50 protein-coding genes and 1 riboswitch (2 of these 51 cut by a window edge) are annotated in these 57,671 nt (G+C 34.5%); of the genes, 21 read left to right on the plus strand and 29 right to left on the minus strand.

What is annotated here, in order from left to right; translation table 11 throughout:
* The 3 genes from FGF67_RS03920 to FGF67_RS03930 all read left to right on the plus strand — a co-directional run.
* Window positions 1-438 carry the 3' end of an amidase family protein gene (locus FGF67_RS03920; RefSeq protein WP_139695162.1) on the plus strand. 963 nt of this gene lie to the left of the window's left edge, so the window shows 438 of its 1,401 coding nt (coding positions 964-1,401); its start codon lies beyond the left edge, outside the window; the stop codon is at window positions 436-438.
* Window positions 438-3,782, plus strand: a complete 3,345-nt coding sequence (gene gatB/aspS, locus FGF67_RS03925) for a bifunctional amidotransferase subunit GatB/aspartate--tRNA ligase AspS (protein ID WP_139695163.1) — start codon at window positions 438-440, stop codon at window positions 3,780-3,782. The genes FGF67_RS03920 and gatB/aspS overlap by 1 nt, the downstream gene beginning before the upstream one ends.
* Before the next feature lie 152 nt (window positions 3,783-3,934).
* Window positions 3,935-4,462, plus strand: coding sequence for a DUF2911 domain-containing protein (locus tag FGF67_RS03930; protein ID WP_139695164.1), 528 nt, complete (start codon window positions 3,935-3,937; stop codon window positions 4,460-4,462).
* Between the two features lie 51 nt (window positions 4,463-4,513).
* Here the strand turns inward: FGF67_RS03930 and FGF67_RS03935 are convergent, their stop codons facing one another.
* On the minus strand, window positions 4,514-5,143 hold the full coding sequence (locus tag FGF67_RS03935; protein ID WP_199240652.1) for a 7-carboxy-7-deazaguanine synthase QueE: 630 nt from the start codon (window positions 5,141-5,143) through the stop codon (window positions 4,514-4,516).
* Window positions 5,144-5,330: 187 nt separating this feature from the next.
* On the opposite strand from FGF67_RS03935, the gene FGF67_RS03940 reads away from it, so the two are divergent.
* From FGF67_RS03940 to FGF67_RS03965, 6 genes are read left to right on the plus strand one after another with little or no spacing between them, the layout of a single operon-like run.
* Window positions 5,331-6,872: a helicase HerA-like domain-containing protein gene (locus FGF67_RS03940; protein ID WP_139695166.1), complete on the plus strand. Its 1,542-nt coding sequence runs from the start codon at window positions 5,331-5,333 to the stop codon at window positions 6,870-6,872.
* 28 nt (window positions 6,873-6,900) lie between these two features.
* Complete coding sequence (locus tag FGF67_RS03945; RefSeq protein ID WP_139695167.1) at window positions 6,901-7,458, plus strand: hypothetical protein; 558 nt, start codon at window positions 6,901-6,903, stop codon at window positions 7,456-7,458.
* Between the two features lie 10 nt (window positions 7,459-7,468).
* Complete coding sequence (locus FGF67_RS03950; RefSeq protein ID WP_139695168.1) at window positions 7,469-8,449, plus strand: YitT family protein; 981 nt, start codon at window positions 7,469-7,471, stop codon at window positions 8,447-8,449.
* Window positions 8,450-8,477: 28 nt separating this feature from the next.
* Window positions 8,478-8,846, plus strand: coding sequence for a cupin domain-containing protein (locus FGF67_RS03955; RefSeq protein WP_139695169.1), 369 nt, complete (start codon window positions 8,478-8,480; stop codon window positions 8,844-8,846).
* Window positions 8,847-9,680, plus strand: a complete 834-nt coding sequence (locus tag FGF67_RS03960) for an alpha/beta fold hydrolase (protein ID WP_139695170.1) — start codon at window positions 8,847-8,849, stop codon at window positions 9,678-9,680.
* 21 nt (window positions 9,681-9,701) lie between these two features.
* Window positions 9,702-10,517 (plus strand): pseudouridine synthase, encoded by an 816-nt coding sequence (locus FGF67_RS03965; RefSeq protein ID WP_139695171.1) that lies wholly within the window; start codon window positions 9,702-9,704, stop codon window positions 10,515-10,517.
* A 121-nt stretch (window positions 10,518-10,638) separates the two neighbouring features.
* Here the strand turns inward: FGF67_RS03965 and folD are convergent, their stop codons facing one another.
* The 3 genes from folD to FGF67_RS03980 form a co-directional block, all read right to left on the minus strand.
* Window positions 10,639-11,514, minus strand: a complete 876-nt coding sequence (gene folD, locus FGF67_RS03970) for a bifunctional methylenetetrahydrofolate dehydrogenase/methenyltetrahydrofolate cyclohydrolase FolD (protein ID WP_139695172.1) — start codon at window positions 11,512-11,514, stop codon at window positions 10,639-10,641.
* A gap of 88 nt (window positions 11,515-11,602) precedes the next feature.
* Complete coding sequence (ffh, locus tag FGF67_RS03975) at window positions 11,603-12,931, minus strand: signal recognition particle protein (protein WP_139695173.1); 1,329 nt, start codon at window positions 12,929-12,931, stop codon at window positions 11,603-11,605.
* A 210-nt stretch (window positions 12,932-13,141) separates the two neighbouring features.
* Window positions 13,142-14,893: a hypothetical protein gene (locus FGF67_RS03980; protein ID WP_139695174.1), complete on the minus strand. Its 1,752-nt coding sequence runs from the start codon at window positions 14,891-14,893 to the stop codon at window positions 13,142-13,144.
* Between the two features lie 114 nt (window positions 14,894-15,007).
* On the opposite strand from FGF67_RS03980, the gene FGF67_RS03985 reads away from it, so the two are divergent.
* From FGF67_RS03985 to FGF67_RS04015, 7 genes are all read left to right on the plus strand, one after another.
* Window positions 15,008-15,523 carry an RNA polymerase sigma factor gene (locus FGF67_RS03985; RefSeq protein WP_139695175.1) on the plus strand — a complete coding sequence of 172 codons (516 nt, stop codon included), beginning with the start codon at window positions 15,008-15,010 and terminating at the stop codon, window positions 15,521-15,523.
* A gap of 87 nt (window positions 15,524-15,610) precedes the next feature.
* Window positions 15,611-16,507, plus strand: a complete 897-nt coding sequence (locus tag FGF67_RS03990; protein WP_139695176.1) for a FecR family protein — start codon at window positions 15,611-15,613, stop codon at window positions 16,505-16,507.
* Complete coding sequence (locus tag FGF67_RS03995; protein WP_139695177.1) at window positions 16,500-18,854, plus strand: TonB-dependent receptor plug domain-containing protein; 2,355 nt, start codon at window positions 16,500-16,502, stop codon at window positions 18,852-18,854. Before FGF67_RS03990 ends, FGF67_RS03995 begins: the two co-directional genes overlap by 8 nt.
* Before the next feature lie 103 nt (window positions 18,855-18,957).
* A complete protein-coding gene (locus tag FGF67_RS04000) occupies window positions 18,958-19,242 on the plus strand; it encodes a hypothetical protein (RefSeq protein WP_139695178.1) in 285 nt (94 codons plus the stop codon).
* 12 nt (window positions 19,243-19,254) lie between these two features.
* Window positions 19,255-20,598: a DUF1800 family protein gene (locus FGF67_RS04005; protein WP_139695179.1), complete on the plus strand. Its 1,344-nt coding sequence runs from the start codon at window positions 19,255-19,257 to the stop codon at window positions 20,596-20,598.
* A 52-nt stretch (window positions 20,599-20,650) separates the two neighbouring features.
* The gene (locus FGF67_RS04010) at window positions 20,651-22,279 is read left to right on the plus strand and encodes a DUF1501 domain-containing protein (protein WP_139695180.1); all 1,629 of its coding nucleotides are present in this window, start codon (window positions 20,651-20,653) and stop codon (window positions 22,277-22,279) included.
* 551 nt (window positions 22,280-22,830) lie between these two features.
* Entirely contained in the window at window positions 22,831-23,796 is a 966-nt protein-coding gene (locus FGF67_RS04015; protein WP_139695181.1) for a hypothetical protein, read from the plus strand.
* Window positions 23,797-23,822: 26 nt separating this feature from the next.
* Here the strand turns inward: FGF67_RS04015 and argS are convergent, their stop codons facing one another.
* The gene (gene argS, locus FGF67_RS04020) at window positions 23,823-25,604 is read right to left on the minus strand and encodes an arginine--tRNA ligase (RefSeq protein WP_139695182.1); all 1,782 of its coding nucleotides are present in this window, start codon (window positions 25,602-25,604) and stop codon (window positions 23,823-23,825) included.
* Window positions 25,605-26,125: 521 nt separating this feature from the next.
* On the opposite strand from argS, the gene FGF67_RS04025 reads away from it, so the two are divergent.
* Window positions 26,126-28,219, plus strand: coding sequence for an ATP-binding protein (locus FGF67_RS04025; protein ID WP_139695183.1), 2,094 nt, complete (start codon window positions 26,126-26,128; stop codon window positions 28,217-28,219).
* A gap of 10 nt (window positions 28,220-28,229) precedes the next feature.
* Here FGF67_RS04025 and ctlX read toward each other — a convergent pair whose 3' ends face one another.
* The 11 genes from ctlX to rsgA form a co-directional block, all read right to left on the minus strand.
* Complete coding sequence (ctlX, locus tag FGF67_RS04030) at window positions 28,230-29,162, minus strand: citrulline utilization hydrolase CtlX (RefSeq protein WP_139695184.1); 933 nt, start codon at window positions 29,160-29,162, stop codon at window positions 28,230-28,232.
* 73 nt (window positions 29,163-29,235) lie between these two features.
* A complete protein-coding gene (locus FGF67_RS04035; RefSeq protein ID WP_139695185.1) occupies window positions 29,236-30,213 on the minus strand; it encodes a polyprenyl synthetase family protein in 978 nt (325 codons plus the stop codon).
* 44 nt (window positions 30,214-30,257) lie between these two features.
* On the minus strand, window positions 30,258-31,298 hold the full coding sequence (gene rlmN / locus FGF67_RS04040) for a 23S rRNA (adenine(2503)-C(2))-methyltransferase RlmN (protein WP_139695186.1): 1,041 nt from the start codon (window positions 31,296-31,298) through the stop codon (window positions 30,258-30,260).
* 192 nt (window positions 31,299-31,490) lie between these two features.
* Entirely contained in the window at window positions 31,491-32,540 is a 1,050-nt protein-coding gene (queA, locus tag FGF67_RS04045; RefSeq protein ID WP_139695187.1) for a tRNA preQ1(34) S-adenosylmethionine ribosyltransferase-isomerase QueA, read from the minus strand.
* Window positions 32,541-32,698: 158 nt separating this feature from the next.
* Window positions 32,699-33,922: a 3-phosphoshikimate 1-carboxyvinyltransferase gene (locus FGF67_RS04050; RefSeq protein WP_139695188.1), complete on the minus strand. Its 1,224-nt coding sequence runs from the start codon at window positions 33,920-33,922 to the stop codon at window positions 32,699-32,701.
* 37 nt (window positions 33,923-33,959) lie between these two features.
* Window positions 33,960-34,286 carry a nucleotide pyrophosphohydrolase gene (locus tag FGF67_RS04055; RefSeq protein WP_139695189.1) on the minus strand — a complete coding sequence of 109 codons (327 nt, stop codon included), beginning with the start codon at window positions 34,284-34,286 and terminating at the stop codon, window positions 33,960-33,962.
* The gene (locus FGF67_RS04060; protein WP_139695190.1) at window positions 34,287-36,302 is read right to left on the minus strand and encodes a transglutaminase-like domain-containing protein; all 2,016 of its coding nucleotides are present in this window, start codon (window positions 36,300-36,302) and stop codon (window positions 34,287-34,289) included.
* Between the two features lie 4 nt (window positions 36,303-36,306).
* The gene (locus FGF67_RS04065) at window positions 36,307-38,235 is read right to left on the minus strand and encodes a DUF3857 domain-containing protein (protein WP_139695191.1); all 1,929 of its coding nucleotides are present in this window, start codon (window positions 38,233-38,235) and stop codon (window positions 36,307-36,309) included.
* 67 nt (window positions 38,236-38,302) lie between these two features.
* Window positions 38,303-38,833: a metal-dependent hydrolase gene (locus FGF67_RS04070; RefSeq protein ID WP_139695192.1), complete on the minus strand. Its 531-nt coding sequence runs from the start codon at window positions 38,831-38,833 to the stop codon at window positions 38,303-38,305.
* Complete coding sequence (dtd, locus tag FGF67_RS04075) at window positions 38,833-39,285, minus strand: D-aminoacyl-tRNA deacylase (protein WP_139695193.1); 453 nt, start codon at window positions 39,283-39,285, stop codon at window positions 38,833-38,835. The genes FGF67_RS04070 and dtd overlap by 1 nt, the downstream gene beginning before the upstream one ends.
* The gene (gene rsgA / locus FGF67_RS04080; protein ID WP_139695194.1) at window positions 39,282-40,232 is read right to left on the minus strand and encodes a ribosome small subunit-dependent GTPase A; all 951 of its coding nucleotides are present in this window, start codon (window positions 40,230-40,232) and stop codon (window positions 39,282-39,284) included. The genes dtd and rsgA overlap by 4 nt, the downstream gene beginning before the upstream one ends.
* 85 nt (window positions 40,233-40,317) lie before the next feature.
* Between rsgA and FGF67_RS04085 the strand changes: the two genes are divergently transcribed.
* Window positions 40,318-40,770 (plus strand): hypothetical protein, encoded by a 453-nt coding sequence (locus tag FGF67_RS04085; RefSeq protein WP_139695195.1) that lies wholly within the window; start codon window positions 40,318-40,320, stop codon window positions 40,768-40,770.
* 55 nt (window positions 40,771-40,825) lie between these two features.
* Here FGF67_RS04085 and FGF67_RS04090 read toward each other — a convergent pair whose 3' ends face one another.
* The 5 genes from FGF67_RS04090 to FGF67_RS04110 all read right to left on the minus strand — a co-directional run bounded on the left by FGF67_RS04090 (window position 40,826) and on the right by FGF67_RS04110 (window position 45,395).
* Window positions 40,826-41,356, minus strand: coding sequence for a hypothetical protein (locus FGF67_RS04090; RefSeq protein WP_139695196.1), 531 nt, complete (start codon window positions 41,354-41,356; stop codon window positions 40,826-40,828).
* A 122-nt stretch (window positions 41,357-41,478) separates the two neighbouring features.
* The gene (locus tag FGF67_RS04095) at window positions 41,479-42,561 is read right to left on the minus strand and encodes a bifunctional 3-deoxy-7-phosphoheptulonate synthase/chorismate mutase type II (protein ID WP_139695197.1); all 1,083 of its coding nucleotides are present in this window, start codon (window positions 42,559-42,561) and stop codon (window positions 41,479-41,481) included.
* Between the two features lie 10 nt (window positions 42,562-42,571).
* Window positions 42,572-43,423: a prephenate dehydrogenase gene (locus tag FGF67_RS04100; protein ID WP_139695198.1), complete on the minus strand. Its 852-nt coding sequence runs from the start codon at window positions 43,421-43,423 to the stop codon at window positions 42,572-42,574.
* A gap of 2 nt (window positions 43,424-43,425) precedes the next feature.
* On the minus strand, window positions 43,426-44,571 hold the full coding sequence (locus FGF67_RS04105) for a pyridoxal phosphate-dependent aminotransferase (RefSeq protein WP_139695199.1): 1,146 nt from the start codon (window positions 44,569-44,571) through the stop codon (window positions 43,426-43,428).
* Entirely contained in the window at window positions 44,568-45,395 is an 828-nt protein-coding gene (locus tag FGF67_RS04110; RefSeq protein ID WP_139695200.1) for a prephenate dehydratase, read from the minus strand. The genes FGF67_RS04105 and FGF67_RS04110 overlap by 4 nt, the downstream gene beginning before the upstream one ends.
* Before the next feature lie 461 nt (window positions 45,396-45,856).
* Between FGF67_RS04110 and gldA the strand changes: the two genes are divergently transcribed.
* From gldA to FGF67_RS04125, 3 genes are all read left to right on the plus strand, one after another.
* Window positions 45,857-46,753, plus strand: a complete 897-nt coding sequence (gldA, locus tag FGF67_RS04115) for a gliding motility-associated ABC transporter ATP-binding subunit GldA (protein WP_139695201.1) — start codon at window positions 45,857-45,859, stop codon at window positions 46,751-46,753.
* 190 nt (window positions 46,754-46,943) lie between these two features.
* Entirely contained in the window at window positions 46,944-49,034 is a 2,091-nt protein-coding gene (gene pta, locus FGF67_RS04120; protein ID WP_139695202.1) for a phosphate acetyltransferase, read from the plus strand.
* Window position 49,035: 1 nt separating this feature from the next.
* Entirely contained in the window at window positions 49,036-50,223 is a 1,188-nt protein-coding gene (locus FGF67_RS04125; RefSeq protein ID WP_139695203.1) for an acetate/propionate family kinase, read from the plus strand.
* On the opposite strand, the gene FGF67_RS04130 is transcribed toward FGF67_RS04125, so the two are convergent.
* From FGF67_RS04130 to FGF67_RS04165, 8 genes are all read right to left on the minus strand, one after another.
* On the minus strand, window positions 50,209-50,958 hold the full coding sequence (locus FGF67_RS04130; RefSeq protein ID WP_139695204.1) for a head GIN domain-containing protein: 750 nt from the start codon (window positions 50,956-50,958) through the stop codon (window positions 50,209-50,211). The two genes, FGF67_RS04125 and FGF67_RS04130, sit on opposite strands and share 15 nt — an antisense overlap.
* The gene (locus FGF67_RS04135) at window positions 50,955-52,055 is read right to left on the minus strand and encodes an acyloxyacyl hydrolase (protein ID WP_139695205.1); all 1,101 of its coding nucleotides are present in this window, start codon (window positions 52,053-52,055) and stop codon (window positions 50,955-50,957) included. Before FGF67_RS04135 ends, FGF67_RS04130 begins: the two co-directional genes overlap by 4 nt.
* Before the next feature lie 29 nt (window positions 52,056-52,084).
* A complete protein-coding gene (metF, locus tag FGF67_RS04140; protein WP_139695206.1) occupies window positions 52,085-53,041 on the minus strand; it encodes a methylenetetrahydrofolate reductase [NAD(P)H] in 957 nt (318 codons plus the stop codon).
* A gap of 68 nt (window positions 53,042-53,109) precedes the next feature.
* Window positions 53,110-53,358: a hypothetical protein gene (locus tag FGF67_RS04145; RefSeq protein WP_139695207.1), complete on the minus strand. Its 249-nt coding sequence runs from the start codon at window positions 53,356-53,358 to the stop codon at window positions 53,110-53,112.
* A 7-nt stretch (window positions 53,359-53,365) separates the two neighbouring features.
* Entirely contained in the window at window positions 53,366-56,041 is a 2,676-nt protein-coding gene (gene metH, locus FGF67_RS04150) for a methionine synthase (RefSeq protein WP_139695208.1), read from the minus strand.
* The gene (locus FGF67_RS04155; RefSeq protein WP_233244000.1) at window positions 56,041-56,301 is read right to left on the minus strand and encodes an antibiotic biosynthesis monooxygenase family protein; all 261 of its coding nucleotides are present in this window, start codon (window positions 56,299-56,301) and stop codon (window positions 56,041-56,043) included. Before FGF67_RS04155 ends, metH begins: the two co-directional genes overlap by 1 nt.
* 32 nt (window positions 56,302-56,333) lie before the next feature.
* Window positions 56,334-57,341, minus strand: a complete 1,008-nt coding sequence (locus FGF67_RS04160) for a homocysteine S-methyltransferase family protein (RefSeq protein ID WP_139695210.1) — start codon at window positions 57,339-57,341, stop codon at window positions 56,334-56,336.
* A gap of 87 nt (window positions 57,342-57,428) precedes the next feature.
* Window positions 57,429-57,537: riboswitch (SAM riboswitch) on the minus strand.
* Between the two features lie 90 nt (window positions 57,538-57,627).
* On the minus strand, window positions 57,628-57,671 hold the 3' end of the coding sequence (locus tag FGF67_RS04165; protein ID WP_139695211.1) for a metallophosphoesterase. Its footprint extends 847 nt past the window's final position; only the last 44 of its 891 coding nucleotides appear in the window; its start codon lies off the right edge, out of view — the gene reads right to left on this strand; the stop codon is at window positions 57,628-57,630.

A 57,671-nucleotide genomic window follows, 5' to 3' on the forward strand; every position in this document is an offset into this window, starting at 1 on the left:
ACAAATTACGGCAACCGTATTGAGGCCGAAAATTTAAAGGAAACCTATGCTGTAACACGTTCTGAAAACTTTTCTGAAGAAACTAAAAGACGTATTGTTGGTGGAAATCAAGTATTATCGCAAGGTTTCTCTGATGAAATTTATTTAAAAGGTCTAAACCTAAGAGATCAAATTTCGCAGAATTTTGAAAAAGATTTTTCTGAAGTAGATATCATCTTATCGCCTGTTACACCAAGTACACCCCCAAAAATTGGAGATAGCTTAAAAGCCCCCTTGGCCATGTATTTATCTGATGCCTATACGGTGGGTTTCAGCCTAGGGCAGCTACCAACACTTACCGTACCTCAAGGAACGGCTACAGGCTTACAAATTACGGCTGCTAAAAATAATGACGAACTAGTTTTGAAGTTTGCTAACTTCTTAAAAGACACGATATAATGGAACTGGAACAATTAAACGAGTTACTAAAAAAACACGAGTTAGAATTAGTCATTGGTCTTGAAACACATGTTAGATTAAACACTAAAACAAAATTGTTTTGTTCTTGTGCCAATGCCGGAGATATTGAAACACCTAATCATAATATTTGTTCCGTATGTACAGGTCAAATGGGGGTGCTACCGTCTATTAATAAAGAAGCTATTACTAAGGCTATTTATTTTGGAAAAGCCGTAAAATCAACCTTTGAAAACGAAGTAATTTCATGGGACAGAAAACATTATGAGTACCCTGACAATCCTAAAAACATACAAATAACGCAATTTCATAACCCGATTATTCCTGATGGTCAAGTATCTTGTTTCCGTAACGACGGTTCTCAATTTACAGTTAATTTAACTCAGGTTCATATTGAGGAAGATGCCGCTAAACTCATCCATGAAAAGAAAATTTCTCTGGTAGATTTTAATAAAGCTGGGGTGCCTCTTATTGAAATTGTGACCCAGCCCTGTATACGTCATATTGAAGATGCTTCAACATACGCACAATACATTCAGCGTATTGTTCAAAATTTAGGCATTTCTGAAGCTAACTTAGAGAAAGGCGAGTTTAAATCGGATGTTTCTGTATCCCTAAGAAAAAAGCATACGTATAATTTGAATCCTCGTACCGAAATAAAAAACCTCAACTCCTTTAAATTTATGGTTGAGGCTTTAAAAGAAGAGGTTGAAAAACAACTTAATTACTTTTTAGAGCATAAAGAATTTAGACCAGATCAAACTACTGTACTGTTTGATGCTGAGCTAAAGCAAACCAAAACCATGCGTAAAAAGGAGTTTGAGGCCGACTATCGTTTTATCTCTGAACCAGATTTACCTTTTGTAAATATCAAAGAGGTGATTGATGCTATTGAAGTTGATAATAGCGCTTTACCTTTTGCTGTTGAATCTATTTTAATAAAAGGCGGCGTATTACCCCAAGATGCTAAGTTTTTTACAGCTGACGCTTTACGCTCAAAAACGTTCATGACCATAAACAACGTTATAAAAGACCCGTCTTTTGTGGCAAAAACACTAGTGAACAATATTGGTGCCGATGAGTATGATAGTATCCATAGAATAGAGCATCTCATTGAAATTTTCCAACTATTTAAAGCTGAAAAAATTACTTCGGTTTTGGTTCAAAATGCCATTACAGCTTATTTAAAAGACCGAAATTTCAATTACAATCAATATTTTGAAGACAATACCATTTCTGAATCCCAGATAGAAGATGCTATTGCTAAAGTTATTTCTGAAAACCAAGTAATTGCCGATGATATTAAAAATGGTAACCAAGGAAAAGCGGGGATTTTAGTAGGTAAAGTTATAGGTATTATAGGTAAAGGCGCTTCAGGCAAAGTGATAAGAGCACGTATTTTATCAACGCTAGCTAGCCATGCTATTTCAGCACAACCTTCAGACAAGAACGACAAAAGTGCTGACCAAGCAAATAACCAACCCGTAGTTTCCAAAAAAGATGAAGAAACACTTTCTGAAATTCCTTTAATAATAAAAGACGAATACCGTACTCATGTTATTTCTGAAATCTCAGATGATAATATTGGCAACCAAGTAACCTTAGCGGGTTGGGTTTCTAGCGTACGTGACCACGGTGAACTTATGTTTATTGATTTACGTGATTCTAGTACACAGATTTTTCAGATAAGACTAAGTCGAGAATCATTTGCTAATCTTGACGACCTTATAAAATTAAAACCAGAATCGGTTATTACCGTTACAGGCTCTATTGTACAGCGTGACGAAGATGATTACAACCCTGCTTTAAGAACTGGAAAAATAGAACTCGAGGCTAGTGATTTAGATCTATTAAATCTTTCAAAAACCTTACCTTTTGAAATAAAAAGAGCAACTAAGTCTAACGAAAATGTACGTTTTCAATACAAATATTTAGACCACAGAAATGATGATGTACGACGTGTTATAGTTAACCGTCATAAGGTGATTAAACTCATGCGAGATATTTTAGACGCACAAGATTTCTTAGAAATTGAAACCCCTATTTTAAGCGCAGGAACAGATGAAGGCGCGCGTGAGTTTATTGTACCTACTCGTAAACAATCTGGTTCGTTTTACACCTTACCGCAAGCCCCTCAACAGTTTAAACAAATGTTGATGGTAAGTGGTTATGAAAAGTATTTTCAAATAGCCCGTTGTTTTAGGGATGAAGATTCTCGTGGGGATCGTCAGCCAGAATTCACACAGTTGGATATAGAAATGGCGTATGCTAGCATGCAACAAATTATTGATTTGAACACCAACATGTTCAATTCTATTGTAAAAAAAGTGTACGGCAAAAAATGGATTTTACATCCTTTTGAAGTATTATCCTATCAACAGGCTATGGATGAATACGGTTGTGATCGTCCCGACCTACGCTTTGGGTTAAAACTAAAAGATATTACCAACATTGTAAAAGATACAACCTTCCAAGTATTTAGCAAACCTATTGAAGAAGGTGGTATTGTAAAATGCATCAAAGTATCAACTGAAGAACAAGGCAAAAAGCGTTTATCAAAAGGGCAGATAGAAAAATTAACTGCTTTGGCGCAACAGCACGGCTTAGGAGGATTGGCTTACATCATAGTAAACGAAAACGACTTGCAATCCCCTATTATTAAGTTTTTAGGTGAAGATATTGCGGCAAGAATTATTGCCGCTACAAAGGCTCAAGTGGGTGATATTGTATTCTTTTCTGCTGCCGATTATGCCACTGCGAATAAAGCACTTGATGCCGTACGCCAAGAATTAGGAAAAATGCTTCACTTAATCAATCCAAAAGAGCTAAGACCAGCCTGGGTTATTGACTTTCCTATGTTTGAGAAAACAGACGAAGGCAACTGGACCTTCACCCACAATCCGTTTTCTATGCCTGCTATTAAAGACGTGGAAAAACACATGAATGGCAAAGAAGAAGAAATTGGCAGCATCATTGCTCAACAATACGACTTAATATTAAACGGTTATGAAATTGGTGGTGGTTCTGTGCGGGCTCATAAACCAGAAATTCTTGAAGCTACTTATAAAAACATGGGCTACAATAAGGAGGACATGATGAAAAGTGTTGGCACCATGTATAAAGCATTTCACTATGGCGCTCCTCCTCATGGCGGTATTGCTTGGGGTGTTGACCGATTGATGATGATTTTAGAAAAGAAAGCGTCTATTAGAGAAGTTATGGCTTTCCCTAAAACAGGAACCAGTGAAGATTTACTCTTTGGAGCGCCTTCACCCCTTTCTGATAAAAAGGTAGAAGAAATGAACGTTAGAGTGATAAAAAAATAATCTACCTCACAAATAATCATAAAAGCTTCAGTAAAAACTGGAGCTTTTTTTATTTCGTTACTCAAAACTTTAACAAAACTACGTGCGTTTTATCATTATTTTAAGATGTTTACCTCCTAACTTTAAAGCTTCATAAACCTAAAAAACAAAAGATGAAAAAAACCACATGCATTATCACCTCGGTATTTGCTTTTTTGATGCTCATTTCAACTCAGGTACACGCTCAAAAATTCTCAAAATTAGATAAAAGTCCGCTAGACATTGCATACTACAGAACCGATAGAAAATCACCCCCTATGGCTAAAGTGATATACAGTCGGCCGCAATTAAAAGGGCGTTCCTTAGAGACATTAGCTCCTAATGGCAAAGTATGGAGAACAGGAGCCAATGAGGCTAGTGAAATTAAATTTTATCAAGATTTGAAATTTGGAGGTGCTCTGGTAAAAGCTGGCACTTATTCATTATACACCATTCCTAACGAGAGCCAATGGACTATTATTTTAAACAGTGATACAGATGTGTGGGGCGCTTACACTTATGATGAGAGCAAAGATGTGCTTAGGGTAAATGCACCCGTATCAAAGGGGGAAAGCATTGAAGCCTTCTCCATAACTTTTGATGCAGACCATATGTACTTGGCTTGGGGCACAACTTTAGTTACCGTTCCTATTAGTAAGTAACCAAAAGCACAACTCAAAACAAAAGCACCTAAATATTGGTGCTTTTTTGTTTTACGGTATATTCAAATACTTGTGTGTTTGAAGTGAGATTTTCCACTTAGGGTTTGCCATAACGTAGTCTACAATTTCAGGAACTACCTTATCTCTTTTGCTCCATTCTGGTTGCAAATACAAAATACAATCTTGGTTTACTTGTGCTGCTTGTTCTTCAGCAAACCTGAAATCGTCTTTATTGTATACAATAACTTTTAACTCATTAGCATTTTCATACACCTCTTTGGTGGGCAACTTTATCTTTTTGGGAGACAAGCATATCCAATCCCATTCGCCAGTCAATTTATAGGCGCCAGAGGTTTCAATATGAACTTTCATGCCTCTGGCTTTAAGTTCTCGAGTTAAAAACGTCATATCCCAAGTAAGCGGTTCCCCTCCAGTAACCACAATGGTATCACTGTATTTCTTAGCATTCTCAACAATGTTCATCGTATCGGTTGGCGGATGCAGATCGGCATTCCAACTTTCTTTTACATCACACCAATGACATCCCACATCACAACCACCAACTCTTATAAAATAAGCGGCTGTCCCCTTATGGTAACCTTCACCTTGAATGGTATAAAATTCTTCCATCAGCGGAAGCATTTCCCCTTTATCAACCCGTTTTTTTATCTCTTTTTGCATAAGAGCGCAAAGATACATATTCCTTTAATTATTCTATTCATTTTTAGTTTTCATTAATAGTCATTTATTATTGATATTCAGTGAAACTGCAATTCATTTTAATGTCTAAAATCATAAAATAATCAAATTTGTTCCCTGCCATTTTTTCTTCTTTAATTTTCCTGTATTTTTATCCAAAATCAAAAGGATGACAACCAAGGAAACGTTTTTCAACTATATCACTGAAGGCAATAAAACCAAAGGCGACTTTATTTCCATAGGAGCAGCTATGTTAAATGGGGAAACCTTAGCGGGTGCTCATGTAAAGATTCCGTTAAAAACCATGAACCGCCACGGCTTAATTGCTGGAGCAACAGGAACAGGAAAAACAAAATCTTTACAAGTATTGGCCGAGAACTTAAGTGACAAAGGTATTCCTGTATTACTCATGGATATAAAAGGGGATTTAAGTGGTTTAGCGCAACCCAGTCCTGGACACCCTAAAATAGATGAGCGTCATGAAAAAATTGGTTTACCATTTAATGCGAAAGGCTTCCCTGTAGAAATACTCACCTTATCTGAGCAACATGGCGTTCGTTTAAGAGCCACCATAAGTGAATTTGGACCCGTATTACTTTCAAGAATTCTTGATTTAACAGAAACACAATCTGGTATTGTATCGGTTATTTTTCAGTATTGTGATGACAACAAATTGCCTCTTTTAGATTTAAAAGATTTTAAAAAGATACTGCAATATGCCACCCAAAAAGGTAAAGAAGAATTCAATGCATCTTATGGCAGGATTTCTACAGCTTCCACTGGTGCAATTCTCAGAAAAATTATTGAGCTTGAACAACAAGGTGCGGATCTTTTTTTTGGAGAAACCTCTTTTGATACGCAAGATTTACTAAGAATTGACGAACATGGCAGAGGCTATATAAACATCCTTCGATTAACTGATATTCAAGATAAACCCAAACTTTTCTCAACTTTTATGTTGAGCCTATTGGCCGAAATATATGCTACTTTTCCTGAACAGGGTGATAGTGATCAGCCAGAACTTATCATGTTTATTGACGAAGCGCATTTAATTTTTGATGAAGCCTCAAAAGCGTTATTAAATCAAATTGAAAGTATTGTAAAACTCATTAGAAGTAAAGGTGTGGGCTTATATTTTGTAACACAAAATCCCACCGATGTCCCTGAAGGTGTTTTAGGCCAGCTTGGTTTAAAAATTCAACATGCCTTAAGAGCCTTTACTGCAAAAGACAGAAAAGCCATAAAGCTCACTGCACAAAACTACCCTGATTCTCACTATTATAATACCGAAGAAGTCTTAACATCACTAGGAATTGGAGAAGCCCTTGTTTCTGCTTTGGATGAAAAGGGACGCCCAACCCCTTTAGCAGCTACTATGATGCGTGCGCCAATGAGTAGAATGGATATTCTTACCGAAACAGAGTTAAACGCATTACTATCAACATCTAAATTGGTAAAAAAATACAATGAAGAAATTGATCGCGAAAGTGCTTATGAGCTTCTAACGGCAAAAATAAAACAAGTAGAAGCTGAAGAAGCCAAAGAAAAAGCGGAAAAAGAACGTGAAGCCCTTAAGAAATCGGAAGCTAAAAAAAGTAGTAAATCTACCAAATCACGAGGCACAAGAATGAACCCTATTGTAAAGGTACTCACAAGTGCTACGTTTATTCGCAGTGTTTTTGGTATATTAAACAAAGTCATGAAAAAATAATAATCAAACATTTATATATCTCAAATCAATGAAACATTATCTTTTAAGCACATTAGCCTTAATCCTCTTAATATCTAGTTGTAGTAAAACACCAAACCCTTTTGAGGTTTCAAAACATCATGTTGGCTTATTAACCGATTCAACACAAGTAAAAGATCTAGAAATGGCATTTCCCAATGATTCTGTGGTAAAGTTTATAACGGGTGATGAATTTGTTGGAAACAGTAATGCCATCAACATTTATGAAAAAGGTGGTAAAAAGCTGTTAGCATTAACCCCTAAATTCATTTTAGACTCCACTTCGGTAATCAGTAATGTTAGAATTTTTGACGAACGTTACAAAACAGAAAAGAACATATCAAGTATAAGTACGTTTAAAGATATTAATGACAACTATAAAATATCAAGAATTAGTAATTTGATTAATTCTATAGTTGTAGCCGTTGATGATATTAACGCCAGTTTTACTATTGATAAAAAAGAATTACCTGCTAATTTAAGGTTTGATATGGATTTAAAATTTGAACCCACTCATATTCCAGATCATGCCAAGGTGAAATACTTTTTTATAAACTGGAATATATAAATACAAGTCTATGAACCCTATCTTATCAAAACTACTGGTAGATATTGCTAAAAAGCAATTAAAAAAGCGACAGTCACAAAAGCCTGTCAGCCCTAAGGAAGTAGTGCCCTTGGTAAGAAGTTTTCAAGTTGAATTAACCCATGCTTTAAAAGAATTTTTATTTATTATCATTGGTGTTTTTTCAGCAGGATTTGGGTTAAAAGGTTTTTTACTCCCTAACAGATTTATTGATGGTGGAGCTACAGGTATATCGTTACTTTTTGAGAATATAACGTCTTTAAAACTGGGTATTCTACTTGTTATTGTGAATTTACCTTTTATCATTTTAGCCTCTAGAACCATAGGCAAAAAATTTGCTATAAAGAGTATTGTGGCTATTACAATGCTTGCACTTGTTGTTCATTTTGTAGAGTATCCAACAGTAACGGAAGACAAACTCCTTATTGCCGTATTTGGTGGCTTTTTTCTAGGCTTAGGTATAGGCATGTCTATGCGAGGGGGTAGTGTTATTGATGGCACCGAAGTTCTCGCTATATACTTAGGCAGAAAATTATCATTGACCATTGGAGATGTTCTACTCCTTATAAACATTATCATTTTTTCAGCAGGTGCTTATATCCTATCTGTAGAAACAGCGCTTTATGCTATTTTAACCTATCTTGCGGCGGCAAAAACGGTTGATTTTGTGGTTGATGGTGTTGAAGAATATGTAGGGGTTACCATTATTTCAAATAAGCATCAAGAATTAAGATTCATGCTCACCAAAAAGTTAAGGCGCGCATGTACCATCTATGCAGGTAAAGGAGGCTACGGAACCAGTGGCGATAGTTATAACAAAGACATTATCTACACCGTAGTTACGAGATTAGAACTGGCCAAACTACAAACGGAAATAGATAAGATTGATAAAAAAGCCTTTATCATTATGGGTATAGTTAAAGACTTACGTGGTGGTATGATAAAAAGAAAACCCCTAAAAGATAAGCATTAAAAAAGGAGGATTTTAACTGAGATGTAATATGGCAAAAAAGAAATATACCATTCAAAATAATCCATTTATTGTACCTACTACAGATGGCAAAATCATTAAAGAACATTTTGGTCATGCTTCAAATGGTGATTCAAACCTAAGCCTAGCCCATATGATTGCCCCTGCGGGGTGGAGTGAACCGTTTCAAACCCCTGAATTTGATGAATTCACGTTTATCATCAAGGGCAAAAAACAATTTATAATTGAAGATGATGTCATTGTATTAGAAGCAGGGCAATCTATAAAAATAGAAAAGAATACCCGAGTACAATATTCCAATCCGTTTACAGAGCCCTGTGAATACCTTGCAATTTGTACACCCGCATTTTCAATAGATCTTGCTAACCGAGAAGCTTAAATGATACAACCCAAATTAATTGGTAAAGCAATAAATAGCATTGCCGTACTTTCACCTTATCTAGCTGCTAAATTAGCGGTGTTTTTATTTTCTAAACCAAGAAACGCAAAACTTGACCATGAGGCCAAAACTTATTTAAATACAGCTGATAAGAAAAACATCATACACCAAGGGTTTCATATAAAAACGTATCACTGGCAAGGAAACGGAGAAACCATTTTATTAGTGCATGGCTGGGATAGTAATTCTTATAGGTGGAAAGACCTTATTGAATTGTTAAAACAAGAGCATTATAACATTATATCTGTTGATGCGCCAGCACATGGAGCTTCTGGCAATAAAATTTTTAACGCCCCATTATATGCTGAATGTTTAAATGAAGTTATTAAAGCATTCAAACCTCAAACTATAGTAGGACATTCTATTGGTGGTACAGCCACCGCTATTGCATTAACAAATCACAACTTACCTTCTATTTGTAAAATTGTTTTGCTTGGCGCGCCTTCAAACTTAGAAATTTCGGTTAATAATTACATCACTATGATGGGGTATAACACTAAGGTTTCAAACGCCATTAACAATTACTATTTCAAACACTTTGGTCAGTTCCCTAAATACTATAATGTAGACAATTTCTTTTCTAAGATTACCGCGAAAGGCTTAATTATTCACGATAAAAAAGACAATATCATATCATTTAAAGAAGCCCTTGATATCCATAGAGCCTATAAAAACTCAGAACTTATAAAAACTATTGGTTTAGGACACCGATTAAGGTCGGAAACGGTATACCAGCACATACTGTCCTTTATAAAAACTTCAGAAACACATTAATTATTGTCGTATTTTTGAGCCATGGCAGAAGTTACATTAAAACGTATAAATAAGTTTTTAAGTGAGGTAGGCTATTGCTCTAGAAGAGAAGCCGATAAACTGATTGACGCAGGACGCGTTACTATTAATGGGGTTGTTCCTGAAATGGGAACCAAAATTGCGCCCAATGATATTGTGGCCGTAGATGGAGAAGCCATAACAAATACAAAAAATGCTTTTGTTTACCTAGCATTTAATAAACCTGTTGGTATTGTTTGTACTACAGACACATCGGTAGAAAAAGACAATATCATTGATTTTATAAACTACCCAAAACGTATCTTTCCTATTGGCAGGCTAGACAAACCAAGTGAAGGACTTATTCTTTTAACCGATGATGGCGATATAGTCAATAAAATTCTCCGTGCCAGTAATAATCATGAAAAAGAATACATTGTAACCGTAGATAAGCCTATCTCTCAAACCTTTATTGAGCGTATGGCAGGTGGTATTTATTTAGAAGAATTAAAACAAACCACCAGAAGATGTAAGGTAACAAAACTCGGCACTTACAAATTCAAGATTATTTTAACACAGGGACTAAACCGACAAATACGCCGTATGTGCAGTTATTTAAATTATGAGGTTCAAACCCTTAAACGTGTTAGAATCATGAATATAAAACTAGATATACCCGTTGGGAAATACCGCGAACTTACCCATGAAGAATTTAAAGAACTAAGCACCTTAATAAGTGGTTCTACAAAAGTTTTTAAACCGAAACCCGATAGACGCCGTGACACTTCTGAAAGACCTCAAAACACAGACAACAGATCACCGAAACATAGAAAGAGATAAAATTTGTCACAAGTCTTTATTGGTATTTTAAGAAGTACCTAAAACACCTTTACCATAGTTGCTCATATAAAAAAGCAGCATTTTTTTTAATGCTGCTCTTCAATTTTATTAATATATTTTTCTATCCGTGTCTTTCTCTTGCTAGTAACGTGTTCTTAAGCAGCATGGCAATGGTCATAGGGCCAACACCTCCAGGAACCGGGGTAATAAAACTTGCTTTTTTACTCACGCTCTTAAAATCAACATCACCAGCTAATCTGTAACCATTCTTTTTGGTAGCATCAGGCACACGGGTTATCCCTACATCAATAACCACCACATCTTCTTTTACCATATCACCTGTTAAAAACTCCGATATCCCAATGGCTGCTACAATAATATCGGCCTGTTTGGTAATCTCAGCTAAATTTTTAGTTCTACTATGTACCACGGTAACTGTGGCGTCTCCCGCCTTACGCTTCTGACTCATTAAAATACTCATGGGGCGCCCTACAATATGACTTCTTCCCATAACCACAACATTTTTTCCTGAGGTTTCTACTTGATAGCGTTCCAGTAGCTCAAGAATACCATAGGGTGTTGCTGGTAAAAAGGTTGGTAAATCTAAAGCCATTCGCCCCACATTTACTGGGTGAAACCCATCAACATCTTTATCAGGATCTATAGCCATAAGTACTTTTTGCTCATCAATTTGGTCTGGCAAAGGTAACTGCACTATAAAACCATCAATATCATCATTGATATTTAACTCGTTTATTTTTTCTAGTAACGCTTCTTCTGAAGTATACTCAGGAAGTTCTATAAGTGTAGAATTAAAACCAATACGTTCACAAGCCTTCACTTTTGCATTAACGTAAGTCATACTAGCCCCATCAGAACCTACTAAAACAGCTGCTAAATGTGGTACTTTTTCACCTTTAGAAACCATCGCCTTTACATGTTCTGCAATTTCCTCTTTTATATCGTTACTAACTTTTTTACCGTCTAAAATTGTCATGTTGTTGGTTGTTGGTTGTTGGTTGTTGGTTTAAAATAATAAAACCAACTATTAACTATTAACTATTAACTATTAACTATTAACAAGATTAACGCATATTTTTCATCATCTGCATCATCTTTTTACCGCCACCGCCTTGCATCATCTTCATCATTTTGCTCATTTGGTTAAATTGCTTTAACAGCTGATTAACCTCTTGTACGGAGGTTCCTGAGCCTTTAGCTACACGCTTTTTTCTACTAGCATTTAGCACAGCGGGATTACTACGCTCTTTGGGTGTCATAGAGTGAATAATGGCTTCAATACCTTTAAAGGCGTCATCATCAATATCAACATCCTTTAGCATTTTTCCAGCGCCAGGAATCATACCCATGAGGTCTTTCATATTCCCCATCTTTTTTATTTGCTGAATCTGCTTTAAGAAATCATCAAAACCAAACTGATTTTTTGCTATTTTCTTTTGAAGTTTCCTAGCCTCTTCTTCATCAAACTGTTCTTGTGCGCGTTCTACCAAGGATACCACATCCCCCATGCCGAGAATACGATCAGCCATACGTGATGGATAGAATACATCAATAGCTTCCATTTTCTCACCTGTACCAATAAACTTAATGGGTTTATTAACAACCGATTTAATAGATATAGCAGCACCTCCACGCGTATCACCATCTAATTTAGTGAGGATAACACCATCAAAATTCAAAACATCATTAAAAGCCTTAGCGGTATTCACGGCGTCTTGCCCTGTCATTGAATCTACCACAAACAATGTTTCTTGTGGTTGTATGGCTTTATGAATATTTGATATTTCGGTCATCATGGCTTCATCAACAGCCAATCGACCAGCGGTATCAATAATAACCACATTAAATCCGTTGGCTTTGGCATGTGCAATAGCTGCCTGTGAAATAGCCACAGGATCATTATTCCCTTTATCACTAAAAACCTCAACCCCAATTTGTTCGCCAACTACATGCAATTGATCTATCGCGGCTGGACGATACACATCACAAGCCACTAATAAAGGTTTCTTAGTTTTTTTATTTTTTAGATAATTAGCAAGCTTACCAGAAAAGGTTGTTTTACCAGACCCCTGTAAACCAGACATTAAAATAACACTTGGTGTGCCAGATAAGTTGATCCCTTCTGCATCACCTCCCATCAGTTCGGTTAACTCATCCTTAACAATTTTTACCATTAATTGTCCTGGTTGTAATGTAGTTAATACATTTTGTCCCAGTGCTTTTTCTTTAACGGTATTGGTAAATTGTTTGGCTATTTTAAAGTTGACATCGGCATCAAGAAGCGCGCGTCTTACTTCTTTTAAAGTTTCAGCAACATTTACTTCTGTAATACTACCATGTCCCTTTAATACGTGTAAGGCTTTATCTAATTTATCACTTAAATTATTAAACATAATTTCTATTCGAATTTTAAGAAGTGCAAATTTAGTGATTTGCTTGATATTATTGAAGTAACGTGTTTAAAAAGTAATGAGGTATTTAGAACTCATAACCAATAAAAAAAGCTGCCAATTGATATTGACAGCTTTCATAAAAGAAACATTGTTTATTAACCTACCAACCGAACTGGTCTTTTTGTTTCTTTTTCATTTGATACTTTTTTGCTAAATGCGTTTTTCCAGCACCAAGACTCTTTCAATTTCACCTACGGAATTAAAATCTTTCAACTCAATTCTACCTGAATTAATTTCTTTTATTCTCCAACGGTGTCTCAACTCACTAAATGGTTCATCTAATGTTTTAAAGTTTAGCCCTAAAAACAAACCTTCATTTCGGTAAGCCAACCAAGATCCGTTATAATTTTTCCCATTACCTTCGGCAAACAACATTCCGTTTTCATTAAATCCTATAACAAAACCTTCATAATTCACCGTTTCATTGTTACCTTGATCCATATATTGAGCAACTTCCCATTCTCCATTAGTAAGAACATCAATAATATAATTGATATCTCCATCACCATCTGGACAATGTCTTTCTAAAATCATTTTATTATTGGCATTGGAAAGTTTGATGAAACCTGGCTCTAAGAAGGTAATTAACCACTCTAATTTCAAATTAGGTCTACCTTCTAAATATATTCTTAAAATAGCTCCTGTATTACGGATTCCAATTTCGTAGGTGCCTTCTAAAAATTCCCCATTCAACCTTAACTTTACTACGTTATTTTCAAAGAACTTTAATGGTGTGCCTATGTACTCTTTTTCGTTGTCAATGCCATCAACACTTAAACGGGCTACACGCCACAAACATTTTTGAAGGTATTCATTAATTCTTTCCTTAGTATAATCAATAACAACATCGCAGTTTTTCTTCATTATGATACGGTTACCTCCTACTTCAAAAAGCTTAATTTTTCCGTATTCAATATCGTAAACCACCCATTCTAGTGTAAAATCGGCCATGGTTTCAAACTGCATTTTTAAAAGCGCTCCTCTATCAGTCACACGAGTACTCCATGTTCCTGTTAACACATCACCACCTCTGGCACGCATTTTCAGGACACCTTCCTCTCTAAAATTAAGAGCATATTCTCTGTATTCTGTTGTATTATCAACTTCATTTCTCATAAATTCATAAACTATCCAAGGACATGTTTTTAAATACGCATCTAGCCGTTCTTTGGTAAAATCATCATCGCCATAATCGTTATCATCATCTTCATCACACACACCTTTGGCTTCTCTAATGGTTAATGCCAATTGCTTATTACTGTTTACTTCAACCGTTGACCCATCTGCATAAACCATAGTTACAGGGAAATTTAAGCTTGCAAACACTTCAGAGCTTTTAACTCTTTCAATAAAACGGTGTAATTGTCTGTCGCTTTCAATGGTTATCACATCAATAACTTGAAACGCTGAATTATACACTGAAAATGATATAGGGTATTGAAAATCGATACACTCAATATCCTCATCTTCTTCGTTCTCACCTCTACAGGCTTCAATCTTAGCGGCTAATTCTGTTTTATTTTGAATAACAATCTCTTCATGATTGCTTAAAATAACGGTGATTGGAAAAATAATTTCCAGATTATCTTCATCATCATCAAATTCTTTAAAGATGGCTTCAATTACTTTAAAGTCTTCTTTTGAATCAATAATAATTTCTAATCCATTTACTACAACGGTAACTGGAAGTTTTACAGAGGTACAGCTGGCTTTATCAATGATATTATCAGCAGATCCATCCATGATAGATGTGGAGTACAATAAATCTGTTAATTCAGATTCGGCAACAAGGGCTTCACTCTCATCAATTTCAGAAATTTCTATTTTTTCTTCCTGACAAGAAGTGAACAATAAAAGGACAAAAAAAGGCAATAACAATAATGATTTTAATGTAGTTTTCATGGTACATGTGTTTGGGTTAAACATAGCTTTTTTGTTATAAAACAGTTTAACTTTAAAAATTCCTACCCCTTGTTTGCATTTTTTTTATTTTAGTGTTGCAAACCACCAATAATAATGGGGAAACGATTACATAATAATATTTGTGAAGAACACTTGTTTTCTTCCATATTTAAAAAACATGCCACAGATTTACACAACTTTTTATACTATAAGTTTGGAGACCTTTTAAATCCCAAAGACAAAGTTCAGGAAGCCTTTATAAAACTTTGGGAAAACTGCGGAAAAATAACTCCCGATAAAGCCAAGAGTTTTGTGTTTACTACGGCCAACAATTTAATGCTTAATGAAGCGGCGCATCAAAAGGTGGTTTTAAAGCACCAGCAAACCAAACCCAAAATGTATACTAACGAAAGTCCTGAATTTTTAATGCGGGAAGCTGAGTACAATGACAAACTGCAACGTGCTTTGACAAATTTAACCGATGCCCAGCGGGTTGCTTTTATGATGAACCGCGTAGAAGGCAAACGTTTTAAAGAAATTGCTGAACTGCTTAATATTTCAACCAAAGCTGTTGAAAAGCGCATATACGGCGCACTAGAAAAATTAAGACAAGACATTAAGGAACTATAACCCCTTTTAAAGACATAAAAATTTATTTTTTTTTAAACTAGGGTAGGAAAAATTAAAAGTTAACTGTTATATATCTGAATACGCATTATGAACAGACAAGAACTCATATCAAAATGGCTAGACAACAACCTTACTAGTCAGGAATTAGAGGCCTTTAAAAACCTTGAAGACTATGATGATTTGGTGAAGTTAAACCAAAATCTGCAAGCTTTTAAAGCTGAGACTTATAACAGTTCTGAAGAACTTGTAAATACGCTCTCAAAAATTAAAAGTAAGAAGCAGCAGCCAAAACCATGGTTTAAACCTATGATGCGTATAGCTGCCATACTAGCTATTTGTTTTGGTTTATATTATTACACAACAACGTTAAACACAACCGTTTCAACTGAATTTGCTCAAAAAACCACTGTTGAACTTCCTGATGCCTCAAGCGTATTTCTTAATGCTAAATCTCATTTGGTATACAATAAAAAGAGGTGGAAAGATCATAGAGAGGTTAGTTTACAAGGAGAGGGCTTTTTTAAAGTGGCAAAAGGTTCATCTTTTAAGGTGAAAACAGAATCGGGAATTGTTCAGGTTTATGGCACACAGTTTAATGTAAAACAAAGAGAACATTATTTTGAAGTTATTTGCTACGAAGGATTAGTTGGTGTCACATTTCAATCTCATGAAACTAAGCTTACCCCTGGAGAAAGCTTTTTAATTGTTGATGGGAAAAAAATGGCTAAAGAAAAAGAAAATCGCATCATGCCTTCGTGGCTAAATAACGCTAGTGTATTTAGAAGTTTACCTTATAAAATGGTTGTTGCCGAATTTGAACGACAATACAATGTAGATGTTACCTTAATAAATGTTGACGCTGAAACATTATTTACAGGAAGTTTCTCTCATGACAACTTAGAGGTGGCTTTAAAATCTTTAACGCTCCCTCTTAATTTAAGCTATACAAAAACAGGTCGTAACATAACCTTAAAACGTGACTAATAAACGGTTTTTTTCTATCATTTCACTTTGTTTTTTATTGTATTCTGTTGCAACTATTAGTCAGAATACCAATAAGAAACAAGAAACACTGAGTTCTATTTTAAAGCGTTTAGAAAAGAAACATGGTATTCATTTTTCTTATGCTAATAAAACCATTGAAGGAAAACATAGTGCTTCATTAGATGAGCATTTAAGTCTTGAAGCCGCCTTGCAACGTCTTGAAACTGAAAATCAACTAAACTTTGAATGGCTAGATAACAAATTTGTAGTTATTCGTCCTTCAAAAAAAGATAAATCTGAATTTAAAATTCAAAATTTAGAAGAAGTTGTTGTAACCAATTATTTAACCTCTGGAATTACAAAACTCAACGACGGATCTATAACCATAAAACCGCAAGATTTAGGTATTTTACCAGGCCTTATTGAACCCGACGTATTACAAACTATTCAAGCCATACCAGGGGTAACCAGTGCCGATGAAAAAGTATCAAACATTAATATACGTGGGGGAACCCACGACCAAAACCTTTTTCTTTGGGATGGTATAAAAATGTACCAGTCTGGTCATTTTTTCGGGTTAATTTCTGCCTTTAACCCTTATACAACCAAACAAGTAAACGTTTATAAAAATGGGTCGCTTGCACAATATGGTGATGGGGTTTCTAGTATTGTTGATATGCGCTTATCCAATGATGTTGACAATGAGTTTAATGCTGGAGCAGGCTTTAATTTTATTAATGCCGATGGCTATGCTAAAATACCACTTTCCAATACTACCGAATTGCAAATTTCAGCGCGTAGATCTATCACAGACGTGATTAACACCATAACCTTTGAGCAGTACTCAAAACGTATTTTTCAGGATTCAGATTTTACTAAATCAAAAGGCAACGACCAGAGCATTTCAACCAATGAAAATTTTTATTTCTATGATGTTACAGCGAAATTTCTCTATGATGTTTCTCCAAAAGACAAATTGCGTTTTAATTTTTTGCACGTTGACAACAATCTTGATTATGACGAGCAATCTACCATAAACCAAAGGGATGAGGCTCTAAACAGTAAGCTTTCTCAGAGGAATACAGCCATAGGCTTAACGTATATTAGAGATTGGAATTCGCGACTCTCAACAACCAGTCAATTTTATGTTTCAAATTATGATTTAGATGCTACAAACCACGATATTATTAACAATCAACGTTTAATTCAAGAAAACGAAGTTTATGATGGTGCAGCAAAAATGGATATTAATTATAAAGTAAATAATCAACTCAATATAAATGGAGGTTACCAGTTTACCGAGGTTGGTATAAGCAATTTAGAAGACCTTAACAACCCGCCCTTCAGGCGTTATATAAAAGAAGTTATAAGAACACGCGCCATTTATACTGAACTAAGTTTTTTATCGCAAAATACCAAAACCAGAATCAATTTAGGCGGCAGACTAAACTACATAAACAAGTTTGATATGCTTATTCCTGAACCCAGACTAAGTTTTAGTCAGCGTTTTTTAAATCACTTCAGATTTGAAGTTTTAGGGGAATTTAAAAGTCAGACGACCTCACAAATTATAGATTTACAAAATGACTTTTTAGGCATTGAAAAACGCCGATGGGTACTAGCAAACAACAACAAAACCGTTATTACCAATGACAACCAAACCATTTTTCCTGTACCTGTACTAAAAAGCAAGCAACTCTCTGCAGGGGTTCACTTTAAGAAAAACGGTTTTTTGGTAAGTACGGAAGCTTTTATAAAACAGGTAAACGGTATTACCACCCGTAGTCAAGGGTTTCAAAATCAATACCAATTCGTTAACAGCATAGGAAGCTACCAAATTAAAGGGATTGATGTGCTCTTAAATAAAGAGATTAGCAATACCATAACAAGCTGGATATCGTACTCATATAGCAAGAACACCTATACGTTCTCAAATTTAAACCAAGGAAATTCTTTCCCCAACAACGTTGACCTTACGCACATTTTAAATATTGCAGGTAGCTATACCTATAAAAATTTTAAGTGGGCAGCGGGTTTAAATTATCATTCAGGAAAACCAATCACAAAACCCGATCCTAGTACACCTCCAGAAGACGGCATCATTACTTATTTAAGTCCAAATAGTAGTCGCCTTAATGATTATTTAAGAGTTGATTGCTCCATTATTTATAGTTTTAGTATTTCAAATGAAACAAAAGCCTCCTTTGGTGCTTCTATTTGGAACCTACTGAACAAGAAAAATATTTTGAACCGCTATTACACCCTAAATTCTGAAAACAATCTAAATCAAATTGAAAATGAATCACTTGGTATCACTCCAAATGTAAGTTTTAGAATATTTTTATAGATATAGTACCCTTCTAATAAGTTAAAAACTTGTTTTTTATCGAAAAAAATTAAGTTTGAGATACTTCAGCTATTCTTTTTCCTAATTTACCAAAAATTATAATATGGCATCATTAACCCCACTTGGTTCTAATTTAGATTTAAGAAAAGCTAAACATCTATTAAGACGTGCTACTTTTAAGTTTACAAAAGCGCAGCTGGATACTTTTGTAGGCATGTCAGCCTCTGATGCAGTTAACAGTTTAACAACAGCTCCTTCCAACATCTTATCAGAACCATACGATCCGTTACCAATAGAAGCTCCTGATGGCTTCTGGATCTCTTCGCCTGAACTTCCAAATTCATTTGAAGGTCAAGGCAGAAAACGTGCTCATATTGCAGGTTGGTGATGGTATAATGCCATACAGCACACTACCCTAAAACATAAGCTATCTTTCTTTTTACATACCAATTTTGTGGTTGGAAAAGATACGGGCGTTGGGGCAGCCACATATTTTTATGACCACCTAAACTTATTAGATTTTTATGCCTTTGGAAACCTAAAAACTCTAGCTAAAAAAATAACTTTAGACAACGGCATGCTTGATTATTTGGATAATACACAAAACAATAAAAACAATCCAAATGAAAATTATGCCCGTGAATATTTAGAGCTATTCACTATTTTAAAGGGCGAACAAATTGGACCAGGCAACTACACCAACTACACAGAAGTAGATATTCAGCAAGCAGCAAAAGTGTTTTCTGGTTTTAAAAAACGTCCTGAAAGAAGCGATATTGATCCAGACACTAATATACCCATGGGCTATGTTAATGTTAATCAACATGACAGTAAAGATAAAACATTCAGCAAAGCTTTTGGAAATAGAACAATAGAAGGAAAAAATACAGAAACCGAAATTTTTGAAGAATTAGATGCGTTTGTTGAAATGATCTTTGCGCAAGAAGAAACAGCTAAAGCGTATTGCAGAAAACTTTACAGGTATTTCGTAAAAAGTGACTGGAATAATGAAGTTGAAACAGATATAATCACTACACTAGCACAAATACTCATAAATAACAATTATGAAATATTACCCGTGGTAACAATCTTACTTTCCAGTGAACATTTTTATGATGCTGATGACAGTGATGCAACAGACAACATTATTGGCAGTATTATAAAAAGTCCGCTGCAATTATTATCAGAAATATGCACCATGTTTATGGTAAAATACCCCAACCCAACTACAGATGCGTTGCTATACTATAGAAATTTCTTTCTTAATTTCATTCATAACAGATATTTTCCAGCTGCGGGAATGGAGTTTTTTAATCCAGATGAAGTTGCTGGATACCCTGCATATTATCAGACACCAGGATATGATAGAAACTGGTTTTCATCAAACACCATAATTGGAAGATACAAACTCATTGAAAGTTTAATTGAAGGCAAAAACACCATTTCTGGAGGAAATATATATGCCCAACTAGACACAGTTACTTTTGTAAAAAACAACATACCAAATGCCTCCGACCCCAATTTATTAGTAACCGAAATTGCCAATTTACTTTATCCTGAAACTATTGATACTGATAGAACAGACTATTTTAAAAGGTTTTTAGTAGATGAAGGTTTTCCTGATTATTATTGGTCTGGAGTATGGTCAAGATATATCAATGATGGCGATGCAACAACAGTAAGAGTACGCTTGAACGCTTTAATTATTGCTATGGTCAATGCAGCAGAATTTCAACTAATGTAAACCTAACAATCATGAAAGTGAAAGCACTTAACAGAACACCAAAAATGAACTTATGAAAAGAAGGCATTTTATAAAACTATCATCTGTGGCATCGGCTATTGCTTTAACGCCTTTTGAACTACAAGGGGCAATGAAATCATTTATGCCATACGCCAACTGCCCTGATATTTCAAACAGGAAGCTGGTACTTATTAATTTGGCTGGGGCTAATGATGGTTTAAACACCATTATTCCGTTAAACCAATATGATATTTACAGCAATTTAAGACCAACAATAAAAGTTCCTAATTCTGGACCAGACAAATATATTAGTTTAGACAGCTCATTGCCTGACAACCAGCAAATAGGTTTAAACCCAGCACTTACCAGACTTAAATCATTATACGATAAAAGTTGGTTAAGAATCATGCAGTCTGTAGGTTATCCATCACAAAATAAAAGTCATTTTAAATCTACTGATTTGTATTTAACAGGAAATGATGGCAATAGTCTTTTAAATGGAACAGACACCGGTTGGATTGGTAGATTTATGGAATTGTATTATACTGACTTAATTGTAGAAAATTATCCACTTGCGGTTGAGATTGGTTCTAACAAAACATCATTAGGTTTTCATGCCGAAGAGGCGCACGGCCTATCCTTAAATATTTCTGGGCAAGACCCTGCTGGATTTTATTCTGTTTTAAGTGGATTGGGTGGCGTGCCACCTTCAAATATTCCTGATTCAGATTACGGTAAGCAGCTGGAGTTTATTACCAATACCGACGCCCTGTCAAACACCTATGCCGAATCTATTTCAAATGCGTTTAATTCTGGAAAAAATGATATTAGCTACCCTGATTCGGATTTAGCAAATCAATTAAAAACGGTAGCACGTTTAATAAGCGGAGATTTAGGTTCAAAAATTTACATGGTACGTATCTCAGGATTTGACACGCATAATGCACAAGTGCAAGGCCCAGGAGAAGCTATTGGAAAACATCATAGCTTACTCACTGATTTAGCCGAAAGCATGGAAGCCTTTATGAATGACATGAATAGCCAAAAATTAGCCGATGATGTAGTTGGCCTCACCTTTTCTGAATTTGGTAGAAAAGCAGCCGAAAACGGTAATTTAGGAACTGATCATGGCGAAATAGCACCCATGTTTGTTTTTGGCAAACCCGTTGAAGGTGGTGTTTCTGGAACTAATCCAGACTTAACCGAAGCCACCAGCTCAAACAACTTTCAAATACAAACGGTTCAATACGACTATAGACAAACATTTAGCACCCTACTGCAAAATTATCTTGGCGCTAATAATACCATAATTGATGCTACTTTTTTTAATCATACGATAAATGACAGTTTTGTCAATTTAAAAATAGATGATCTTTTAAAATCTGAGTTTGACATTTCAAAAGGCTGTATAGCCAGTACAAAAAACCTTTTAGCAGAAACCAAAAACTGGTTAGTATACCCTAATCCTTTCAGAGACCATGTTAATATTACCGGTATTAACAGAACTGAAACTCTCACTTTAAGCATATACAATGCATCTGGCATTTTGCTGTTAACCAAAATAGAGACCTTAGTTGATGGCAATGTAGCTCTCAATTTGTATAGTTTTAGTAACGGGGTTTATTTCTTTGAAATAAGTTCAGAAGGCACTAAAGAGATCCATAAAGTAGTAAAAATATAAACGGATTAATAACCCTAAAAAAATGCTCCAATTTAATTTCGTTTGAAAAACGTTTATAAAACCCATCTATTCTTTATCATAATCTCTTTTGGGTATACTCATGCCTCTATGATTTAAATAATAGATAAACACTATTTTAACAGACCCGACACATAAAGAATACACTGAAAACAATGGTGACTACTTACACATAAAAACTACGAAACTCCAGGTATACATTTGTAGAACAGAATTACTTAAATAACTGAATTAAAAATAGATGTCCCTTAAAAAAGCAAAATCGCCTTACACTATAGCTTATAGCAGTGCCACGTTATGGCCTAGAGGCAATATCAAAAACGAATCATAAGACATTACGTCTAACATGAGTTTCCGCTTGCTTTCTATATAACCTGTAACCATCATTTTATTTAAATAGCTACTTAAGCATTATTTTAGTAAAAGCGTTTTGTTTTATTTAAAATAATTACTAAATTGTAGTTGATTCATATCCAGATAATTGGAATTAACCCTTCTTAATTTAGGCTTAATAACTTTTAATCTTCATTAAAATGGCTACTTTTTCAAAACCCAGCATTATCTATGCGCTAGTTACTAGTTTACTAATAAGTTGTTTTATATCTGCTTGTAAGTCGGATAAAAAGGAGAACAAAACCGAAAACCCTAAAAAAGAAAAACCGAAACATATTGTTATTACAACTGAAAGTATGGATTTCAACATGCCAGATACAATTTCTTCAGGATGGAATACATTTGTTTACCAAAATAAATCACCGCAAACTCATTTTTTCATAGTTGACAAATATCCCGAAGGTAAAACTTCAAAAGATGTTGAAGAATTAATAGCTCCTATTTTTGACAAAGGCATGCAATTGATTATGCAAAATAAAGCAGAAGATGGATTTGCTGAATTTGCTAACCTTCCAGAATGGTTTAGCGACGTTGTTTTTCTTGGTGGTTCCGGACTTCTTTCTCCTAATCATACTTCTAGTACAACAATCCATTTAAACCCCGGAAAATATATTGTAGAATGTTATGTAAAAATGAGTAATGGTGTATTCCATACCTCCATGGGCATGGTTAAAGATTTGGTGGTTTCACCTGAAGTGTCGTTACTACAAGAGCCCATAGCAGATAAAACCATAAGCATTTCAAGTACCAAAGGTATTATCATTGATACTGAAAGTAGTATTACACCAGGAAACTACACATTTGCGGTTAATTTTGAGGATCAAATTAAACATGAACATTTTGTAGGACATGATATTAACCTTGTTAAAATTCATAACAATGCCGATTTAAAAGTGCTTGAAAACTGGATGAACTGGGCCAACCCCCAAGGGCTCATAGAACCAGCTCCAGAAAATTTCACTTTCCTTGGCGGTGTTAATGATATGCCTTCAGGACATAAAGGTTATTTTAAGGTTAATTTAGATGAAGGTCATTATGCCTTCATATCAGAAGTTCCAGATCCTTCAGGTAAAAATATGCTTAAAAGATTTCAGGTATCAAACTAATATACCAAGACAAAATATTTCAATTGCTACATACGACTTGGCACCTCAATACCCAATAAAGAAAAACTTTTTTTTATGGTATTGGCAACCACATAAGATAATTGTACCCTAAATGTTTTTTCTGTATCGTTATCAGCGCCTAAAATGGATACATTCTGATAGAACGAATTAAACTCTTTCACCAAATCATACGTGTAATTAGCAATTAAAGCAGGGCTATGGTTTTTTGCTGCATTTTGAACCACCTCAGGGAATAATTGAATTTGCTTCAATAATGCTTTTTCCTTGTCATGCAAACTCAAACCTTCAAAATCTGTTGATTCAATATTTAAATGACCTTTTCTTAGAATAGACTGAATTCTCGCGTATGTATATTGAATAAAAGGACCTGTATTACCTTGAAAATCGATAGACTCTTTAGGATCAAAAAGAATGCGCTTTTTAGGATCTACCTTTAAAATATAGTACTTAAGAGCTCCCAAGCCTATTGTTTTATAGAGTGCTTTCTTTTCTTCAATTGAATAACCCTCTAGTTTCCCTAATTCTTCAGAAATTTCTTCTGCCGTATTAGCCATATCATCAATCAAATCATCAGCGTCAACAACAGTTCCTTCTCTACTTTTCATTTTTCCGCTAGGCAAATCCACCATACCATAACTTAAATGGTAAAGATTTTTAGCCCATTCAAAACCAAGCTTCTTTAAAATTAAAAACAACACCTGAAAATGATAATCCTGCTCATTACCAACGGTGTAAACCATACCACCAACATCTGGAAAATCTTTTATACGCTGAATAGCCGTACCTATATCTTGAGTCATATATACCGCGGTTCCATCAGCACGTTGCACTATTTTTTTATCTAAGCCCTCTTCAGTCAAATCACACCATACAGAACCATCTGCTTCTTTTTGAAATACGCCCGATGCCAGCCCTTCAGCAACAAACTCTTTTCCTAATAAATAGGTATTGCTTTCATAATACAACGTATCAAAATCAACTCCTAAATTGTTATAGGTTTCATTAAATCCATCATACACCCATCCGTTCATTTTTTTCCAAAGTGCTACAACCGCTTCATCTCCTGCTTCCCATTGACGTAACATAACTTGAGCCTCTAGTAAAAGAGGAGCATTTTTCTTGGCATCATCGGTGGTATTGCCTTGCGCTACTAAATCTTCTATTTCCTTCTTATATTCTTGATCAAATTTCACATAATAATTACCCACAAGTTTATCACCCTTAAGCCCAGTACTCTTTGGTGTTTCACCATTGCCGTAACGTTGCCACGCCAGCATACTTTTACAAATATGAATACCTCTGTCATTTATAATTTGTGTTTTGTATACCTTTTGCCCAGACGCTTTTAATATTTCGGCAACACTATAGCCTAATAAATTATTTCGAATGTGACCGAGGTGTAAGGGTTTGTTTGTATTTGGAGAAGAATACTCCACCATAATTGCTTTTTCACCTTCTTTTGGTGTAACAAATCCAAATGAAGTTTCCCCTTTTATCTTATTGAAAATGCTTAAGTAATAGGCATCACTAATTTCAACATTCAAAAACCCTTTAACTACATTATAAGCTTTTACTTCTTCAACATGAGCCACTAAATATGCTCCAATAGTTTCTCCTATTTGAACAGGATTCCCTTTTATATAGCGTAACATTGGAAAAATCACCACCGTAATATCTCCAGCAAACTCTTTTCGCGTTGCTTGAAACTCTACAGATGCTAAATCAATATTAAAATCAGATTTAACCGCTTGTTTAACGTAATTTGATAAGATATTTTGAAGACTCATGTATCATGTATTTAAGCCTGCAAAGATAAAAAGATTTTTACTCTTTTTAGCTGCTAAATGGTGCTCTTATTGAAACCTAGCATTTTCTTCTTCTCAAATAGGACAAGACCTTAACCTTTAAACGCTTTTACCTATATCTATTACAAGACAACGAAAAACGTAAGAATAAAAAAAAGATAACATCATGATTTTTAATACATTAATTTTTTCAAAAACTCAGGATATTTCAACAGTGTATTTCATCGACAAAAATGCACTTTTTCTATGATTTGTGCCGTTCATCTATTCATCGATTTTTTGACTGATTTTTGGGTCTCATTTCGTCTAATTTATTGGTATTAAAACCTAAAAATTAGATTTTGAAAGTGCTTTTTCCAAATTTTGTTTAGTAATGCTATTACTGCCATGAAAATGGCCAAATAAACTAACTAACGATTACAGCTTAATAAAGTTCTCTTATTTTCCCTCAAAATTAAGACGCTTGTTACAGCTTTATTAAAATGTTGTAATTAAAACGTTGTATGAGGAGAATAATTACTTTAGTAATTTTACTATGTGCGTCTATCAGTTTTTCCCAAACTAATGAAATAGACAGCCTTGCTTTGGAACTTGCCTTTCAAGAACAAGATTCCATGAAGGTTGACACATCCTTAAAACTTATCAAATCACTTTATAACATTCAAGATTTTGATAGAGCCCTAAAATATATTATTGAAAGTGAAAAACTATCAAACCAATTAAAATATAATCAGGCTATAGCAGAAACAACCTATTACAAAGCCCTTATTTACGCCAAAAAAAATGACTACATTAATGCTATTAGTGGCTATGACAAAGCTAAAGCATTATACAAAAGTCTTAGTGACACGCTTGGCATTGCAAGAGTTAATAATAGCATTGGCCTCATAGAAATTAAGAGAGGGAACTACAACAAAGGATTGCAGTATGCCTTATCGGCTATTAAAGAACTAGAAAAAAGGCATCTTGTTCGTGAACTGAATGCATCTTACAGTAATTTGGCTAAGGCCTACTATAACATTAAAGCATATAACAATGCTATTCAGTTTTATTTAAAGGCTTCTGAAGCACAAGAACAGGTTAGAGACAGCACTGGAATGATTGAATCTTACAGTAGGTTGGCAGAGCTTTATTCGAATAAAAAAGAACACAGAAAAGCCATTGAGTATTACGAGCGCGTATTGGCAAGTTCTGCTTCAAAAAATGACTCGATAAGAGGCTTCATTCTTCCTAAATTAGGTGGGGAATACCTTCAGTTTAATGATTATGAAAAAGCCACCAAATACCTTGTTCAAGGGTACAATGTTAATTTCAGAACGGAAAACGAATCTGGATTACTTATAGCTTTAAACAATTTAGGGCATTTAAACATTCAACAATCTAGATTAAAAATTGCCGAAAAGCAATTGCTTCAAGCCGGAGAAATTGCCGAAAAAATAGGGAATGAACAAGAACTCCTTAAGCATTACAAATTAATGAAATCGCTTGATTCCATTAGACACAATTTTGATAGAGCGTTTGTTTGGCAACGCAAATATTATGAACTAAATAACCAACTGAAACGCCATCAAGTAAAAGTAGATGTTAATAACATTAATATCCCTCTAACCGATATTGACCAAGAACTTCCTACTACCTTACCAAAGGAAATAGAAAACAAAAACAACTTAAACGTTAGCCAATTTGAGAATAAATCATCAAACCATATTGACGACGAAAAAATTGGTAAGTTCAAATTAATCTTTTACGGCTTACTGGCTGCCTTAGCTATAGTTTCTACCTTTTTGATTTTAGTTTATTTAAAAAGGAATAGCAATATAAAATACATGCAGGAATTGGAAGAAAAAAACATTAAAATAGAACTTCAAAATGAAGCCTTCCAAGAACAAACAAAGCATCTTGAAAATGTAAACAATGTTAAGGATAAATTATTTTCTATTGTGTCTCATGACTTAAAAGATTCTCTATCTTCTATAAATGGTTTTATCGATTTATTGAAGGACGGCTCCTTGTCACGTGAAGAGTTTGACAATCTTATTCCTGAGTTAAGTGAAAATGCCAATAATGCCTCTCTACTTTTATTTAATTTATTGAATTGGTCTAAATCTCAAATGCAATCTTTAGACGCTAAACCTAGTTTGTTTGACATACAGGAGGTTTTTGAGAGTAAAGTAAGACTCATAGAACAGCGATTAGAAAACAAGGGTATTGATTTGGTTGACCATTCATTGCGTGATTTTGCCTATGCAGACCGAAGCATGATTGAAATAGTCATTCAAAACCTTTTAGCCAATGCCTTAAAATTTTGCAAAAAAGGTGATACCATTACTATTTCTAACCATATTAGCAATGGTAGCTGTATTTTAAGTGTTGCTGATACGGGTATAGGTATTTCTAAACAAAACTTAGAAAAATTATTTAAAAGCAATTCTTTTACAACAGTAGGAACCAATAACGAAAAAGGCACTGGTTTAGGTTTATCTATTTGTAAAGAATTGGTAGAACTTAATAATGGTAAAATTTGGGTTGAAAGTACACAAGGTGTTGGAAGTACGTTTTATGTGCAGCTACCAAAATCTAAACCATCTAGTGACTAGTTCTCTTTAGTTATTGTTTAGGCAAAAACACTTCAGCCATCATACATCTGGCACTACCGCCTCCACAAGCTTCAATAGTATCTAATGAACTAGACATAATTCTAGTATGCTTCTCTAATACAGCTATCTGATAATTTGACAAGCTATTATAAGCGGCCTGACTCATAATTAAATAACATCCATTTTTACCTTGTACTTGAAGCATGTTTCCTGCAAAATTATTGACCTGTTCTTCTGTAATATCAATAATTTCTTTTCCATCTTCCTTTAAATGCTTTATCACATTTTTTCGTTCTTTTTTGTCATCAATACTACTTAGACAAACCACAGCAAAGGTTTCTGCCACGCACATCATAACATTAGTGTGATAAATAGCCTTGCGATCCCCTTCAACGCTTTGATAGGCTGTAAAAATTACTGGGGTAAACTCAAAATCTTCACAAAACTCAATGAATAAATCTTCATCAGCTCTTGGTGACAATGCACAATACGCCTTTCTATTCACTCTATCTAGCACTACACTTCCTGTGCCCTCAAGGAAAACATCATCGTCTTCGGCACTCGTATAGTCAACAATATTATTTATTACAAACCCGCTGTTCTCTAAAGTTTCTAAAATATCTTCACGGCGCTCTAATCTTCGGTTTTCAGCAAACATAGGATATAATCCAACATCGCCATTTTCATGAAATGACACCCAGTTATTTGGAAAAATAGAATCTGGCGTATCGGTCTCCTTGAGGTCATCAACCACAATAACATGAACACCTATACCTCTTAATTTGTCCACATAGACATCAAACTCCTTTTGCGCTTTTGCATTTACTGTTTCGGGTAAGATATCATCTAAAACTTTTTGATAATAGTTATTAACTGCGGTTTGTTCATTCATTCTAAAATTAACTGGACGCACCATCAAAATGGCATTTGTAGTTTGTGACATATTAAGTAAAATTTCGCGTTAAATGTATGGCTATTTATCGAAATAGATTGTTATTATTACCGATAGAAATTGTTTACTTTTTTCTATCAATCACATAATTTACCATCAGTTCAAGCGAGGCTCTGAATTCAGATTTCGGGTAATCTTCTAACATCTGTAAGGCCTCCTTTTGAAATGCCTTCATTTTAGAAACAGCATAATCTAAGCCTCCATGTGTTTTCACAAAAGCAATCACCTCTTTAACTCTTTTGGTATCTTTATTATGGTTTTTTATAGAGTTTATCAACCATTTCTTATCCTCTTTTGAAGCTTGATTTAAAACATGTATTAACGGCAAAGTCATTTTTTGTTCCTTAATATCAATACCTGTGGGTTTCCCTATTTGAGTTTCGCCATAATCAAATAAATCATCTTTTATTTGAAAGGCCATACCAATAAGTTCTCCAAACTTTCTCATGTCTTCCACATAACGTGAACCAGGCTTAACAGAGGCAGCGCCTAAACTACAACAGGCCGCAATGAGCGTTGCTGTTTTCTGCCGAATGATTTCATAATATACATCTTCTGTAATATCAAGTTTTCGTGCTTTTTCTATTTGAAGTAGTTCACCCTCACTCATTTCACGTACGGCCACCGAAATAATCTTAAGTAAATCAAAATCATTATTATCAATAGACAACAACAGACCTTTTGATAATAAAAAATCACCAATTAAAACAGCTATCTTATTTTTCCAGAGAGCATTGACCGAAAAGAAACCCCTTCTGCGGTTGCTATCATCAACAACATCATCATGAACCAATGTTGCCGTGTGAATAAGTTCAATGACTGAGGCACCTCTATAGGTTCGTTCACTAACCTCTCCGTTAGCTACCATCTTTGCTACTAAAAACACAAACATGGGGCGCATTTGTTTTCCCTTTCGGTTAACAATATAATGGGTAATTCTATTAAGAAGGGCTACTTTACTAGACATTGAAAGTTGGAACTTTTGTTCAAAAAGATCCATTTCAAAGCCTATAGGTTGTTTTATCTGCTCTACAATTTTCAAATCAATGTATTATGACGTCAAATATAAAACTTAGAAGTTACATTTTAGGTTTTATTTGCTAATTGTCCGCAAGCCGCATCAATATCCTTCCCTCGGCTTCTTCTAACGGTCACTGTAATATGATTAGCCTCTAAAACACTCTGATACATATCAAGTACTTTTGAATTGGCCTGCTGAAACACACCATCATCAATAGGATTATATTCAATAAGATTTACCTTACTAGGCGCAAATTTACAGAACGCCACTAAGGCATCAACATCTTTTCTTTTATCATTTATACCATTCCAAACCACATATTCATAAGTAATTCTATTTTTGGTCTTAGCGTACCAATACTGCAAAGCTTCTCTTAAATCGCTTAATGGGAAACTAGCATTGAACGGCATAATAGATGTTCGTACCTCATCAATAGCTGAATGTAATGACACGGCTAATTTAAATTTTACCCCATCATCGGCCATTTTTTTTATCATCTTAGGCACACCCGATGTTGAAACAACAATACGCTTTGGTGACATACCTAAACCTTCAGGCGACGTAATTTTATTAATAGCCTTCAACACATTATTATAATTCATGAGTGGTTCTCCCATACCCATAAACACAATATTACTCAGTGGGCGGTTATGATATAGACGACTTTCTTGATCAATAACAACCACCTGATCATAAATCTCATCAGGATTTAAGTTTCGCATGCGTTTTAAACGTGCCGTTGCGCAAAATTTACAATCTAAACTACATCCTACCTGACTAGAGACACATGCAGTTGTTCTTGTTGATGTTGGAATTAATACAGACTCTACAATTAACCCATCATGTAAACGCACCGCATTTTTCACAGTACCATCTGCACTCCGCTGCATGGTATCAACTTTGATATGATTTATGACAAAGTTATTTTCAAGCATATTTCGCATTTCTTTTGAAATATTAGTCATATCTTCAAAACTATGCGCCGACTTTTGCCACAGCCATTCATACACTTGATTACCTCTAAAGGCTTTCTCGCCTTCCTGTAAAAAGAAATCTCTAAGTTGCTCCTTAGATAATGCGCGTATATCTTTTTTCTGTGTGGCCATAAGCGTTGTAAAAATAGTGAAAGCTAATTATTATTTTAAGAATATATTGTGAATTCAATACAAGCCTATTTTTGTGTTGAAGATTGAAGTATTACTGACATTCTTCTGTATAGGACTATTTAAGTACAAGACTTACTATAAAATAAAGGCCCCTAAAAATTTAGAGGCCATTACTTTTTTGGTTTTTACTTGTTATAAAATCAGCATGGCATCTCCATAACTGTAAAACTTATAGCCTTCTTTTACCGCTTCATCATAAGCACGCTTTATAAAATCATGTCCTGCAAAAGCAGAAACCATCATTAATAAGGTAGATTTTGGTGTATGAAAGTTGGTAATCATACAGTTAGCAATGCTAAAATCATACGGAGGAAAAATAAACTTATTAGTCCAGCCTTCCATTTCATTTAATAATCCGCTTGAAGACACAGAACTTTCTATAGCACGCATAGCTGTAGTTCCCACAGCGCAAACACGTCTTTTTTCTTGAATACCTTTATTTACAATTTCAACCGCCTTTTCATCAATCTTTATCTCCTCACTATCCATTTTGTGTTTTGACAAATCTTCAACCTCTACAGGATTAAAAGTACCCAAACCAACATGTAACGTTACTTCTGCAAAATTAACCCCTTTAATCTCTAAGCGTTTAAGCAAATGTTTAGAAAAGTGTAAACCAGCAGTTGGAGCGGCTACAGCTCCTTCGTTTTTAGCAAAAATAGTTTGATATCTATCTTCATCTTCTGGCTCTACGTCTCTTTTTATATACTTAGGAAGCGGTGTTTCACCAAGCTCTCTCAACTTTAAACGGAACTCACGATATGACCCGTCATACAAAAAGCGTAGGGTACGCCCTCTTGAAGTTGTGTTATCAATAACTTCCGCTACCAAGGTGTCATCATCACCAAAATATAGTTTGTTTCCAATTCTAATTTTTCTGGCAGGATCAACCAACACATCCCAAAGACGTTGCTCTTCATTCAATTCCCTTAATAAAAACACCTCAATTCTTGCCCCTGTCTTTTCCTTATTTCCATATAAACGTGCTGGAAAAACCTTAGTATTGTTAAGAATTAAAACATCATCCTCATTGAAATAGTCAATTAAATCTTTAAACATTTTATGCTCAATGGTTTGGTCTTTTCTGTTTAAAACCATTAAACGCGATTCATCTCTATTTTCTGCTGGATATTCTGCTAACAATTCATTAGGCAGATTGAAGCCGAAGTTTGATAATTTCATGTGTTTTTTTTATTTTTTATTATTCAATTTAAAGTCTACTTTCTAAGCCTGTTTTAAATTTTTCAAAAGCAGATGTTACAACTTTCATATTCAAAATGAATTGAAAGGCTGCAAATATACAATCTAAGACTAGGGGTTGTCAAGTAAATAGGTGATTATTATTTGTTTATTTGAAATCCTATAGATTCTAAATCATCCCAAAAAGTGGGGTACGACTTTGAAACCACCATGGCTTCCTCAATAACGATAGGTACTCTTAAAGCTAAAGGCGCAAATGCCATGGCCATTCTGTGATCATGATAGGTTCCTATAGAAACATAGTCTTTTATGGTATTCGACGGCTTTAAATGCAAGGATTCATCTGTTATTTCTATGTTTCCTCCCAATTTTTTAATCTCTGTTTTTAAAGCTACCAACCTGTCTGTTTCCTTTATTTTTAAGGTATGAAGCCCTGTCAAATCACAAGACATGCCTAATGCAAAGCAAGTCACTGCAATAGTTTGAGCAATATCTGGTGCGCTTCTTAAGTCTAATTTTAAAGCTATCTCATTTGACTCTGTTTTGCTTAAAACCACAGTGTCTTCTTGAAATACCGTTGAAACCCCAAAATGCTTATAGATTTTTGCTAAAACAGAATCGCCTTGCAACGAATTTGATTTGTAGGATGACAACCTGATTTCTGTACCTATATCACTTAAAGCAACTATACTATAGTAGTACGATGCCGAAGACCAATCTGACTCAACAGTTAAACTTTTAACAGTAGCCTTTTTTGTATTTGGTTTTACAGAAATCACCTGCCCCTCAAATAAGGATGTTACACCTATGGCATCAAGCAAGGCCAAGGTCATTTTTATATAGGGTACCGACGTTATTTCGCCCTCTAAAGTAAGTTCTAAACCATTTTCAAGTTTTGAAGCGATTAATAAAAGTGCCGAAATATACTGACTACTTACATTAGCATTTAGAGATACTTTGTGTTTTAACAGTTTCTTTCCTTTAATTTTTATAGGAGGAAAACCTTCATTTTCAATATAGCTTATTTCTGCGCCTAGCGTTTGTAAAGCTTTTACCAAAATTTTTATGGGGCGTTCCTTCATTCGCTTTGATCCTGTAAGCACCGTTTCTCTACCTTCCTGAATTGAAAAATAAGCCGTTAAAAACCGCATAGCAGTTCCTGCATGATGAATGTCAACCACTTCTTCACTTGACGCCAAGGCTTTTATCATTAAATTGCTATCATCAGAATTTGAAACATTGTTCAGCTGGATTTCAGGATATAAAGCCTGAAGTAGTAACAACCTATTAGATTCACTCTTTGAGCCTGTTATTTGTATTGATGATTTTTTTGCAACTTTTGATTTTTCTAGCGTAAAGTTCATACCCTTTTTTAAATAGAATTTTTAAGAAGCGGCTAATTTACTTTAATTTTTCGTTATTATGATGCCTATCATGATCTCGTTTTGCTTTCTTATCCATTCTTTTATCAAAAGCGGCTTGCAGGTCTACTCCCGTTTGATTGGCCAAACAGAGTACCACAAATAGCACATCGGCCAATTCCTCCCCTAAATCTTTGTTTTTATCACTTTCTTTTTCACTTTGCTCACCATAGCGTCTAGCAATAATTCTGGCAACCTCACCTACTTCTTCGGTAAGCTGTGCCATATTGGTTAGCTCATTAAAATATCTAACCCCATGCTCTTTAATCCAATTATCTACAACTATCTGTGCGTTTTCTATATTCATTTATACTTTTGTTAAAACGATTTGTTCTGCTTCTTTATTTACAATTTCACTAAAAAACGTTTTTAAAGCCACATAATACTCAGAACCAATGATGGAACTATTTATTCTTGATTTTATAGTAACTTGAATTTGGTTTTTCATTCCAACGACATTATATTGAAATATTCCCAGGTTTTCAGGAAGTGAAAACGCTCCTTTTTCTGGTAAGCTTTCAATTTTGTAGCCTTCGGGCAAATTTATGATAATTCTAAATGAAGTTTGAAAAGGATAACCAAAATCAACGGGATATTCTCGATTTTCTAATTTAAACGGATTTTCATTTTCTTTAAAAAAGAATAATGGCGAAAAGTATAGTTTATCACCAACAATATCTGCCTGGCTTTCTTTTTCAAACTCAAAGGTTTCAACAATGGGTTTTCCTAAATCTGTACTATTCTTAACCTCAAATTCTAGTATATCAATACCATTATATTTATTATCTAATTTCTCAATATAGTCATCCTTATCAATTCCGTTATATTTTTCTCGATAAGTTAAGGCTCGGTAATTTGATTTTGTTTTACGACAACTACCATGAATACTTCCATCTTCATTCAAATCAATCATTAGTACAGTAATGTCTTGCGATAACTTTTTTGGATACAAATCAACAAACGTTGAATTGCCTTGCTCATTAATCGCTCTTCCCTTCCAGTTTAAAGCCTTAAAAGGTAAAACATTGAGATGACAATAAGAGCTTGTAGCATCAAGTAGCACTTCACTGCCATCATCAAACTTTGCACAAGTTATGACATAATTATATCCTTCACGAGTTGGAAATAAAGGAATTCCGTGGTTTCTTGTACTAACTAACACAGGATATGCACGTATACCTGCATAGCGAAGCATTGAAGTTAACATTAAATTGATTTCGGCTACATTACCTACTTTTTCTTTATACGCTTTTTTTACACCCACATCTGTTAAATACCCATAATAACCATTCCATTTAACTTGTGATTTCACAAAATCATATATAAAAGTTACCTTTTGCTTGGGATCTGAAACGGAAGCCAAAAGGGCATCCACTTCATTTTCATAATAGCCGGTTTTTTTTAATTGCCCTCCAAAGTCTTCATTTTCATAAGTGTTTTTCACCACGTCTTCCCATGTTGTTGAATAGTATTCCACTCTAGAATAAGGAAACTGAGTATAAGATAATTCATAATTAATTGATGAGCGATAATTGTTTATATTATTCACATAAGGTTCTTCTTTCATTGCGGGAACATTATCTAATTCATAGGTAGACACGTTTGTGATATATTCAATTTGAGAAGACTCAAAAGAAGTTCTAACAGAAGAAAAACCAGACCCTGAACTTCTAGTTTTAGTATTAATCAAAATTCTACCTGTTTTACGTTCAACTTTGGGTGTTACCGCAAAAAAACCTTTAGTATTGACTTTGAAAACAAAATATTCAGGAGACTGAAATTTGGCATATAGCTTGTTTATTGGAATATCATATTGAAACACATAATCATCAACATTTGATAAAAAGGGTGACATAATCTTATATTTATATTCAATGACACAACCTTCTTTAATGTTGGGCATGGTAAACTTTACTTTATTTTTGTATTTCGATGCTTCATTTTCAAAAATTGCACTTTTTGATATTTTACTTTCAACAACTTTTCCTTTTTCTAAATTATAGGTACTAGCCTTTAGTCCGGTAAAATTTTCCTCATTACTATTACTCTTATAAAGACTTAATTGTTTGGTTGCATAGTCAAAACCATCTTTATTATAAATTTTGACACGTTCATAAACTTCTGTAATCAACTCAAAACCTTTTTCTTGTGTGTATTCAAAAAAAGAATTTCTATACTTATACAAATAGGTAGCACTTGCCGAGGAGTCTGTTGAATTAAACTTTTGTTCTAGTTCTTCTTTTGAAACTTTACCAAATTTATAATCTTGTGCTTGCACACAAATAGCACATAAAAATCCAAATAGTACAATTATTTTTCTCATTTGTCTATGGGTTAGTATTAGTTTTAATTAGGGCAATTTTTGCATTATCATTTTTTGCAACGGTTTTAAAGAAGTCTCTAAACTTAGCATAGTTTTCCTTGGGAAATTGACCATCAAGCACGGTAAATTCTCTACTATATTTTATTGTAGTTTCATCAATTTTCTGCACTTCAGCTAAGTATCTGCCAAATTTATTCTCAATAAGGACATCATGAGGTAGGGCTTCAATTTTATAGCCTTTTGGAAGTGTAATTGTAAAAACGTCAACATCTTTAAACCCACGATTTATTTTTAGTGGAAATTTCCTGTTCCGATACCTATTTGGAATTTCTCTATTTCTATTAAACGCATTTACTGAAAATAGCATTCTATCTCCTACAATTTTTGCGTATTTTGAAGCTTCAAACACTACGTTTTCAGAAAATATAACATCGTCTTTATTATTAACAATTTTAAAATCATGAAGTACCAATCCATTTATATACCGCCATCTGGTTTTATAATGTTTGTCTAATTCACGTGGTGTCTCGCTATCCAACTTATATTTATCATCATATTGAATACCCATAGATTTTATCACTACCTCCGCCTTGATATCACCTGCACCAGTAAGCGAATATTCTCCACTAATGCTTTGAAGACTTTCTTCAGGAAGATACTTTTTGGTATGCTTGATTTGACCACCCTCTGGTGTAATAACTAAAGCATCTCGATCGTCAGTAAAAGCCCCTATAAAACCAAATGGCGCATCTTGACTTGTGCATTCAAGCCAAATATCATTACCATTATCAGGTATATTCAGAATAACATGGTTTGTCTGCCCTTGAAAAGAAACGAAATCATTTTTTACATTTAAAACATTGTCCCGAGAAGCATACAGCCTTGTATAATACGATTCTACACCTGCTATTTCCAATAAAGATTTTGTGTAATTTGATAACCCCTTACAGTCCCCATATTTTAATAAATCAACTTCTATTGCCGAAATTGGTTGCATTCCGCCAATTCCAACTTGAACACTTATGTACCTAGCATTATCCTGCACAAACTGGTAAACGATCTTTGCTCTCTCAATAGGGTTATCAACCCCATCTACTAATTTTAAAATTTTGCTTCTTGTTCCTGTTGATATCGCAGACCTTCCTTTCAGTAAATTATTATGAAACCAACTTCCCATAGATTTCCAATTATTTACATCCGCAAACACGCCTTCATAAACAAACTTATCTGATGCAATCATAACTTCTGGCAAGAGAACATTGGTAGCAGGACTATAAGCCTCTGGTTCAAAAGCAGGAATATCTTTAACCCTAAATTTTAGTATTCCGGGTTTATCCTCCTTGATCAACTCAATAGCATTAAAATTATTTTCCTTGGTTCTTAGTTGAATTTCTTCACCGTATGCAATACTATACTGGCTATTTTCAACACTCAGGAAATAATCGTTTATTGGGGTGAACGACCTGATAAAGGCTGTGTTTTCATTAACAATTTCATAGGTAAACTCCACCGTATAGGGATATGACGCTGGGGTATATTCTAAATACTTTACGCGAGAGTCCGAATATAAAGTCCCTCCATCAACCGCACTCACATCTTTAAAGTCGCTTTCTCTAATTTTTTTAAGTGGTTCACCAAACCCATCGTAAACAATAGCTTTTAGGTCTTTTATTTTGGTAGTTTCATCATAATAGGCATGAGCATTAACATGCTTATTACCTCTCTTATTAAATACCGTAACCACTCTTTTTCCTTTAGTATACATTTTACTAGCTGTTTCCATAACAATGGAAACGTCATTTAACCTTATAATGGCATTGGCATCTTTCTTTAAATCTGGAGAGATTGTAAGTGCGTTATAGGACAAGTCTTGGCTAACCACAAGAAAACTAGTGAATACAAAGAGTATATTCACAAAAAACTTTGGAATCATTTAGCTTATTAGTTGGGTTTAATGTCTAAATATAAGTAAAATTACACTTACATTTACATGAGAAAAGTCATCTTTTTGATGTTTTTTGAAGTCGTTTCACCACCCTATTCGTTAAAAGCACTGTAAGACAAGGGAGTAAGACAAAAATAAATTCACTTAAAACAACCTTTAATCCCCACGACGAAAAAAAACTTCTAATTCCTAAAGGAGACACCTTAATTTCTCTGATGGGAAAAAAGAAACGTTGGTTATCAAGCGGAATGAAAAAGCCCACACCCATACCTCCACTGGTCATGGCATCTAAAATACCATGAGAAAGTGTAGCGAAAAAAATAATTAAAAACCATACTAATTTACTAGCTCTACCAAAACTAAACATGACCAAAGCTGCCCATATGAGAGCAAAACTAATAGAATGTGTAAAACCCCGATGTCCTAAAGGGTGTTCATAAGGAATACCTAAACGAAATCCAATAACATCAAAATCTGGTAAAATTGTAGAAAAAACCGCTAGTGGTAGCAGCCATTTTAATTGATTTTTCCCTGTAAGCTTGGTTAAGGTATAGCCTACTGCGGCGTGTCCAAAAATTGAGGCCATTACTCTTTATTCTTAGTATCCATGATAATAGTTACTGGTCCATCATTGACTAAATCCAGCTTCATATCAGCACCAAATTGCCCTGTTTGCACTTTTTTACCCAAGTCTGTTTCAAGCTGATTCACAAATGCTTGATACAAGGGAATGGCAATATCAGGCTTCGCTGCTTTAATATAACTGGGTCTATTCCCTTTTTTGGTAGAAGCATGTAATGTAAATTGACTAACCACAATGATATCACCATCAACATCAACAACCGATTTATTCATCACACCATTTTCATCGCTAAAAATTCTCAAATTCACTACCTTATTTGACAACCATTTTATATCATCCTTTGCATCATTGTTTACAACGCCAAGTAATATTAATAAGCCTTTTTTTATGGTGGCAACTTGGGTTTTATCAATGGTTACACCTGCCGAAGTAACTCTTTGAATAACTATCTTCATTCTTTATCCCAAATATCAGTTCTATAATGCTCATCTTCACCTTCAATAATCTGTAAATAACTGCGATAGCGCGAATATTCCACGTCCCCGTCTTCTAAAGCATTTTTAACAGCACATTGTGGCTCTTGAACATGCAAACAATTATTAAACTTACAATCTTGTTTTAACTTAAAAAACTCGGGAAAATAATCACCTACTTCTTCTTTATCCATATCAACCACACCAAAGCCTTTAATACCTGGTGTATCAATAATTTTTGCGCCAAAATCAAGATCAAACATTTCTGCAAATGTAGTGGTATGTTGACCCTGCATGTGCTGTGTAGAGATGGCTTTAGTTTTTATGTTTAATGAAGGCTCTATGGCATTAACAAGCGTAGATTTACCAACTCCCGAATGCCCAGAAAACATACTTACCTTATCTTGCATTAACGCTTTTACCTTATCAACATTTTTACCAGTCACCGCTGAAACCCCGATACATTCATAACCTATTTTTCTATACACATGTGCCAAGTAACGCACCTCATCAAGTGTTTCTTGATCATAGGTGTCAATTTTATTAAACAGTAAAACCGTTTTTATGGAATAGGCTTCAGCAGTGACTAAAAAACGATCAATAAAACTAGATAGCGTTGGCGGATTATTAATAGTAATCATCAAGAAAACCTGATCTAAATTGGCAGCTATAATATGCGTTTGTTTTGAAAGGTTTACTGACTTTCTAACTATGAAATTTTTTCGCTCATGTATTTTATTAATAACACCCGTTTCCTCATTATTCTTAGTTTCCAACTCAAAATCAACCATGTCTCCTACAGCAATAGGATTGGTACTCTTTATTCCTTTTATTCTGAATTTCCCCTTGATTCTGCATTCATAAGTATGCCCTAATTGGTTTTTTACGGTATACCAGCTTCCTGTCGATTTATAAACTTGTCCTGTCATGAAGTGTCAATAATAATACAAATTAACAACTTTTCAAGTTAAGAAAAAGATTATCTTAGTGTCATTATTTATAAAAACATACCGAATGAAAAACACAATTTTAGCCTTAAGTCTTATTTTCTTTTCTTTTTTTGAAATGCATGCTCAAGTAGAGTATAAGATAATTACAACTATTGAATCTATTGTTCCTAGTGGTCTAGGACGTTCTAGACTGATTTCGGCCACTGATGAAAGAAATTATGAAGATTTCACTTCAGAACAAACAGAAGAAGACAATTCTAGAAACAAATCAAAGCGAGGTGATATTCGGGTGAAAGATTTTGAAGAAACCAAACTATTAAACTTTTATAACTTAGCAGGTATTCGCTTTCAAAATATTGCGGCTAACGACGCTCTTGTTAACTCTAAAGTAAATGCTATGGCAGAAGAAGGATGGGAATTAGCCTTTGTAACTAGTGGCGTGGAAAGCGACGCAGGAAAGGGTGATGGCAACGGCATCTTTATAACACGTTATGTTTTTAAAAGAAATAGACCGTAAATACTTCAAAACATTATAAGGATTGTCTCTTAATCTTGTTTTTAGGCAATCCTTTCTAGAATTTTCTCGACACTCCTATATTGAGTCCCCAAGTACCATATTCTTCTTTAAAATCATAAACAAAAGAGGTCAAGACTCCCCAATTACTCCCTAACTCAATACCATATTCTAAACCACCTCTTAATACAAATAAATTTTTGTTTTTCTCAAATTCTATTGCCGGACCAGCAATTATATTCCAATTCTTAGCGAAACTATAACCTGCTAAAACCGCTAGAATAAAAGCTCTATCCCGCTCTAAATCCTCTCTACCAAAAGGCACTAAATAATCTGCCAATTCTAAGTCTAACACCATACCTAATGACCAGGTTGCTGTAATTTCTCTATAATAACCAACACCTATTGTTGGCACAAAAAGAGATTCTTCAAGTTTACCTTCTTCAAAAGCTTTAGGAATATGTGTAAAACCAAACTCAAAAATAACTTCGTTTTTTAATTCTTTTTCTTCTGTTTCATTTTCATACTCACTTTGTGCATAACTATTAAGAATACAAAGCAAAATAAAAAATAACATGATTCTTTTCATAACACAGGTCTTACTTGATTAACAACACTTTATAAATGTAAGACTTTTTCTTGTTAAATTATATAAATAGAAAAGCCTTCCAGATAGAAGGCTTTTTTAAAATATAATAATACATCACATTTTTAACCGTTGATGATTTTTTCTTGATGATTGATAGATTCTTGGTGAATTGCTTTGAACATTTTCAATACAAACTCTTCACTTAATCCGTGCTGCTCTCCTTCAAGAACCATTTTACCTAAAATTTCATTCCAGCGCTTTGACTGTAATACCGCAACGTTTTTAGATTTTTTAAGCTCTCCAATGCCATCGGCAGCCTTCATACGTTTTCCTAATAATTCTATAATTTGATTATCAACAACATCAATCTGTGCTCTTAATTTGTTTAATGTATTGGTATAATCTTCTTCCGCATTAGTTTCTTTTCTTATTTTCAAATCTTTCATAATTTGAACTAAACTAGCTGGTGTTACTTGTTGAGCCGCATCACTCCAAGCATTTTCAGGATCATGATGTGTTTCAATCATTAAACCATCAAAATTTAAATCTAATGCCTCTTGAGACACCTCAAAAATCATATCTCTTTTTCCTGTAATATGAGACGGGTCATTGATTAATGGAATATCAGGAAATTTATTTTGAAATTCAATAGCCAACTGCCATTCTGGAGTGTTTCTATATTTAGATTTTTCATATGTTGAAAACCCTCTATGAATTGCTCCAATATTTTTAACACCAGAAGCATAAATTCTTTCAATGCCACCTAACCATAAAGCTAAATCTGGATTTACAGGATTTTTTATCAAAACAGGTTTATCTGTTCCTTCTAAAGCATCTGCAATTTCTTGCATAATGAAAGGACTAACTGTTGAACGTGCTCCAATCCATAGCAAATCCACATCATGTTCTAAAGCTAGCTTAACATGAGCTGCGTTTGCAACTTCGGTACAAATCTTCATCCCAGTTTCTTCCTTTACTTTTTGTAGCCATTTTAAACCTAAGGCTCCCACCCCTTCAAACATCCCTGGGCGTGTTCTTGGTTTCCAAATACCTGCTCTAAAATAACTAACATCAGTATCTTTTAGCTCATGTGCAATTTTTAAAACTTGCTCTTCGGTTTCAGCACTACATGGACCTGCAATTACTAACGGATGATCTAAATTTAAATCATCTAACCAGGTTCTCATTTCTTTTTTGTTCTCCATAATTTTACTCTTAACTAATTCCTTTTAATATATCTTTTATATGATTTGTATTTTCCATCTCACTGTTTATAGCATCAAAATCATTTGCTTCCATTAACTGTTTAAAATGCGTGAGATTATTTATATATTCTTCTAATGTCTCAATAACATTAGTTTTGTTCTGTTTAAAAATAGGTGTCCACATTTCTGGCGAACTTTTAGCCAAACGTACGGTTGAGGCAAATCCACTACCTGCCATATCAAAAATATCACGCTCATTTTTTTCTTTTTCAATTACTGTTTTCCCCAGCATAAATGAACTTATATGTGACAAATGCGATACATAAGCAATATGTTTATCATGTGCTTCAGGATTCATATAACGCATGCGCATACCAATATCTGAAAATAGTTTTAAGGCTTTTTCCTGAAGCTTAAAGGTGGTCTTTTCTACTTCACAAACAATATTTGTTTTGCCAACAAACAGACCTTCTAACGCAGCTGTTGGTCCAGAATGTTCGGTACCAGCAATAGGATGCATAGCTAAAAAGTTTCTTCTTTTTGGATGATTTTCAACCGCTTTACATATATCTACTTTTGTAGACCCTGCATCAACCACCAACCCCGTGTCTGAAATTTTATCTAATACCGTTGGCAATAAGGTAACCGTTGCATCAACTGGTATAGAAATAATCACTAAATCAGCATTTCCCAGATCATCAAGCGTTGCTTTTTTATCAATAATATTAAGCTCTAAAGCTTTGTTAAGCGTGGCATCTTTTCTACTAACACCATGAATTACAGCTTCTGGATTATTTTTTTTGATATCTAAGCAAAGGCTTCCACCAATCAAACCTACTCCTATGGCATATATATTCTTCATCCTTATTGTACTCTTGCAACAGCTTCTTCTATTGCTTCATTTGAAGCACATAATGAAAATCTAACATACCCTTCCCCCTGCGAACCAAACACGGTTCCTGGTGTAATAAATATATGATTTTCTTTAAGTACTTTATCTATAAACTCTTCTGACTTCACATGATCAGGCAATTTGGCCCAAATAAACATACCTGTTGCATTTTCATCGTAGGTACAATTTAGGGCATCTGCAAGTTGCCATACTAGCTTACGCCTTTCTTGATATACATTATTCAATGTTGCAAACCACATGTTTGAACATTTCAAAGCTTCAATGGCACCTTTTTGTATTCCATAAAACATGCCCGAGTCAAAATTACTCTTTACTTTTAAAATATTACTAATATACTCTGGAGCACCAACTACCATACCTACACGCCAACCAGCCATATTGAACGTTTTACTTAATGAATTGAGCTCTAAGCAAACTTCTTTAGCGCCTGGAACACTCAAAATACTTCTAGGATTATCATTCAGTATAAAACTGTACGGGTTATCATTAACAATTAAAATATTATGCTTTTTCCCAAACGCCACTAAATTCTCAAAAACATACTTATCGGGCTGTGCTCCTGTTGGCATATGTGGATAATTAACCCACATCAATTTTACTTTTGACAAGTCTTGCTGCTCAAGAGCTTTAAAATCTGGCTGCCAATTATTGCCAGCATCCAAATTATAAGACACCCCTTTAGCTCCAACCAATTTTGTTACCGATTGGTAAGTTGGATACCCTGGATTTGGAATTAACACCTCATCTCCTTCGTTAAGATATGCCATAGATATATGCATAATACCTTCTTTACTTCCCATTAGAGGAAGAATTTCTGAAGACGGACTTAAACTCACAGAAAAATGCATCTTATAAAATTCTGAAATCGCAGATCTCAACTCAGGAAGTCCTTGGTAACTCTGGTACTTATGTGCATTAGCATCTTTAAGACTATAATTTACAGCCTCAAGAACCTTCGCTGGAGGTTGTAAATCTGGACTCCCTATTCCTAAGCTAATAATTGGTTTCCCACTTGCAATTAGCATCCCTACTTCTCTCAATTTTTTTGAAAAGTAATATTCCTCAACGGTCTGTAAACGGTCTGCTACTTCAATCATAACTTTGCATTTTTATATTCACCCAAAACTTTAAACCCATCACCCATGATATCTATTAACGATTTTGCTTTTTGAAAATCTTTATAGTTTTCAAAAGTCACATCTACAAAAAACGCATATTTCCATGGTGTTTCAATAATTGGTAACGACTGTATTTTTGTTAAATTCAGTTTACAATCACTCATTACATTTAAAATAGCAGCTAGACTACCTCGTTTATGATTAGCTTCAAATTTTATGGAGGCTTTATTAATATCACTTTGATTCACCTCTGAATTAGTTCGCTTAATAATTACAAATCGGGTTTCATTATGCTTTATGGTTTGTATACCATGTGCTAAAATATTTAGATTAAAAATTTCAGCAGCCGTTACACTAGCAATAGCCCCAATACCCTTTAATTGCTGCTCTTGAATGCGCTGAGCGACTTCAGCAGTATCTTTATCTTCAACTAATTTTATATGTGGGTGTATTTTAAAAAACTCTTTACATTGTAACAAAGCCATAGGGTGTGAATACACTTCTTCAATATCCTCAATACGTTGATTAGGCAGTGCCATTAAATTATGCTGAATATCTAAATAGTGTTCTCCTACAATATGCAACCCAAATTTATCAATCAATGCATAATTAGGAATAATTGACCCTGCAATAGAGTTTTCTAAGGCCATAATAGCCGCATCACATTCTTTAGTTATTAAAGCATCAACCACTCTATCAAAAGTTAAACACTCAATAGAATCTACAGCATTCTCAAAAAACTGCTGGGTCACTATGTGATGAAATGACCCTTTAACTCCCTGTATGGCTACCGTTTTTATCAAAATTACACAATTTAGTTTCTGTCTTTTTATTTTTTATCTTACAAAACGTTAGACAAAAAAAAATCTCGATTTTCATCGAGACTTATATATTAATTTAGCTTTTTAAATTATACATACAACGCCTCGTTTCTTTTACTAAAAAAGAAATAATTGTTAAAATATGTATAATACACTGTTCTTATCATAATTACGCCGCTAAATTAAATATTATTTTAAGAAATAAACTAACAAAATCTACTTTTTTTAAAATTCCCAAAAGTTTTAAAGATTTTACAGTAAAACTTCCTTTACGTTATATAATCAATTATTTTTCTCTATTAAAAAACTAAACTTTTCATGCAGGAGATTATAACACTTTATTTCATCTCTATAATTATTTGGTTAATCTTTCATGTTTCATTTCACGTTCTTCAATTTTCAAATGAAAAAATTCATGTACTTTTGAATAAATAATTTTAAATATGTCTATTGAAGTAGTTGGAATTTCAAAATTATATGGTAATCAAAAAGCTTTAAATAATATATCGTTTAAAGTTGATAAGCCTGAAATAGTTGGTTTTTTAGGACCTAACGGCGCAGGAAAATCAACCATGATGAAAATACTAACCACCTACCTTACTGCCAATCAAGGCACGGCAAAGGTGAATGGGTTTAATGTAAACGCCAACAAACAGCAAGTTCAACAAAGTGTTGGCTATTTGCCAGAACACAACCCGTTGTATTTAGACCTCTATATTAAAGAATATTTAGCCTTTAATGCCAACATATATCATGTAAACAATCAACGTATTAACGAGGTTATTGACCTCACAGGTTTAACCGCTGAAGCACATAAAAAAATAGGGCAACTATCAAAAGGCTATAGGCAACGTGTGGGTTTAGCAAACGCACTACTACACAATCCCGATGTATTAATTTTAGATGAGCCTACAACAGGTCTAGATCCAAATCAACTAGTAGACATTAGAGGCCTGATTAAATCTTTAGGAAAAACAAAAACAGTGTTTTTGTCAACTCATATTATGCAGGAAGTTGAAGCTATGTGCGATCGTGCGATTATTATTAATAAGGGCGAAATTGTGGCCGACAAAAAATTAAAAGATCTTCGTGATGAAAAGGAGCAAGTGGTCATTGTAGAATTTGACTTCCGTGTTGAAGATGCTTTTCTACTACAACTTCCAAAAGCGCATAAGGTTGTAAACACCCATGATTTTATTTATGAAATCACCTTTAAAACCTCTGATGACATGCGCGCTCATGTCTTTGATTTTGCTCATGACAATCAATTAAAAATCCTGCAGCTTAATCAAAAAAACACCAGCTTAGAAACTTTATTTAGAGAGCTCACAACTAATTAATTAAAAGCTAATTTATAATCTTAATTCATAAACACGAAAACGTTAGAAATATAAGCGTGATTTATGACAAAAGTCATCTATGACATTATAATAACATATTAATTTTGCCCAAGTAAGTTTAAACACAAAAAAGATAAAAAGCTATTTAAAAAACTAGAATATTATCTTTGTAAACAATAAAAACACTAAAATGAGTAAAGGAATTTATGTAGCTACGGTTGAACCTAACAGTGGTAAATCTGTAATTGTATTGGGCTTAATGCGTATGCTTCTGGGTAAAACAGCCAAAGTTGGTTACTTCAGACCTATAATTGAAGATACCGAAAATGGTGAAATGGACAATCACATTAACACCGTACTGTCATACTTTGAAATTGATATAAATTACAAGAACACGTATGCTTATACCAGAAGTGAGTTACTTGAACTTTACAACAAAGGTAAGTCTGGAGATGTTATTGATCACGTCATAAAAAAGTTTAAATACCAAGAAGAGCGTTTCGACTTTGTTTTAGTGGAGGGTACAGATTTTTCTCACGAAAACTCTAGTTTAGAATTAGATATCAATATTATCATTTCAAAAAACTTAGGTCTTCCTGTTATTCTCGTATCTCAAGGTGATGGTATTCCTTTACATGACATTGTTGACAATGTACAACTGGCTCATGATGCCTTTAAAGAAGAGGTAGATGTACTTTCTATCATGACAAACAAGGTAAACCCTGATGAGGTTTCTACGCTGAAAGCATTAATTAAAAACAGAATTCAAACAACGGCTGATGTTACGGTTATTCCAAAAATTAGCAGCTTAGCCAGTCCTACTATAAAAGAGATTGTAAAAAAGCTAAAAGGAACGGTTCTTTTTGGTGAAGACATGATTAACAATCAATCTGAAAATTTTAGTGTGGGTGCCATGCAACTACGCAATTATTTACTGCATTTAAAAGAGAATGCCTTGGTCATAACACCTGGTGATAGAGCTGATATTATTTTAGGTGCTTTACAAGCAAATATCTCTAAAAATTACCCTAAAGTATCAGGCATTATATTAACTGGTGGACTAATTCCTGAAGACACAATTTTAAAATTAATAGAAGGTCTTTCAAGTGTTGTACCTATTATCAGTGTTAAAAAAGGCACTTTTCAGGTTACCAATACCATTGGTAAAATTAAATCTAGAATTTATGCCGAGAACATTGAAAAAATAGAAACCTCTATTGCTACGTTTGAAAAGCATGTAGATACTGATAAGTTGGCTAATGACTTAGTAACGTTTGAATCTGGTATATTCACCCCAAGAATGTTCCAATACAATTTGCTTCAACGAGCTTTAAAAGACAAAAAGCATATTGTGCTGCCCGAAGGTTATGATGAACGTATTTTAAGGGCATCAGCAAGATTGGTAGACGCTAATGTGGTAGAATTAACTCTTATTGGTGAAGAAGATAAAATTGCTGAAATTGTTGAAAAACAAGACATTCCTCTTGATTTGAAAAAAGTAAACATTGTTTCTCCCCAAAAATCGGCCCATTTTCAAGATTACGTCAATACATTTTACGAATTGCGAAAACATAAAAATGTAAATTTAGATATGGCTCGAGATGCTATGTCTGATGTATCCTATTTTGCAACCATGATGATTTACAAAGGCCATGCAGATGGTATGGTTTCTGGTGCTGTACATACCACAGCACACACCCTAAGACCAGCACTACAATTCATCAAAACAAAACCTGGATGTAATATTGTATCATCTGTATTCTTTATGTGTTTGGAAGACCGCGTATCTATTTTTGGTGATTGCGCTATTAATCCAAACCCTAATGCAGAGCAGTTGGCAGAAATAGCTGTTTCGTCTGCACAAACCGCTCAAAATTTTGGTGTTGAACCTAAAGTAGCCTTGCTATCTTATTCCTCTGGAAGTTCAGGAAAAGGCGAGGAAGTTGATAAGGTTAGAAAAGCTACAGAGCTTGCCAAAGCCGCTGCTCCCGATATGAAAATTGAAGGCCCTATCCAGTATGATGCTGCTGTTGATATGCGTATTGGTAAAAGCAAATTACCCGAATCGGATGTGGCCGGTCAAGCTAGCGTATTGATATTCCCTGATTTAAATACAGGTAACAACACCTACAAAGCTGTACAACGTGAAACTGGAGCGTTAGCCATTGGCCCAATGCTTCAGGGCCTTAACAAACCCGTTAATGATTTAAGTAGAGGGTGTACCGCAGATGACATTTACAGCACCGTAATAATAACAGCAATTCAAGCACAAGAAATATAACATGCAAGTATTAGTTTTAAATTCAGGAAGTTCTTCCCTTAAATTTCAATTATTTACCATGCCTGAAGCACGTATTTTGTGCTCGGGTCTCATTGAGCGTATTGGTTTAGAAGATGGTAAGTTTAAGTTTAATACAGATAAGGATTCCATAACCGTAGAAACAGCAATTCCTGACCATAAAACTGGATTAGAATTACTTGCTAAACAGTTGTTAAACGAAAAAACAGGTATAATAAAATCGGCCGACGACATTAATATTGTAGGACACCGTGTTGTTCATGGCGGTAGCCACTTTAGCGATACCACTGAAATCACAGAAACGGTAAAAGAAAAAATCAAAGCCCTTTCGTCTTTAGCACCTTTACATAACCCTGCTAATCTTGAAGGCATTGAAGTGGCTGAAGCTATTTTTCCTAACGCTAAACAGGTGGCTGTTTTTGATACAGCATTCCACCAATCTATTCCTGAAAAAGCTTATCGGTATGCTATCCCAAATAAATTTTCAGATGAGCATAATATCCGTTTGTATGGTTTTCACGGCACCAGTCATAAATACGTTTCTGAAAAAGCAATTGATTTTTTAGGCAAAGAACAATCCAAAATTATTACCATCCATTTAGGAAACGGCTGTAGTATGACGGCTGTAAAAGATGGAAAGAGTGTAGACCATTCTCTTGGTTTTTCTCCTGTAACAGGTTTAATTATGGGAACCCGTTGTGGAGATATTGACCCGTCTATTATATTTTACCTTGCCGAAAAATACAATTATAGCCTTGATGAAATTAATACGCTTTTACAAAAGAAAAGTGGTATGCTAGGTCTAACAGGATTGAGTGATTTAAGAGATATTCAAGCCGAAGCTGAAAACGGAAATAAGGCGTGCCAATTGGCATTAGATATGAATGCCTACCGTATAAAAAAATACCTTGGTAGCTACACGGCCATTTTAAACGGCATAGATGCTATTGTCTTTACTGCTGGTATAGGAGAAAACTCAAGTGTGATTAGAAAAATGGTTTGTGAGGATTTAGACTTTTTAGGAATAAAACTAAACCAAGAAGAAAACGAAAAGCGCTCTAGTAACATTAGAACGATAAACACAGTAGATTCTAAAGTGAAAATATTAGTTATTCCAACAAACGAAGAGTTGGAAATAGCAAAACAATCGGTTGATCTATTCAAAAATTAATTTTCCCTTATAAACCACCTCTACATCAACCACACGTGGTTTATTAATAGCTATAACATGACCTGTACCAGAAATTTTTCCTGAAAGTTTTTGTTGCGGGTTTATTATGATGTCATTTGAGCTCCTATTCCAAAAAGTTACATTTTGAGCAATTAATTGCCGTGCTTCAAATCTTGAGGTTCCTGCCGCCAAAGTTACATGTAAGTTATCAGTTGCGCCAGAAACAAAAGCGTTTGATAGGTTATTAAACACAAAACTCAAACTATTGTTATCAACTTCTAAGTAAAAATTAGCACTGGTGTAAGTATCTTCTACACCATAATCTTCAGACAGAAGTGTTAAATCAGGATAGGTTAATACGCCATCAGATGTAATATTGTATTGTGTAGAACTTCTTATTTCTCTTATGTTTGGTGATGTAACATAAACCTTAGTAGCATCATAAGATCTGAAATAATTACAGGTGTTATTTTGAGTCAATATTAATATTCCATCCAACACACTCACTACAACACTTGGCATCAAGTTTTTACCTGTTTCTACAACCACTTTTTGCTCTTGCCCCTCTTTTATAATGAGTTCAATATCGCGATTTACAAAAATCTTGTCAAAATTTGATACTGTAATCTCATGCCGAATTGTTTTACCTGTAGTTTGTAAACAATCTGGTGCAGATTCCTTATTGCAGGAATAACCTATTAAACCTAGACTTAATACTAATAGCACTTTTTTCATAATCGTACTCCTATTCCAAATTCAACACATTCAGCTTTTGCGCCATGCGATTTCAATGTTAAAGCGCCAAACCATGTGTTTCCAAAATAACGCTTCAAACCGATTCGAAAATAGCTTCTTCCTTCAAAATCAAACGGATAATAAATATAATATCCCAACTGTGTTACCAAAGACATTCTGTTTACAAACAGCTCATGACCAACAAACAACCCAACTCGCTTATAATCTTCTTCTCCTGTAACATTTTCACCCAATCCAGCTACGCTTTGGTAATAAATAAGTTCTTTTAAAAATTTTGAAAAAAAAGCATCAGTACCAAATTGCAAAGCACTTTTCTTATTGATACGTTTATCGGCATAAACCGAAGCAATATAAAATGGAAATCGACCACTTCCTACAACATCACTTTCATTAACACCAGCCCGAAAAGCTATATTAAACTTAACAGGTTCTGTAAATTTTTCTTTGTCTGCATGTACAATATCTGTTATATATTCTGGCTCGGCTTCCTCTAAATTGTAGGTAGCACCAATATTAAACGTAAGGGAGTTTATACTTGTATTTGGCGCCTTAACATTAGCATTGGAGTAATGAATAAGTGAAAAACCCGCTTGCAAACCTAGTCTATTAAAAATACGTTCCTTTTTGTAATTGAGCATCATATAGGTACTACTCAAAAAGGTTGAACCAAATGCATTATTTCTAAAATTATTTACTTTATCATATGGATTGGTGCTTAATGCTAATCCTTGCCCCACACGAAACATGACATGCCGCTTAAAGAAGTAAAAATTGTAATGGGCATAAAGTGCATAATTATTCCCTAATACATCATTTTTTAAACTTTGATATGAAAAAGAAACACCATAATCTGGATAATTATATAGTTGTTCCCATGCATTATATCCATATGTTTTTTTATTCCAGCTTAAAATAACACCTTCAGGATGCCCTTTTATGAGATGTAAAACATCGGTATTGTGCTCCGCTATATTCCCTTTAAAATAATTAACATCAAAATAAGACGTATGCTTTTTTTCTTGTGACCAAACAAGACAAAAAACTAAAGAAAGTGCACAAGCCAGATAAAATTTCATAACAAAGGTTACGTTCTAAAAAACACTATTTAAAACAAAGCCTTTGCTATAGCGTGTACATTATCACTTTTACCCATTGAATAATAGTGCAACACTGGCACTCCTGCCTCGCGTAATTCTTTTGATTGCTGAATAGCAAATTCAACCCCAACCTGCCTTACTTGTTTATTGTCTTTACAGGCTTCAACGGCATCAATTAAATCTTGAGGTAAATCAATTTTAAATACCTGAGGCAACAATTGTAAATGGCGCTTTACAGCAATAGGTTTTATACCAGGAATAATAGGTATGGTAATACCCATTTCTCTAGCTTTTTCAACAAACTCGAAATACTTTTGATTATCAAAAAACATTTGAGTCACCACATAATCAGCACCAGCATCTACTTTTTCTTTTAGACGACGCATATCGGTTACTAATGATGGGGCTTCCATATGCTTTTCAGGATAACCCGCCACACCCACACAAAAATCAGAATTATGTTCTACCTCTACATCATCATGTAAATACTGTCCTTTGTTTAAATTTGAAATTTGCTCTACTAAGCCACTGGCATAAGCATGTCCGCCTTTTACAGGTCTAAAATACGGCTCGTCCTTCATTGAATCGCCACGAAGTGCCATAACATTGTCAATACCCAAATAATGACAATCTACCAATACATACTCCGTTTCTTCTTTAGTAAATCCGCCACATAATAAATGTGGAATGGCATCTACTTGATACTTATGCATAATAGAAGCACAAATACCTACAGTTCCCGGACGCATGCGCGTAATCCGTTTATCAAGTAATCCGTTTCCTTTATCAATATACACGTATTCCTCACGCGAGGTAGTAACATCAATAAATGGTGGATTGAACTCCATTAACGGATCAATATTATTGTATAAATCTTGAATATTTTTTCCTTTTTTTGGCGGTATCACCTCAAACGAAAACAATGTTTTTCCGTTGGCTTGTTTTATATGGTCTGTTACTTTCATAACTTGTTTTTATCTTTTCGGCAATTTCCGAAAGTATTTTTTTATTTGTCTTTTACGGATTTTAATGGTTAAAACGATAGCTGTAAACGCTTTTTTACCGCTTCATAATCTTCTAGATATTCCCAATAAATCCAACGGCCGTCAATATAATCGGTTAAAATGTATTTTTCACTAACCGATTTTATTCTATTTATAGCCACTAGTTTTTTTGAAAATTTGTCTGAGGGCACATGCTCTAAGTGTTCTTTTCTTTTAGAGTCGTATCCATGTGAAATAATATAACTTCCTAAGGTTAATTCTATAAATGCTGTATTCATGTTTTAATTATTCGTCAGCTATATTTGCATGTAGCCATTTTCTAGCTTGGTCTTTATCGATACCTTTTCGGTTAGCATAATCTGTTAGCTGATCATCTGTAATTTTCCCCAATCCGAAATACTTAGCTTCTGGATTGGCAAAATAATACCCTGAAACCGCTGCCGCTGGCCACATAGCTAAACTTTCCGTTAATTTTACTCCAATAATTTTTTCTATATCTAATAGTTCCCAAATGGTTTCTTTCTCTAAATGATCTGGACAAGCTGGATAGCCTGGCGCCGGACGAATACCTTTGTAACTCTCCTTAATCAAATCATCGTTACTTAAATCTTCATTTGCCGCATACCCCCAATGCTTAACACGTACTTGCTTATGTAAATATTCAGCAAAAGCTTCAGCAAACCTATCGGCAATAGCTTGTGTCATAATTGCATTGTAGTCATCATGCTTTTCTTTATAGCTCTCAGCCAATTCTTGTGCTCCAAAAATAGCTACACAAAAAGCACCAATATAATCTGTTTTACCAGAATCTTTAGGCGCAATAAAATCAGCTAAAGCATGATTAGGCACACCTTCGCGTTTTTTTAATTGCTGACGTAAAGTTCTAAAAACAGCAACTTCTTTGCCTTTCTTTTGTACCAAAATATCATCATCATTAATGCTATTTGCTTCAAACAATCCGAAAATGCCTTTGGGCTTCAACAACTGTTTAGCAATAATATCTTGAACCATTGCCTTGGCATCCTCATAAAGCTGGGTAGCTTGCTCACCAACCACATCATCATTCAAAATATCAGGAAACTTACCATGCAAATCCCAACTTCTAAAAAACGGACTCCAATCTATAAAAGGCTCCAATTCCTTTAAACTTAATTGCTTTAGCATTTGAACCCCTAATTCTTTAGGTTTTACTATTTCAGATGTTTCCCAATCAATGCTATATTTTCTTTGCCGAGCTTCCCTGATTGAAATATATGATTTTTCTTTGCCGCGTTTTAAAAACTTGGATCTAAACTCATCATAATCTTTCTTCAGCTTAGCCACGTATTCATGAGCCGTTTTCTTATTCAGCAAATCGCCAACAACAGTTACCGCTCTAGAAGCATCATTTACATGTACTACGGCATTATCATACTGCGTATCTATTTTAACAGCTGTATGCGCTTTTGAGGTTGTTGCTCCTCCAATTAATAAGGGTACTTCAAAATTTTGACGCTGCATTTCTTTAGCCAAATACACCATTTCATCTAATGATGGTGTGATTAAACCTGATAAGCCAATAGCATCTACACGCTCTGAAATAGCAGTTTCAATAATCTTCTCTGGCGGTACCATAACCCCTAAATCAACAATTTCATAGTTGTTACAAGCTAAAACTACACTCACAATATTTTTACCAATATCATGCACATCGCCTTTTACAGTAGCCATTAGTATTTTACCAACAGGCTCTGATTTATCAGACTTTTCAGCTTCAATAAAAGGATTCAAATACGCCACAGCCTTTTTCATAACACGCGCCGATTTTACTACCTGTGGCAAGAACATTTTTCCTGCTCCAAATAAATCGCCCACCACATTCATTCCTATCATTAAATGCCCTTCAATCACATCAATAGGCTTTTCAGCTTCTTGTCTGGCCTGCTCAATATCTTCAAGAATAAACGCATCAATACCTTTTACTAAGGCATGGGTTATCCTATCTTGCAAAGGCATTTCTCTCCAAGAAAGGTCCAACGCTTTTTCAACTTTTGTCCCTTTTACGGTTTCGGCAAATTCTAATAAACGCTCGGTAGCATCATCGCGCCTATCAAGAATGACATCTTCTATATGCTCTAAAAGGTCTTTTGGAATATCATCATACACTTCTAGCATTGCCGGGTTTACAATACCCATATTCATACCTGCCTGAATGGCATAATATAAAAATACCGAGTGCATAGCTTCACGCACAATATTGTTCCCTCTGAAGGAGAATGATACGTTACTTACACCACCGCTTACACTAACATTTTCAAGATTTTCTCTAACCCACCGTGTGGCTTCAATAAAGTCAATGGCATTTTTTCTATGCTCTTCCATCCCTGTTGCCACAGGAAAAATATTTAAATCGAAAATAATGTCCTCAGAAGGGAAGCCCACTTTATTTACTAAAATATCATAAGAACGCTGTGCGATTTCAATTCGACGCTCGTAGTTATCGGCTTGCCCCACTTCATCAAAAGCCATAACTATTACAGCAGCTCCATAACGTTTAATCTGGGTGGCTTCCCAGATAAATTTTTCTTCGCCTTCTTTTAAGGAAATAGAATTAACTACACATTTCCCTTGAACCACTTGCAGACCAGCCTCAATGATGTCCCATTTAGAAGAGTCTATCATAATAGGCACACGACAAATATCAGGCTCAGCTGCAATCAGGTTTAAAAACCGAACCATCGCTTCTTTACCATCAATAAGACCATCGTCCATATTAATATCAATAATTTGTGCACCACCATCTACTTGATGGCGTGCAATATCAAGCGCTTCGTCAAACTGTTCTTCTTTTATTAAACGCAAAAACTTACGTGACCCTGCAACATTGGTTCGTTCTCCTACGTTTATAAAATTGCTGTTTTCATTTAAAACCAAAGGTTCTAAACCAGACAATTTCATGTATTTCGTTTGTTTTATCTTCATTACTTATAATGTTCTACCGTTGGAAATGGTTCATAAAAATGATGCAATAAAGCCTTCCATTCTTGATATTTTTCTGATTGACGAAATCCAATTTCATGATCCTCAATCGTTTTCCAGTTCACTAATAATATATATTTATCAACTTCTTCAATACATTTCTTTAAATCATGAGACACATACCCTTTCATTGATGTAATAATCCTTTCGGCTTTTTTAAAGTTTTCCTCAAATGCTTTAGATTGTCCAGTCTTTACATTCAATATCGCTACTTCTAAAATCAAGATATCTTGTATTATAGTTCAGCTTCAACAGCTATTTTACGAGGCTTGTATTTTGCAGCAATTTCAGCAATCACACGAATATGGTCAGGCGATGTTCCGCAACATCCTCCAATGATGTTGATTAAATTTTTCTTTAAATATTCTTCTATTTGCTCACCCATTTCTTCTGGAGATTCGTCATATTCTCCAAAGGCATTTGGCAATCCGGCATTAGGGTGTGCTGAAATGGCAAAATCGGTTTTATTAGCAATAGCTTCTAAATGAGGCTGTAGCAAATTAGCTCCTAATGCACAGTTGAAACCAATTGATAACAACGGAATATGCGACACTGAAATTAAAAAAGCCTCTGCGGTTTGTCCTGATAAGGTTCTTCCTGAAGCATCCGTAATGGTACCACTCAACATGATAGGAATATCTATATTTCTTTCTTCTTTTACCTGCTCTATGGCAAACAAAGCCGCCTTGGCATTTAAGGTATCAAACACTGTTTCAACCAATAATAAATCTACGCCGCCATCAACCAAAGCTTCAACTTGCTGTTTATAGGCTATCCGTAATTCATCAAACGTTACTGCTCTATATCCTGGATCATTCACATCGGGAGACATACTTGCTGTACGGTTTGTTGGACCAATAGAACCACCTACAAAACGTGGTTTATGAGGTTCTTTAGCTGTAAACTCATGCGCTACTTCTTTAGCAATTTTAGCTGATTCATAATTTAATTCATATACCAAATCTTCCATTTGGTAATCAGCCATGGCAATAGTGGTTCCTGAAAAAGTATTGGTTTCTACAATATCGGCTCCGGCTGCAAAATACTTTCCATGAATGGCTTTTATGGCCTCAGGTTGCGTAATAGATAACAAATCATTGTTACCCTGCAACGGTATGGGGTAATCTTTAAAGCGCTCACCGCGAAAATCGTCTTCGGTGAATTTATAGGCCTGTAGCATGGTTCCCATGGCGCCATCTAAAACCAAAATTCGCTCTTTTAAAGCTTTATGTATGTTCGACATTTTTGATATTATTTTAAGCGTATAATATCATCAAGAAAAGTAAAAACACTTTCGTTATCTGTCTGATTGTTTGAGATATTAAAATACATTCAATATAAAAACTCTGAACAAGCAGTAGAACGTAGCACCTTCTTTACAAGTTAAAGGGTTGCCAAGGTTTCATTGGGTCTATTCCCTCTACCTTTCTTGATAACACTAATACATTTATGAACTGGTGCACAAAAATAACACATATATTTTATATAATCCTAAGTTTGTCTAAAATAAGACCAATCCTGTTTTTATATTACTTTATTTTTAATCGACGAGACGTTTCTCTTCCAAAACCCT

Source organism: Allotamlana fucoidanivorans, from assembly GCF_006265225.1.
Lineage (GTDB): Bacteria > Bacteroidota > Bacteroidia > Flavobacteriales > Flavobacteriaceae > Allotamlana > Allotamlana fucoidanivorans.

Coding starts and splice junctions, on each gene's coding strand:
- gatB/aspS (WP_139695163.1), top strand. CDS start 438: ATGGAACTGGAACAATTAAACGAGTTACTAAAAAAACACGAGTTAGAA.
- FGF67_RS03930 (WP_139695164.1), top strand. CDS start 3,935: ATGAAAAAAACCACATGCATTATCACCTCGGTATTTGCTTTTTTGATG.
- FGF67_RS03935 (WP_199240652.1), bottom strand. CDS start 5,143: ATGCAAAAAGAGATAAAAAAACGGGTTGATAAAGGGGAAATGCTTCCG.
- FGF67_RS03940 (WP_139695166.1), top strand. CDS start 5,331: ATGACAACCAAGGAAACGTTTTTCAACTATATCACTGAAGGCAATAAA.
- FGF67_RS03945 (WP_139695167.1), top strand. CDS start 6,901: ATGAAACATTATCTTTTAAGCACATTAGCCTTAATCCTCTTAATATCT.
- FGF67_RS03950 (WP_139695168.1), top strand. CDS start 7,469: ATGAACCCTATCTTATCAAAACTACTGGTAGATATTGCTAAAAAGCAA.
- FGF67_RS03955 (WP_139695169.1), top strand. CDS start 8,478: ATGGCAAAAAAGAAATATACCATTCAAAATAATCCATTTATTGTACCT.
- FGF67_RS03960 (WP_139695170.1), top strand. CDS start 8,847: ATGATACAACCCAAATTAATTGGTAAAGCAATAAATAGCATTGCCGTA.
- FGF67_RS03965 (WP_139695171.1), top strand. CDS start 9,702: ATGGCAGAAGTTACATTAAAACGTATAAATAAGTTTTTAAGTGAGGTA.
- folD (WP_139695172.1), bottom strand. CDS start 11,514: ATGACAATTTTAGACGGTAAAAAAGTTAGTAACGATATAAAAGAGGAA.
- ffh (WP_139695173.1), bottom strand. CDS start 12,931: ATGTTTAATAATTTAAGTGATAAATTAGATAAAGCCTTACACGTATTA.
- FGF67_RS03980 (WP_139695174.1), bottom strand. CDS start 14,893: ATGAAAACTACATTAAAATCATTATTGTTATTGCCTTTTTTTGTCCTT.
- FGF67_RS03985 (WP_139695175.1), top strand. CDS start 15,008: ATGGGGAAACGATTACATAATAATATTTGTGAAGAACACTTGTTTTCT.
- FGF67_RS03990 (WP_139695176.1), top strand. CDS start 15,611: ATGAACAGACAAGAACTCATATCAAAATGGCTAGACAACAACCTTACT.
- FGF67_RS04000 (WP_139695178.1), top strand. CDS start 18,958: ATGGCATCATTAACCCCACTTGGTTCTAATTTAGATTTAAGAAAAGCT.
- FGF67_RS04010 (WP_139695180.1), top strand. CDS start 20,651: ATGAAAAGAAGGCATTTTATAAAACTATCATCTGTGGCATCGGCTATT.
- FGF67_RS04015 (WP_139695181.1), top strand. CDS start 22,831: ATGGCTACTTTTTCAAAACCCAGCATTATCTATGCGCTAGTTACTAGT.
- argS (WP_139695182.1), bottom strand. CDS start 25,604: ATGAGTCTTCAAAATATCTTATCAAATTACGTTAAACAAGCGGTTAAA.
- FGF67_RS04025 (WP_139695183.1), top strand. CDS start 26,126: ATGAGGAGAATAATTACTTTAGTAATTTTACTATGTGCGTCTATCAGT.
- ctlX (WP_139695184.1), bottom strand. CDS start 29,162: ATGTCACAAACTACAAATGCCATTTTGATGGTGCGTCCAGTTAATTTT.
- rlmN (WP_139695186.1), bottom strand. CDS start 31,298: ATGGCCACACAGAAAAAAGATATACGCGCATTATCTAAGGAGCAACTT.
- queA (WP_139695187.1), bottom strand. CDS start 32,540: ATGAAATTATCAAACTTCGGCTTCAATCTGCCTAATGAATTGTTAGCA.
- FGF67_RS04050 (WP_139695188.1), bottom strand. CDS start 33,922: ATGAACTTTACGCTAGAAAAATCAAAAGTTGCAAAAAAATCATCAATA.
- FGF67_RS04055 (WP_139695189.1), bottom strand. CDS start 34,286: ATGAATATAGAAAACGCACAGATAGTTGTAGATAATTGGATTAAAGAG.
- FGF67_RS04060 (WP_139695190.1), bottom strand. CDS start 36,302: ATGAGAAAAATAATTGTACTATTTGGATTTTTATGTGCTATTTGTGTG.
- FGF67_RS04065 (WP_139695191.1), bottom strand. CDS start 38,235: ATGATTCCAAAGTTTTTTGTGAATATACTCTTTGTATTCACTAGTTTT.
- FGF67_RS04070 (WP_139695192.1), bottom strand. CDS start 38,833: ATGGCCTCAATTTTTGGACACGCCGCAGTAGGCTATACCTTAACCAAG.
- dtd (WP_139695193.1), bottom strand. CDS start 39,285: ATGAAGATAGTTATTCAAAGAGTTACTTCGGCAGGTGTAACCATTGAT.
- rsgA (WP_139695194.1), bottom strand. CDS start 40,232: ATGACAGGACAAGTTTATAAATCGACAGGAAGCTGGTATACCGTAAAA.
- FGF67_RS04085 (WP_139695195.1), top strand. CDS start 40,318: ATGAAAAACACAATTTTAGCCTTAAGTCTTATTTTCTTTTCTTTTTTT.
- FGF67_RS04090 (WP_139695196.1), bottom strand. CDS start 41,356: ATGAAAAGAATCATGTTATTTTTTATTTTGCTTTGTATTCTTAATAGT.
- FGF67_RS04095 (WP_139695197.1), bottom strand. CDS start 42,561: ATGGAGAACAAAAAAGAAATGAGAACCTGGTTAGATGATTTAAATTTA.
- FGF67_RS04100 (WP_139695198.1), bottom strand. CDS start 43,423: ATGAAGAATATATATGCCATAGGAGTAGGTTTGATTGGTGGAAGCCTT.
- FGF67_RS04105 (WP_139695199.1), bottom strand. CDS start 44,571: ATGATTGAAGTAGCAGACCGTTTACAGACCGTTGAGGAATATTACTTT.
- gldA (WP_139695201.1), top strand. CDS start 45,857: ATGTCTATTGAAGTAGTTGGAATTTCAAAATTATATGGTAATCAAAAA.
- pta (WP_139695202.1), top strand. CDS start 46,944: ATGAGTAAAGGAATTTATGTAGCTACGGTTGAACCTAACAGTGGTAAA.
- FGF67_RS04125 (WP_139695203.1), top strand. CDS start 49,036: ATGCAAGTATTAGTTTTAAATTCAGGAAGTTCTTCCCTTAAATTTCAA.
- FGF67_RS04130 (WP_139695204.1), bottom strand. CDS start 50,958: ATGAAAAAAGTGCTATTAGTATTAAGTCTAGGTTTAATAGGTTATTCC.
- FGF67_RS04135 (WP_139695205.1), bottom strand. CDS start 52,055: ATGAAATTTTATCTGGCTTGTGCACTTTCTTTAGTTTTTTGTCTTGTT.
- metF (WP_139695206.1), bottom strand. CDS start 53,041: ATGAAAGTAACAGACCATATAAAACAAGCCAACGGAAAAACATTGTTT.
- FGF67_RS04145 (WP_139695207.1), bottom strand. CDS start 53,358: ATGAATACAGCATTTATAGAATTAACCTTAGGAAGTTATATTATTTCA.
- metH (WP_139695208.1), bottom strand. CDS start 56,041: ATGAAGATAAAACAAACGAAATACATGAAATTGTCTGGTTTAGAACCT.
- FGF67_RS04160 (WP_139695210.1), bottom strand. CDS start 57,341: ATGTCGAACATACATAAAGCTTTAAAAGAGCGAATTTTGGTTTTAGAT.